We start from the raw sequence: 57,671 nt of genomic DNA, 5'->3' as shown, positions 1-57,671 counted from the left end.
TTGAGGTGCAGTTTCAAACATTCTATCCACTAATTGATCCCTTTCCTGCTCGGTAAGCTCAGGGAAGCAATATAATAGATTTATCTTTGCGCGGCGCCTTGCGCTTTTTGCCAATTTTCCTACCCATTTCCCCACTTTTGCCAGCATGGGGTCACGAATTTTAACAGGAATATAGGCTAAAGCGGCAAAAACGCCAGCCCCAGCCCAAACTCCCCAGTATTTAGGATGTAAATAGGATTTATGAAAGGTTGGCACATAGCCTAATTTACTGTCGGTATCTTTATCTTTATTCATAATGTACCTAAAAGAACTGTTCGCGCTCTTTTATAGCTTAAAATGATAATAAGTGAAAGCGTTACAAAGAAAGCTGGCAGATACACTGTACCTGCCAGTAATGAAGAGTTAATTGAGTTTTAACTGTGGTTTAGTTTCTTTAACCATGGCTAAGTACTCTTTACGTTCTTTACCAGTTAAACCACCTGAACTCGGTAATTTCGCTGTCAATGGGTTAACCGCTTGTTGGTTGACCCACATTTCAAAATGCAGATGTGGTCCTGTTGAGCGCCCTGTATTACCAGAAAGTGCAATACGATCACCCCGTTTAACTTTTTGCCCTGGCTTCACCAGTAATTGGCGTAAATGCATGTAGCGCGTGGTGTACTGACGCCCATGACGAATCGCGATAAAGTTCCCCGCGGCTCCGCTATATTTCGACACAATCACTTCACCATCACCTACTGCAAGCACTGGGGTACCCACTGGCATTGCAAAATCCACCCCTTTATGCGGTGCTACACGCCCTGTTACTGGGTTAACTCGACGTGGGTTAAACTGTGATGATACTCGGAACTGCTTGGCTGTTGGGAAACGCAGGAAACCTCTTTCTAAACCATTACCTTCGCTATCGTAATATTTACCATCTTCAGCACGGAAAGCATAATAGTCCTTCCCACCACTACGTAGACGAACACCGATCAACTGGCTTTGTTCACTACGTCCATTAAGCATTTCACGGCTCATTAACACGGTGAACTTATCGCCTTTTTTCAGTTTACGGAAATCAATTTGCCATTGAAGTGCTTTTATCACTTCACGACCTTCACTGCGTGTTAAACCTGCTTGGCTGGCACTTTGCGCAAAACTGCCGTTTACCACCCCCGCAAGGACGCTATTTGTCCATTCACCTGAACGGATCTCTTTCTTTTCTTCAAATTTATTTGTGCTACCAACACGGGTGTACACACGGGTCTCACGACGAGAAACTTCCCATGTTAAAGTGTCGAGCTCCCCCTGATCGGTCAGGCTCCAGTTTAGCGTTTGACCAATTTTTAGATTACGCAACGCTTTATGTTGATTAGCTAACGTCGCCACATCACCTGATTCAATACCGAATTGAGTCAGTATGCTAGTGAGGTTGTCGCCGCTTGCAACAACATATTCATGGGGGATTGGCGCACCATCCGTTTCACCGTCAGTGCTATCAGCGACGCCTTCATCAGGAAGTTGGTCGCTACTATCTTGAATAATATCATCAGTTGCATCAGTCAAAGGTACAAATGCAAGAGGAATAACGGTATCGACTGAACCTTCAGTATCTGTGTTAGTTGATGGTAAATGCGCTGGCCGCCAAATCGCGACGGCCAATGTTGCTACTGTTAATGTTCCTAACATTATTTTGTGAGACTTGGACAGGCTACCGTAAACCTGCGCAAGCCCTTTAGCCATTTGCTGCACTAAACAATTCCTTCTTGTTTAATTCAGGCAGCTCGCGTATTGCTTAGACAGTTGCGTTAAAAACTGCATATAGCTATCTGGTCCTATTTCCAGCCCGCTACCTAGCGGGTCGAGAGTTCCCATTTTGACTCCCGTATTTTTTGCTACGCTCTCTATGACGGCTGGCCTGAATTGGGGTTCAGCAAAAACACATTGTGCTTTATGCTCAACCAATTGAGTTCGTATTTTATGTAATTTCTGTGCACCAGGCTGAATTTCCGGGTTTATCGTAAAATGCCCCAAAGGAGCCAACCGATAGTGTTTTTCAAAGTAGCCGTAGGCATCGTGAAAAACAAAATAGCCCTTGTTTTTGGCTGGTTCTAAAATATTAACAATTTTCTTATCGTTTTGCGTCATTTTTTCATTGAATTTACGAAGGTTTACGTCCAGCTTATCTTTTTGGTCAGGATAAAGCACTACTAAACGATCGTGAATGTCTAACGCAGCCTGTTTTGCAATCTCGGGCGACAGCCAAATATGCATATTATACTCACCGTGGTGGTGATGTTCGTGATCCTCATCATGATTAGCTTCATCACCCTGTTCATGGTCATGCGCCTCTTCCTCATCCCCTTTCATCAGCAAGGGAATAATATTTGCTTGTTCTGCCAGCGCCAGACGTTTATCCTGTGGTAACGTCTTGAGTGGCTTATCTAAAAACATCTCCATATCGGGGCCTACCCAAACAAAAAGATCTGCCTGTTTAATTTTCCTCAAATCAGAAGGTTTAAGCGCATAATCATGGGGTGATGCACCATCTGGCAGCAAGACCTGAGTATCAGTCACACCATCAGCGATACCCGCGGCAATAAAGGCAAGTGGGCGAATAGAGGTCACAACATCCGCCTTTGCCGCAGTGACCAACGTTGTGCTAAGGACAGATGCCGCAACGGCGCCTAAAATAAATTGTCGGGCATTGAATTGAGATTTATGTATCATAGACGTCTTTTTCCGTGATTTTAATTTTGAAATGTTATAATATAACACAACATGAATTCTGCAAGATGTTTTTCACATGCAACCATTACTGAATTTAAATAAAATTTCCGTTTCTTTTGGCGAGAAACAGGTGCTCAAAGACGTCAGCTTTACCTTAAATAAAGGCGATATTGTCACTTTGTTAGGCCCTAATGGCGCGGGCAAATCGACAATTGTTCGGGTCGTGCTAGGACTGTTAGCGCCGACTACAGGTATCATTGAGCGAGCCGCTTCACTGTCTATTGGCTATGTTCCACAAAAATTACATTTAGACGCCACCTTACCATTAACCGTAAAGCGTTTTTTAATGCTAAAACCTGCTGTTCGTTCAGACCAACTGTTACCTGCTCTTGAACGTGTTAAAGCCGCCCATTTATTGACACAGCCAATGCAGAAACTGTCTGGTGGCGAAACACAGCGTGTGTTATTAGCACGTGCTTTATTGAATAAGCCCGACCTTTTGGTTCTGGATGAACCCGCTCAAGGGGTTGATGTGAATGGGCAAGTCGCACTTTATGACTTAATTAACCAATTACGCACAGAGCTTGGTTGTGCCGTACTTATGGTGTCTCACGACCTGCATTTAGTCATGGCGAAAACGGATAAAGTATTATGTATTAATGGGCATATTTGCTGTTCAGGGACACCCGATGTTGTATCGAACCACCCTGAGTTTGTTGCGATGTTTGGCTATCGTGGCGCATCACAACTCGGCGTTTATCGCCACCATCATAACCATCAACATGATTTAGAAGGTAACGTTGTGGCTCCTCATATTCATAATAAGGAGTGCCGTCATGATTGAGTTACTGTTACCCGGTTGGATTGCGGGGATGTTATTGGCGATTGCTGCCGGCCCGTTAGGCTCCTTTGTGGTATGGCGCCGCATGTCTTATTTTGGAGATACCCTTGCACACGCTTCTTTATTAGGTGTGGCATTTGGCCTATTGCTGAATATCAACCCATTCTATGCCGTAATTGCTGTCACTTTGCTGCTGTCTTTGATTTTAGTGTGGTTAGAACGACGCCCTCAGCTGGCTGTTGACACCTTATTAGGCATTATGGCTCACAGCGCCTTATCCCTCGGCCTCGTCGTTGTCAGCTTAATGGCCAATGTGCGTGTTGACCTAATGGCATACTTATTCGGGGATCTCCTTTCGGTTAATTACGAGGATATTATCACTATCTTTATTGGTGTGATTGTAGTCTGCGGCTTACTTTGCTGGCGCTGGCGGGCGCTGCTTTCCATGACGGTTAACCAAGAGCTCGCTTTTGTTGATGGTGTCAATATTCAACGCCTACGTCTGCTACTGATGTTAGTCACTGCATTGACCATTGGGATCGCAATGAAATTTGTCGGTGCGCTAATTATTACATCTTTATTAATTATCCCTGCCGCCACAGCACGCCGTTTCGCTAAAACACCAGAGCAAATGGCACTGATCGCGATTTTAATTGGTATGTTATCGGTGACAGGAGGCCTCACATTCTCCGCGTTTTACGATACGCCAGCCGGCCCTTCAGTGGTCTTAACCGCTGCAATCTTGTTTGCCTTTAGCTTATTAGTCAAAACGAAAAATTAATACCGACTGAGGCTTTTTTCTTACCGCTCAATAGGTGATACCCCATTGAGCGGTTTTATTTTATATCAACTTCACACTTTTGCTATTTTCAGTCTTAACCATCTCGTTAATTAAAATAAAAAATAAATACTTAATACTCTAATAATATTAAGTATCAAGGTATCGAAATGAATAAAACATTACTTGGGATGGTTATAATTGGGGTATCTGCAACACCAGTGATGGCCGCAGAATTTACCTGCCAACTGGAGAATAAAAAGTATGTTAGCGTGATAGTCGACCCGGGGAAAACACCACAATATCGATACGGAACTTTGGCTAAGCCAGAGATAACCTTACCGCTTAATGAAAAAGGAGCGAGAAATATTTTTGTTGGGCAAGGACATTTTATTGCTGGTGAATCTCTATATATTCGTTTTCAAAATGGCCCATACAGCTATTTGTTGTATCAAGGCGAGGGCCGCGGCTGGGCATTTAAGGGATTAGCTGTTTATAAAAATAACAAGTTAATCAATAAGAAAGAGTGCCAAAATTGGAATTCATTTGATTTATACGACATTTTAAATTATCAGATTCGTACAGATCCAGCATTAGAATTATATGATTCCCCTTACTCATTTGATCCTAATTCAAATGAGTAAATGATCGTGTAGCATCATATTCCCCCTTTATTTTTCCTATCCGTAAAGGGGGAAATTTCTGACATTAAGCACTTAAACTTCTTTCGGAGTTAAACCAAAGTGTAGATAAGCGTGAGCTGTTGCCATCCGACCACGAGGAGTGCGCTGGATAAAACCTTGTTGGATCAAAAATGGCTCTAAAACATCTTCGATGGTTTCCCGCTCTTCACCAATAGCCGCTGCAAGGTTATCAACCCCCACAGGTCCACCCATAAATTTATCAATAATGGCGACTAACAGTTTCCGGTCAAGGTAATCAAAACCCGCGGCATCGACGTTCAACATATCGAGTGCTTGGCTAGCAATTAGCTCATTGATGCTGCCATCACCTTTGACTTGTGCGAAATCACGTACACGGCGTAATAAACGGTTAGTAATACGCGGTGTACCTCGCGAGCGCATGGCGACTTGTCTAGCCCCTTCTTCACTAATTTCTACACCCATAAACTGAGCGCTACGTTTCACAATGTATTGCAAATCATCGACATTATAGAATTCAAGGCGCTGCACAATACCAAAACGATCACGTAATGGTGAAGTTAAAGAGCCAGCCCGTGTTGTTGCCCCAATTAAAGTAAAAGGCGGTAAATCAATTTTGATCGAGCGCGCTGCTGGCCCTTCCCCTATCATAATATCAAGTTGATAATCTTCCATTGCGGGATACAAGATCTCCTCAACAACGGGAGATAAGCGGTGGATTTCATCAATAAATAACACATCATGCGGCTCTAAGTTGGTGAGCATCGCCGCTAAATCCCCTGCTTTCTCGAGTACTGGGCCGGAGGTCGTCCGTAAATTTACCCCCATTTCATTCGCGACTATCCCTGCAAGCGTGGTTTTACCTAAACCTGGGGGGCCAAAAATTAATAGATGATCAAGAGCATCACCTCGTAACTTAGCCGCCTGAATAAAGATTTCCATCTGCTCTTTAACTTGTGGCTGCCCGATATACTCATTGAGTAATTTAGGGCGGATCGCGCGATCAATCGCTTCTTCCTCATCATGGATCACTTCAGCAGAAATTAGGCGATCAGCTTCAATCATCGTTATTTTCTCTCAATCAAAGTGCTGCACGTAATGCATCACGGATCAATGACTCACAATCACTGTCTGGCTTAGCCACTTTGCTGACCATACGACTGGCTTCTTGTGGTTTATAACCTAAAGCGACCAGTGCGGTTGCCGCCTCCGCTTCAATATCAGCGCGGCTTGATACTTTGACATTGACATCCGGCAGCTTAATATCACTGTGTTGGTTAAACAGATCACCATTGAGGCCTTTAAAGCGGTCTTTCATTTCAACGACCAAGCGTTCAGCCGTTTTTTTACCAATTCCCGGTAATTTAACCAATGATGAAATCGCTTCTTGTTCGATAGCAGAAACAAACTGTTGAGCCGACATCCCTGATAATATCGCTAAAGCCAGTTTAGGCCCAACACCATTCACTTTAATCAGCTCTTTGAATAGTGCACGCTCTTGTTTGTCATTAAAACCATACAATAATTGCGCATCTTCACGCACCACAAAATGGGTAAATACAATGGCTTCTTGACCGATTTCGGGTAATTCATAAAAGCAGGTCATTGGCATATGGACTTCATAGCCAACACCTTGCAATTCTAACAAAACAATGGGGGGTTGTTTTTCTAATACAATACCGCGTAAACGACCTATCACCTTGAAGCCCTCAGTTTATTTTATTGATAGCGCTGTTTATACCATAAAAAAGGCTGGACGTATATCCAGTCACTATCTTAATCGCCCACGCGTTAACACTAAGCGAGGATCGCCAACACGAAGCAAATTCTGATTAAAATGACAATGCGTTATGGCAATCGCTAAGGCATCCGCTGCATCTGATTGAGGATTAGCAGAAAGTTTAAGTATCGATTTAACCATATGCTGTACTTGGCTTTTTTCCGCGGCCCCTGTACCGACAACGGTTTGCTTCACTTGCCGCGCAGCATATTCAAACACAGGAATATTTTGATTAACACCTGCTACAATCGCTACACCACGAGCTTGGCCCAATTTCAAGGCTGAGTCGGCGTTTTTTGCCATAAACACTTGTTCAATTGCTAATACATCGGGTTGGTATTGAGTGATAATTTCCGAGACTCCCGCATAAATACGTTGCAGGCGGCTTGGTAAATCATCAACCTGAGTACGAATACAACCACTTCCTAAATAAAAAAGTTGCCTGCCTTGTTGGCGGATAACACCATAGCCCGTTACACGTGAACCGGGGTCTATACCTAAAATAATCGCCATATCAAAGCCTATTAATATCCATTATTACTTTTAATATCATCTTATCTGTATCTTTCCGCGGCGACAATACTCATGCCGTCCCTTAATAATCGTATTGATAAACGACTATGACTAGCGAGTCTCTCTAAGCTGAGATAAAAAAGCACAGAAATAGCCTATTTCCCAATATCATTAGGCCCAAAAAAACAGACAGGAAAGACAAAATGCACAAAAGCGCTAGATGGCAAACCAGTAAGCCACGCAGAGTAGATAAAGGAGCAGCTATTATTAGAGATGCGTTAGAGAAAACAGGCTGAATTCAGCCCGCTTTCTCTACGCGAGTGATAGCTGATTACAGTTGTGCTGCTACTTCGTCAGAGATATCACCGTTATGATAAACTTCCTGCACGTCGTCAGAATCTTCCAACATATCGATTAGGCGCAGTAATTTAGGTGCTGTTTCAACATCCAGCTCTGCTTTAGTTGATGGGATCATCGAAACTTCGGCCGCTTCGCTAGTAAAGCCAGCTGCATCCAGAGCATCTTTCACTTCACCAAAAGTTTCTGGTGTGGTGTAAACGTCGATAGCGCCATCGTCATAAGTTTCAACATCTTCAGCGCCCGCTTCTAATGCAGCTTCCATCAAGGCATCTTCATCAACGCCCGGTGCATAAGTGATAACGCCACGCTTAGTAAATAAGTAGGAAACTGAACCATCTGTTCCGAGGTTACCGCCTGTTTTGGTGAAAGCATGACGCACTTCAGAAACGGTACGATTACGGTTATCACTCAAACATTCAACCATCACCGCTGTGCCGCCTGGGCCATAGCCTTCATAAATGATAGTTTCCATATTATCGTTTTCATCATTCCCAACACCACGCGCAATTGCGCGGTTTAAAGTATCACGGGTCATGTTGTTCGATAATGCTTTATCCACAGCAGCACGCAAACGCGGGTTAGTAGCAGGATCACCGCCCCCTAAACGCGCCGCTGTCACCAGCTCACGGATAATTTTAGTAAAAATCTTACCGCGCTTAGCATCTTGTGCCGCTTTACGGTGTTTGGTGTTGGCCCATTTACTATGACCTGCCATGAAATATCTCCAAAAACGTCAATAAAATAATTAAATAGCAAATTCTAAAATAGCTTGACGGTTACTCCAAGATTTCGTTAATTCCGCCGCTTTCTGCGGTGGAACCCAACAAAACTCAGTATGCTCCGTCAAAAGTGGTACTTGTTCAACACGCAGTACCATTTTAAACCAGTGCTCTTTGCAATGTGTTACACCGGGAGCATAACGATGCCTGAAATGCGCAAAAATTTCAAAAGTGACTTCACGCGCCAAGTCATACAGTTGCCCCTCTTGGGGGAGGAAGCCCGTTTCTTCACGGACTTCCCGCATTGCGGTTTCAAACGCACCTTCATGATCTTCTAAGCTACCCGTTACGGATTGCCAAAAATCAGGATCATCTTTGCGCCGTAGCATAAGCACATTACCGCTGCTTTCAGCGGTAATGATCACTAACACCGACTCTGGGCGTTTAAAACTATTCATGTCGAATAAATTAGTCTTCAGCGTTTTTTGCATCAACTGAAATAGCTAATTCTGTTAGTGCATCTGGATTCGCTTGGCTTGGTGCACTAGTTAGTAAACACGCCGCAGCCGTTGTTTTAGGGAATGCAATAACATCACGAATATTATCAGTTCCAGTTAATAGCATGACTAAACGGTCGAGACCAAACGCCAAACCGGCATGTGGCGGTGTACCGTATTTTAATGCATCTAGCAAGAAGCCAAATTTCTCACGTTGTTCGTGTTCATTAATACCTAGAATATTAAACACGGTTTGTTGCATTTCGCTACGATGGATACGCACAGAGCCACCACCGACTTCATAGCCATTGATGACCATATCATAGGCATTAGCAACAGCTTCTTCTGGGTTTTTGGCCAGATCTTCCGGTGAATAGTCACGTGGTGAAGTGAATGGGTGGTGCATTGCACTTAGGCCACCTTCGCCATCCTCTTCAAACATTGGGAAATCAATCACCCAAAGTGGCTTCCAGCTATTTAAGTCTGTCAGTTCAAAATCACGACCTACTTTCAGTCGCAATGCCCCCATTGAATCGGTCACAACATTTTTTGCTCCCGCACCAAACAGCAGAATGTCACCGTCGGCGGCCTCTGTTTTTTCAAGAAGTTGGTTAATAACGTCTTCATTTAAGAACTTAGCGACAGGGCTTTGAATACCTTCTAAACCTTTTGCACGTTCGTTTACTTTCATCCATGCTAGCCCTTTGGCACCATAGATGCTAACAAATTGACCATACTCATCAATCTGTTTACGAGTCATGACAGCACCGTTAGGCACTTTCAATGCCACAACACGGCCTTTTGGATCGTTCGCTGGCCCTGAAAAAACGGCAAACTCGACATTTTTAACGATATCAGCTACATCCACTAATTCCATTGGGTTACGTAGGTCAGGTTTATCTGAACCGTAGCGACGCATTGCCTCTGCGAAGGTCATTATTGGGAAGTCACCGAGATCAACACCTTTAACGTCCAACCATAATTGGCGGATCATGCGTTCCATGATTTCACGTACTTGTTCTGCCGTCATAAATGACGTTTCGACGTCGATCTGGGTAAATTCAGGCTGACGGTCTGCACGCAAGTCTTCATCACGGAAACATTTAACGATTTGATAATAGCGGTCAAAGCCAGACATCATCAGCAATTGTTTAAACAATTGTGGTGACTGTGGCAACGCATAAAATTTACCTTTATGCACACGGCTTGGCACTAAGTAGTCACGAGCACCTTCTGGCGTTGCCTTGGTCAGCATTGGCGTTTCGACATCGATAAAGCCTTCTTTGTCCATAAAGTTACGGACGAAGCTGGTAATTTTTGCGCGAGTGCGTAAGCGCTCTGACATTTCAGGGCGACGTAGGTCAAGATAGCGGTATTTTAAGCGGCGCTCTTCCGTATTAGATTGGTTGCTATCTAACGGCAGTGGCTCTGATTTATTAAAAACGTTGAGATCTTCAGCAAAGATTTCAATTTCCCCCGTCGCCATATCTTTATTTTTTTGGTTATCTGGGCGAGCGCGGACAGTTCCTGTAATTTGTATACAGAATTCATTACGCAATTCCGAAGCTTTTTCAAAGAGGTCTTTGCGCTCAGGGTCGAAAAATACTTGCACGACACCTTCTCGGTCACGCATATCGATAAAAATCAAACCACCCAAATCACGACGGCGGTTTACCCATCCACAAAGAGTGACCTTTTGGCCTTCATGAGCAATGTTTAACTGCCCACAATAGTTAGTACGCATACAATATCCTTTTTTACTCAGCTTGTTGTGCATTTTACTTGCTGCGGAAATTTGGCATTTTGCTGAACATTCAGAATGTCAAAAAGGCAGACATTATACAGGAAATTCTGTTGCACAAACAGTTACGTATTAGCGGACACAGCTAATATTTTTGTTTTTAATCATCTTTTAATCGATTAAAAGTTAATCGAAACACGTAACGATGACTGTACATGGCTATAAACAGAATTTATGACTGTTGGTGATTTTAAGTGACTCCGCGAGTTATGTACATATTGCAAGGCGGGTTTATTTAATTGCGTTATTCTGTTTCATGACCGCAACATAGACAATGGTGTTTGCGTTATCCATTATCCTTACGCGCTCGAAACAAAATGATGCTTAATTTTCAAACAAAATAGATAATAGGGTTATTCTAGCTCATCACTGCACGACGATGAATGTGATAACAAACAAAAACCTATTTAACTGCATACGAGCAAAATAATTGTTCAATTTGAATTGATTTAAGAATAATTACCTGCTGTTATTTATTATAATCATACTTATTTGAACTGCATATAAGGCCATCCGATGAAAAAAAGTCTCTTCGTTTCTTCTCTATTTCTACTGCTTGTAGGCTGCCAAACCGTGAAACCTGCTGATAACACAAAAACTTTTTATATTGATTCAACATTGGCTGATTGCGTTGGTGTTGCCCCCATGAAATGTATGAAAGTCAAACAAGACCCAAATGCCGAGTGGGAATTTTTTTATGGCAATATCCAAGGGTTTGAATATGAACCAGGCTACCAATACACTTTGAAAGTCAAACAATTTGACGTTGCTAATCCGCCTGCTGATGCCCCAAATGTCAGATATGAGTTAGTTGAAATTATTAATAAAGCCAAATAATTCATATAAAATTTTATATTACCCATTAGTGGACCATGATTCTGTCTACTAATGGGGAACCATACAAAACCCATTGTTTTCATTATATTTGAGTAATATTATTAACATCACATCATAGTGGCCCCAACACTTAAAACAAAGAGTTAAAGGCAATGGACAATAAAATTATCGATAAGTTAGGCTTGATTACACTTGTTGACCGCAAAGTAGCAATGGTTCGTTCTCATAATAAGACACTCTTCTATATTCCGGGCGGAAAGCGCGAACCTAACGAAAGTGATGAACAAGCCTTATGTCGAGAAATTGAAGAAGAGTTAACCTTAACCTTACATAAAGATTCTCTTCAATTTTATGATGAATTTATTGGCGCTGCTGACGGTAAGCAAGATGGAACTCAGGTACGTATTCGTTGCTATTTTGCGAATTATAATGGTACCCCTCGCCCTGCCGCAGAAATTGCGGAGCTTGCTTGGTTTGATAGCCATGACCTAGCAAAATGTTCAGCCACTGCCGCGATCATTATGGCGAAATTACAACAAGATGGCCTAATTAATTAAGTTAATCACCAACAGATTACGTTGTTGTGGAGCCTTAATTTAAGGGTAAACTAATTAGACATTATACTATTAGTAAATTTTACTAATATCTATTAATATAGTGAATAGTTTTAATCAATCAGTGAATCAATTTGGTTAAGCAATGGAGTGAATAAATGGTCAGCTCTCTGTATGCTGTACTGGGCGCTTTGTTACTACTTAAACTATCGTTGAATGTTGTGAAGCTCAGAAATCAATATCGAGTATCTTATGGTGATGGGGGTTTCTATGAGCTACAAACAGCGATTCGCGCTCATGGTAACGCTATAGAGTACATCCCCATTGCTTTGATATTATTGCTTTTTATGGAGATGAACGGCGCGCAGGTTTGGATGATCCACTTATGTGGCTTAGTTTTAATCGCAGGGCGTATACTCCACTCTTATGGCCTGAAAAATCATGATATCTCTTATCGTCGCTCAGGCATGGCGGCAACCTATATTGCCATGACATTGATGGTTATCGCCAATATCTATTACCTACCTTGGATCCAAATTTTTTCCTTCAATCTTTAATTTTTATTATCAACGCGGCACTTTATTTAAGTGTCGTAAAACTTTTATTGCTGTTTTGACTGATTGATTTTCAGGTTACGCGCCTTTTCTGCTACAATCCGCAACTACTTTTGTTTTACATACACAGATCTTATGTCAAGTCAGGAATCCAACAATAAAGACAGCCTCTTTAGCGCTCCGATTGCCAACTTAGGTGATTGGCAATTCGATGAAAAAGTTGCCGAAGTCTTTCCCGATATGATCCAGCGCTCGGTGCCGGGTTATTCAAACATTATCACGATGATTGGGATGCTAGCTGGGCGCTTTGTCACCGAAAACAGCCGTGTCTATGATCTTGGTTGCTCATTGGGAGCAGCAACGCTGTCAATTCGCCGCAATATTACCGCGCAACATTGCCAAATCATTGCTGTCGATAATTCACCTGCAATGGTTGAACGTTGCCGTCGTCATATTGACGCTTACAAAGCCGCAACGCCCGTCGAGGTTATCGAAGGTGATATTCGCGATATCCCTATTGAAAATGCATCGATGGTGGTACTCAATTTTACGTTGCAGTTCCTTAATCCTAATGACCGCCAACAGCTATTAACTAAAATTTATCAAGGCCTCAAACCCGGCGGTATCCTTGTGCTGTCAGAAAAATTCAATTTTGAAGACAAAGAGATTGGTGAATTGTTATTCAATATGCATCATGATTTTAAACGTGCAAATGGTTATAGCGAATTAGAAATCAGCCAGAAACGCAGCATGTTAGAAAATGTTATGCTGACCGACTCTGTTGAAACGCATAAGTTACGGTTAAAACAAGCCGGCTTTACGCATTGTGAAGTATGGTTCCAATGCTTTAACTTTGGCTCCTTATTAGCACTTAAAGAGGCACAGTTATGATTGATTTCGGGCGCTTTTATCAGCAAATTGCAACAGGCCCTTTAAGTCATTGGCTTGAAACATTACCCGCTCAACTTAGCGAGTGGAAAAACTCGCAATTACACGGTGGATTCAAATCATGGGAAAAAATGTTAGAAAATTTACCCATCATGACCCCCACCCAACTCGATTTAAAAAATAGCGTAACTGCGATACGTGACCCTGAATTATCCGCAGGGGAAACTCGCCGTCTTAATAGTATTCTTGAGCAATTAAAACCCTGGCGTAAAGGCCCTTTCTCTCTATACGGCATCAATATCGATACGGAATGGCGCTCTGATTGGAAATGGGATCGGGTTTTACCTCACATCTCCCCTTTAAAGGATAAAATGATCCTTGATGTGGGTTGTGGTAGTGGTTACCACATGTGGCGCATGTTAGGCGAAGGCGCCTCATTTGTCGTCGGGATTGATCCTACACAGCTGTTTCTTTGCCAATTTGAAGCGGTTAGGAAATTACTGGGCGATGACCAACGCGCTCATTTATTACCATTAGGCATCGAACAGCTCCCCGCACTTAATGCCTTTGATAGCGTATTTTCAATGGGAGTGCTCGCTCTATCATCGTCGTTCTCCTCTTGACCACTTATGGCAGCTAAAAAATCAATTAGTCAGTGAAGGTGAGCTAATTTTAGAAAGCTTGGTTATTGAAGGGGATGAATTCCAGTGCTTAGTACCCGGTGACCGTTATGCACAAATGCGTAACGTTTACTTTATTCCATCGGCTAAAATGCTTAAAGTTTGGTTAGAAAAATGTGGTTTTGTCGATGTGCGGATCGTTGACCAAGCCATCACCACAGTTGAAGAGCAGCGCCGTACTGAGTGGATGAAAACGGATTCATTAGCAGAATTTCTAGACCCTAATGACTCAACAAAAACCATCGAAGGTTACCCTGCTCCATTACGCGCTATCCTCGTTGCACGTAAACCCTAAAATCATCGAATAAGGGTGACTTGTTTCACTCTTATTCTTTTCTCAATTTATTCTCCGTATTTTTAAATCTGTAGTTGCCCAAATAGTAATAATACATTTATCAAACCCTGCAAACATTTTATCTCTCAATATTTATTGATATAATATATTTATACAAAAATTAAATAGCGGTTAGCCTTTATTAATGACAGACTCATTTGGATACGATCATGAAACTGCCCCATTTTTTTATTTTTCCTCTCTCTTTTCTCTTATTCGCTTGCTCCCCCCCAGAAAATAAAATTCATACTGCAATAAAAAAAGAGATTGCCACACATTATCCTGATCCTGACTCAATACAATATAAAGATATTGTTGTTCATAGGAATGCCGATGAAGCCATCGTTTGTGGTGAGTTTAATGCAAAGAATAATCAAAATGAATTTATGGGGTTTAGGCCATTTATTAGTGAAGTCTATATCGGTGACGATATCGTAATTAACTCTGTTCGTGTTGGCAATCGCATCCGTAAAGACAGCTTTCCTGCCTTAGTTTGTGAGCACGGCGGTTATGAGGGTGGTATTAAAGCGCAGAACCTTCAAAATAAAGCGTTTATAGATAATATGAATAGGTTAGCTCAAATCGAAAACTATATTAACGATTCATCAGTCGGTAATCGAGTGAGAGCTCATCTCATTAATAGAGCAAAAGAGATTTACGACAATGAATTAAGCCCTGAAACACTCAAGGTCGTTGACTCAACAGAAGGACGTTTGGTTACTGTTGTTGCCTATAAAAAAGGTGATGATGTCTATTTTGCTTCCATACTGAATCAAAAGATCTATGAGTTAGAGCCTATAAAAAATTCCGTCGTAAAATATATCCATGGGGCTGAAAAAGATAAGAACCTCGTTGTATTAGGAAATTATACGACTGAGGATAACGGTGGAAAACCCTCAAAGCTGCTACCATTGGCAATTGAGATCCTAGAAAATGGTGTTTCTTATGCAAACGCTGTTTTTCCAGCCAAATCCTAGTTCAAGGTAATTTTATTGGGCACGTTATTATCTTATTTTCTATAACGGCCCAATCAATTTACGTGTATTTATGGATAAAGAAGATTATCTTATACGCGGTTTCTTATGCCTTATTACCTCGAGAAAAACAGCATATAACTGTTCTCTTTAAAGCGCGAAACTATTCCCCTTTTTAATATCTTATCGATATTGCCTTATCATTTAATTCTTATTTAGCATGATCTCTAAAATGACTTTGAATACTGTTTTATGGGTAAAAGGCTATATTGAACGATTTATTACTTACTATCTCTTTTCTGTATTGATTACATGACCTAAAATAAAAAGAGAGATAAAACTCTCCCTTTTTATTAATTATTATTGAATAGTTTCGTTTTTATGCCGAAATCTTTTCAGTGATCGAAATAAAATCTTTCATCGCTTCAACGGTTGGCCCATCAACGCAGTAATGAGTAAATTCATCATTTTCACTGTTTGATGCCATCGTCACCCCTGCTTTACGATAACTCATACTTGACGGAACTGATTTCCCCGCCGAACTGTGTAATTCTACCAGCCCTATTTCCATAAACTTACTTAAATTAGCCAGCCGAACCCCTGCACCAGCCATAATCACTGGGCCGTTAATTTCAATACTTTTTTCGTTTAACTCTTTAAGTAACGGTAACCCCAACTCTGCATTCTGCTGCTGCCCCGATGTAAGAATACGAGCAACCCCTAAACTTTTTAGTTGTTCAAAGGCTAATAAGGGATTCACGCACATATCAAATGCGCGGTGAAACGTGATATTCATTCCCGTTGCTATTTCCATCAATACCGCCATGCGGTCGATATCGATACGCCCTTCGGTATCGAGGATTCCGATAACTGCCCCTGGGAAGCCCATCTCTTTCACCATCCGCAGATCTTCACAGATTACTTCAAATTCATTCGTGTTATAGCAAAAATCGCCTCCGCGCGGACGAATAATAGGATGAACGGGGATATGAAGTTTTTCGCTTGCTAATTTTAGATAGCCATAACTTGGTGTCAGGCCGCCATCTGCTGCACCGGAGCATAATTCAATACGATCAGCGCCGTATTCTTGTGCAACTTGTGCACATTCGATACCGAAACAGCAAATTTCCAATTTTGCCATGACCACCTCCAAAACGTAGGATTAAAGCGTTGCTTTAACATCTAATTAATAACTTAAAGGAACTTGTTAATCGTTAACATTCGATTAATGATGCCACTAATTTTTGAACGTTACCGGATTAACATCACACCATTAACAGTTTTTTACGAATTGTTCGTAATAACGTTAATTGCATCACTTATTTTTCGCTTTCAATAATCTGTTTCAGCGCGTAAGGGTGATATTTCAAAGTAATTATCCCATTTGTCACTGCTAATGTCGGATTAGGCAATCTTTCTAACTGCCCTTTCGGTTGACTCATTTTCAAGCTGTAGCCTTCTGGAAGCGGATGTGGCAGTAATGCCAATGCACTCTGCTCTAGCTGTTCTGGGGCGACATTAATGACCATCTCAACGTGCTCCCATGTCTCTTGTGGGTACATTTTTCCTTTTGGAAAAGGCAATTCGACCACATAAACCTGTTGAGATGCGATTATTAATGGTTTGTTCAATTCGAATAAACAGATCGGACGCCCGTTAATTTCATTTTCAGACAGTAACTGACCGCATTGGTGGAGGCCTTTCCGCCAGCGCTCTGCTGTTTCATTATGATGACAACGGACAGAAACATGGTCTATCAGGTGATCGTTTAAGGATAAAGCTAATACTTTAGCCATTTGCGTTAATTTTTGCTCAAACTCAGGCAACGTGTTCCATAGATCTTGCAGTTCAGGCACATTGGCAAATTCAGTCATTCAACACACTCTTTTCTAAACACCGTTTATCTCTTCGCATTCGCGATATACTCTCAATTTTTCGTCTGTTGTGTTATCAACGCTATTGAAATATGACAGCTATACCGTGAATAAAACTGCCAGACTGTAGCACGACTCCCTTAAAATATGGTATAAAACCTGCCGAATTTTCTCTTCTTTCTTTTAGTTCTACGCATGTGATGGCACAATGCGATAACTATGGTTCGTTATTTAAGGTAATCCGGTGAATATTCAGGCTATTCTTTCAGATAAAATCAGTGCTGCAATGCAGGCAGCGGGAGCTCCAGAAGGCAGTGATGCCCTTGTGCGTCAATCAGCGAAAGCGCAGTTTGGTGACTATCAAGCCAACGGTGTAATGGGCGCTGCTAAAAAAATGGGCATTAATCCCCGACAACTGGCCGAGCAGATTGTCAGCCATTTAGATCTTGAAGGTATTGCAAGCAAGGTAGAAATCGCAGGGCCGGGTTTTATCAATATTTTCCTTGAGCCAAGCTGGCTCACCACACAAGTGGAACAAGCATTAACCTGTGATCGCCTTGGCCTATCCCCTGTTAAATCAGAAACTATCGTCATCGACTATTCCGCGCCAAACGTGGCTAAGCAGATGCACGTAGGCCATTTGCGTTCGACAATTATCGGTGATGCTGCCGCACGTACTTTAGAGTTTTTAGGGCATAAAGTGATCCGTGCTAACCATGTTGGTGACTGGGGTACGCAATTTGGTATGCTGATCGCTTACCTCGAAAAAATGCAAAATGAAAATGCAAGTGACATGGCATTAGCAGATCTCGAGGAGTTTTACCGCGAAGCAAAACAACACTATGACAGCGATGAAGTATTCGCTGAGCGCGCAAGAGGTTACGTGGTTAAATTGCAATCAGGTGATGAGTACTGCCGTAAAATGTGGCGTAAACTGGTTGATATCACCATGCAGCAAAACCAAGAAACCTATCGTCGCTTGAACGTGACGTTAACTGAAGATGACGTCATGGGCGAAAGTTTATATAACGATATGCTGCCTGGGATTGTCGCTGACTTGAAAGCCAAAGGGCTCGCAGTAGAAAGCGAAGGTGCTACTGTCGTTTATCTTGACGAATTTAAAACTAAAGAAGGCGAGCCTATGGGCGTTATTGTCCAGAAAAAAGATGGCGGCTTCTTATATACGACAACAGATATCGCTTGTGCAAAATATCGTCATGAAGTACTGCATGCTGACCGTGCACTTTACTATATTGATTCACGTCAGCACCAACACTTGATGCAGGCATGGACAATCGTACGTAAAGCCGGTTATATCCCAGAATCAATGTCTCTCGAACATCACATGTTTGGCATGATGCTCGGTAAAGATGGCAAGCCTTTTAAAACTCGCTCAGGCGGTACTGTTCGCCTCTCTGACTTATTAGATGAAGCGATTGAACGTGCGCAAGTACTCATCCGCAGCAAAAACCCCGATATGCCAGAAGATGAGTTAAACAACGTTGCAAATGTTGTCGGTATTGGTTCAGTGAAATATGCAGACTTATCAAAAAGCCGTACAACGGATTATATTTTTGATTGGGATAACATGTTAGCTTTCGAAGGTAATACCGCACCGTATATGCAATATGCTTATACGCGTGTCGCCTCAATCTTCAAAAAAGCAAACGTGACACAAGCGGATCTCACACTGCCTATCGTGTTACAAGACCCACGTGAAATTGCACTTGCTACGCGTTTGATGCAATTTGAAGAAACCATCTTGATGGTCGCACGTGATGGTACGCCACATGTTATGTGCGCTTACCTTTATGATTTAGCCGGCCTGTTCTCAAGCTTCTATGAACACTGTCCTATTTTAAGCGCCGAAGATGAAGCTCAGCGCCAAAGCCGCTTAAAATTAGCGTTATTGACCCAGAAGACATTAAAAGCTGGGTTGGATACTTTAGGGATCGATACCGTCGAACGTATGTAAGCTGATATCTAAGTGTCATATTGATAATAAACCCTATGCTGTGCATAGGGTTTATTGTTTCTGTCGACTCAATTTCAGGAAATTTTTTTCGTGCTCTTTAGACCGCTTTATTTCAATATGAGCGTTAGAGCTGAGAGACGAAATAGCATGCCCCTCCAATACCGTAATAAAAAGCGGCCTCATTATATGAATCAGCGATATTATTTATTAGACGAAAGCCCCTCTCTTTAAAATTTTCACGAAGCTTCTTACCAGCTGTTATGACGTTTTTTACAGCAAATGTTAGTAATTATTTTTCTCTGGTTAAATGTATCATTATAGTCAGGCAAAGATGCCGATACTGTTTTGACACATTTAACCTTAAATTCATCTCTTGAAAATGAAATTATCATATAGAAGTATTAAACCAATCAATACCAGCGCTATCCCCGATATATAGTTAAGTGCAATGGTCATTTTTTTATTACGTTGAGACATAAATCCCCCTGTTAATCCTGCTGTTATATCGATCGGCAAAGCCGTGGCAAGGTGGCATGTATCGCTACCCCATGGGGAAAGGCCAAGACTCGACGTACATGATCTTCCAATGAATGGATTATTACAGGACTATTTGACTAATAATCCAGCTCAAATGGCCCTGTCATTACTGACAAAATTTTAACAACCTGTTAAATACTGCGGGTGGCATAAGGTGCTACTTAAGCGCTTTGTGTATGCCTAATACTATTGCCAAGCAAATGGGTAGTGAGAAAATTGCTACAATAAGAATTTCTGAACGCCCCAATGGGGCGTTTCAGTTATTTATTGTGGCTTAAATACTCTGCTTTTTAAAATCTCTTGGGCGGAAACCTAAAGCGAATAGCGCGGCGAAATAGCTCCCAGCCCCAATAATCACCACAAAAATTAAGCGCAATAAACGCATGGCCATATTGCCTTCTTGCCATTCTGGCATAAAGTGCAATACACCAAACAGAACCGCTGACATCACGATAAGGGCAATGACGAGTTTAAAAATAAAACCTCGCCAACCGGCAAGTGGTTTGAAAATTTCTTGCTTGCGTAATTGCCAATAAAGGACACCCGCGTTAAAACACGCTGCTAAACCAATCGACAGTGCTAATCCGGCATGCTTCATTGGCCCAATAAATGCTAAGTTCATTAACTGAGTTAGAATTAATGTGACAATAGCGATTTTAACTGGTGTTTTAATGTCCTGACGTGAATAGAACCCTGGAGCCAAAATTTTCACTAGGATCATCCCTGTCAGCCCTACACAATAGGCCATTAATGCGTATTGCGTCATCAATGAGTCATGAGCTGTAAACTTATCATACTGGAACAGCGATACGGTAAGCGCTTCCGAAAGGATCGCTAAACCAATCGCGCAAGGCAAGGCGAGCAATAAACAGAGGCGTAAGCCCCAATCCATTAAATGACGATATTCTTGATGGTTACCACTAGTAAAACTTTTCGATAGTGAAGGTAACAAAATGGTTCCTAATGCAACACCCAGCACCCCTGATGGCAACTCCATCAACCTATCCGCATAATACATCCAAGACACTGAGCCAGATTGCAGAAATGATGCGAAAATAGTATTGATAATCAACGAAATTTGGCTAACAGATACCCCAATAATGGCAGGCCCCATCATTTTCATTACTCGCCAAACACCACTATCGCGAAAAGAGATCCGTGGCAGAACTAACATGCCGATCTTTTTCAAATGCGGGAGTTGATACACCAGTTGCAAAATTCCCCCCACAATCACGGCCCAAGCTAATGACATTACGGGGGGATCAAAGTAAGGCGCCGCAAATGCTGCAAAGAAAATCATACTCACATTCAACAACGTTGGCGCAAACGCAGGAACCGAAAAACGATTCCATGTATTTAAAATTGCACCAGCTAACGACGCGAGTGAGATTAAAAAGATATAAGGAAAGGTGACCCGCAGTAGGTCTGTGGTTAATGCAAACTTATCGGCATCGGTAGCAAAGCCCGGTGCCGTCACATAGATAATCCAAGGGGCGGCAATCATACCGATCACGGTGACAATCGCTAGTGCAAGGGTAAGCATCCCCGAAATATACGCCACAAAAGTACGAGTTGCTTCATCGCCTTGTTGGTTTTTATATTCCGCCAGTATTGGCACGAATGCTTGTGAGAACGCCCCTTCTGCAAAAATACGGCGTAATAAATTAGGTAATTTGAAGGCGACAAAAAAGGCGTCCGCGGCTGCCCCTGCACCAAATACCCGAGCGATAATTGCGTCACGGATAAATCCAAGTACCCGAGACATCATGGTCATAGAGCTTATCGCTGCTAATGATTTTAATAAATTCATGATAGGTAGACTAAAAGAAAACAATTATGCCAGTTTATCAGCGTGGAGCATGACTGACTATGATTGGATGATAAAATCAGAGGTTACTTGCCCGAGTCCGAGAGCAGCAAGCTGATAATTTTGATACGCTGCACTCGAATTATTAGGCGTATACCGTTAATTAGGGTTTCACCGGTTTCCAATTTGCATCGGTTAACGCCGTAAGTACATGGTCACGCCACTGGCCGTCAATCTGCAAATATTGTTTGGCATACCCTTCTCGCTCAAAACCGAGACGAGCCAAAAGGTTACCGCTACGCAAATTGTGTGGCATGTAATTAGCCATAATGCGGTGCATCCCTTGATGTTTTTGCATATAACGGATAGCTTGTGAAAGGGCTTCATACATCAACCCTTGCCCCTGCCACTTTTCACCTAATGAGTAGCCTAGATAGCACGCATGAAAAGCACCACGCAATACATTACTGAAATTCGCCACACCCATCACTTCATTTTCTTGACTGTCTAAGAGTAAAAAATGATAGGCGTTTCCCTGACGATGCAGCTCGGTCATTAAATGTAAGCGACTATTCCAGCTTGATGGATTGAAATGTGAACTGTCTCGGGTTGGCTCCCAAGGTTTCAAAAATTCTCTGTTTTCGCTGTAGTAATCTGCTAATCGATAGCCGTCACGCTCATATGCTAACCGTACAACCATCCTTTCTGTCACAAGACGCACTTTTGGTTCATTTGTCCGATAACCAAACATCGTTAACCCTTTTAAAAATTAAATCGCCAGAGATGGCATAAGGATAAAAACACATTATCAATAACCATTAGGTATAACGATAAAAAAATATCATCTTCCCCTTTCTATTCTACTGATATTATTGATGAGAAACATTAAGAATCCTTCCCTCTTTATTATTTTTTACGATGGTGTGTCATGGCGCAGGTGTCACAGGCAAGAAGTCTAGGTAAATATTTTTTACTCCTAGACAACATGCTGGTTGTTCTCGGTTTTTTTGTCGTGTTTCCATTGATCTCTATTCGCTTTGTTGACCAGCTAGGTTGGGCCGCCGTCATTGTTGGCTTTGCTTTAGGTCTGAGACAATTTGTTCAGCAAGGACTTGGGATCTTTGGTGGTGCTATTGCAGACCGCTTTGGCGCTAAGCCAATGATAGTCATAGGGATGCTATTGCGAGCCTGTGGCTTTGTGCTCATGGCAATTGCCAATGACCCTTGGGTGTTGTGGCTCTCCTGTGTCTTGTCAGCATTAGGTGGAACACTATTTGATCCTCCAAGAACCGCATTAGTTATTAAGCTAACAAGGCCTTATGAGCGTGGACGCTTTTATTCTCTGCTGCTCATGCAAGACAGCGCGGGCGCCGTTATTGGTGCACTGATTGGTAGTTGGTTACTGCAATACGATTTCCATTATGTCTGTTGGGCTGGCGCGGCCGTCTTTGTACTTGCCGCTATTTGTAATGCTTGGCTACTCCCGGCCTACCGTATTTCAACGGTAAGAACACCAATCAAAGAAGGTATGAGCCGAGTACTCAAAGATACCCGTTTTGTGACCTATGTGGTCACGTTAGCTGGTTATTTTATGCTCTCTGTACAGGTTATGCTGATGTTCCCTATTGTTGTGAATGAAATCGCAGGCACGCCAACCGCAGTGAAATGGATGTATGCCATTGAAGCCGTTATTTCATTAACGTTACTTTATCCCATCGCCCGTTGGAGTGAAAAATATTTTCGCCTTGAGCAGCGTTTAATGGCTGGATTGTTTTTAATGAGTTTAAGCATGTTTCCTATCGGTATGACGAGCTCTTTACCTGTTTTATTTGGATTAATATGCTTATTTTATTTAGGCACTGTAACCGCCGATCCTGCACGAGAAACATTAAGTGCTTCACTGGCAGATCCACGTGCACGCGGTAGTTATATGGGGTTTAGCCGCTTAGGATTAGCTTTAGGAGGTGCTGTTGGCTACACTGGTGGAGGTTGGATGTACGATATTGGTCACCAATGGGATCTGCCACAATTACCGTGGTTTTTATTAGGTGTAATTGGTTTCATCACTCTTTGGGCACTGCATAAACAATTTAACCGTAAGAAAATTGAATCTGCTATGTTAAGTGGTTAATAACGGAGATATTTAGACTCTACACGCCCATAAATTTAAACTTTAACTAACAAAAATGTGGGTAAAAGACCAATTAACCATAATTATAGGATAAGATAGTCAAGTTACTGTAAAAGGAGTGTTTATGAAACAATTTATATTGGCGGCTCTGATTGGCTGTTTGACTTTACTCACTGGCTGTAGCCAACTTACTGAATTTTCGATTAGCGAAAATACGGTTAATCAGTATCTTGCAAATAAAGTTAAATATAACAATAAAGTTGGTATTTCTGGCGTCGCGGATGCAGACATCCAATTAACCAACTTGAAATCAGAAATTGGTCGCAGTGAGCCGGGGAAAATCGCCTTAACGGGGGATGCCGCAGTCAACTTAGATACTTTATTAGGTAAAGCCGAGGCCAAAATAGCGCTTACCCTAACGGCTCGCCCTTATTTTGACGCTCAAGCAGGCGCCATTTACTTAAAAGAGCTGAACATCAGCCAATACACTGTCACTCCTGAGAGTATGGATACCGCTATTGCTGCCGTGATCCCATACCTCAACAGTTCATTAGAAACCTTTTTTGAGACACAACCGGTTTATGTGTTGAATCCAGAAAATAGTGCAGCTGAGGCAACGGCTAAAAAATTAGCAAAAGGGCTTGAAATCAAACCAGGCAAGCTCGTTATTCCTTTAGTTGACTAACATCCATAAAAATTTTCGATTGAAAACAGCACAAAAGGCAACGTTTTTAGACGTTGCCTTTTCTTTATCTACCTATATACGCGTTTATCAAAATGCTACGCGTTATACTTAATACCAATACAAAAACCTCTTAAGTGGCTTATCTCGTTTTTCTGATAGCCAATTTACATTGACAAGGTTCGCTTAGAGGCGGATTTTATTACACCAAAAGTGACGCTGTCACTCTGACTCTAATTCATCACGTAATGCAATCACTGCATCACGCGCAATTTGCGCCAGCGTACGATAAAATGCCGTTGTCGCATGAGCTTCCATTTTGCCTAGAAATGCACCATACCAACTCAATATAAAGCTATCAAATAGCTCAATTTGCGCCGCTGTTTCATCTTCTGCCGCTTGATCCTCAAGCCAAGATGCCGCCAATAAGAGCGCACCAAACGCATCGGTTCTCGCGTTTGTCAGAGCCATCCCCCTCTCAACAAGAAATTCACGGATTTCCGCTTCCGCGATTTCATCATCATAATCATGGGCAAACACCGAAACCGCAGGTGTTTCTCCACCAAATAACGTTTGATAGTCGGCGGTAATCGCTGCCATATCAACCGATTTTGCCATGCGCGCCCAATACTCATCTTGCTCCAATGGCCAAGATGCCTTTAATTTATCTTGGGCTATCATATCCAGTAATGGCTTTACCACACTATCATCGGGGGAGCGCTGAAAGAGTGTTCCCAAAATACGGCAGACGATCGAAAATTCGTTCATGTCAGGTTCCTGTTTTCGCATTATACGGTGGCTTATCACCAGCATACTCTAAGTCATTTGAGGCGCAGCAAGGATAAGAAATGATGGCATGAAGAATATAAAGCAGTGCCATCAACCAAGCTGCAACCTGAAATAAAATAAGTATACCTTAATAACCGCGTTGCATATCAACAATCCCGACAGGTGTTTGCCCATTTTCAATGCGTTGAATATTGCTGCTGATCATGTCCATCGCTTCTTGCGGTAGTGTAATCGCGGCAATATGGGGTGTAATCGCAACGCGCGGGTGTGTCCAAAAAGGATGCATTTGTGGTAAAGGTTCACTGGCAAATACGTCCAAAGAGGCACCTGCAACTTGCCCCGACTCTAATGCTGCCAATAAGTCTTGTTCAATAAGATGCGAGCCACGAGCAAGGTTAATAATAAAGGCATTTTTTTGTAACTGACTAAATAAGCTTTGATTCAAAATTCCGACTGTTTGGGGGGTACTTGGCAATAAATTAATAATCACCCGTGTACCTTGCAGAAACGCCCCTAGCTGTTCTTGTCCATAATAGCTCTTTACGTTGTTGAGCTGTTTTGCACTTCGGCTCCACGTTCTCACATGAAAACCAAATTCCACGAGCCTTTTAGCCACCGCTTGCCCCAATGCACCAGCCCCCATTACTCCGACGACAAACTCATCATGGCGATAGGCTGGCAACGGTTTCCATTGACGTTGCGATTGAAATTGGCGGTATTCATCCATTCGACGAAAGTAATAGAGGACTTTCGCCATCGCATACTCTTCCATTTGTAATGCCATGCCCGTGTCTTCTAAGCGCATTAAAGGCACGCCAGCAGGTAATGTTCCTGGGTTCTCATGCTCTTGCTTCAAAATGGCGTCAACACCCGCCCCCAACGCAAATATACCTTTCAGATCTTTTCGCCCTGCTAGACATTCATAAGGAGGGAGCCAAACCATAGCATAATCGGCACTTTGTTTATCGCCCCTAACCCATTGACGAATATTGGCTTGTGGAAGTCTAGCTTTCATGCCGTCGATCCACTCATTAGCATCAAAAAATGGATGATAAAATAGAATATTCATGACAACTCCTCTTATGTTTACAACAGAGTGTGCCGAAAATGTCTCATTTTCAAGCGAATACAACGGTTGATGAATGTTATGATGAGCATTTTGTTAAGCCGCTAACGAATTTTATAATTAATACTTGAAGTTTAAGTCGATCACAGATTCACCATTCAAGATTAGATAATAACCAAATTGTTTTATATTTAACTAAACAAGCAGTAAAACTGTAAAAAGCGCAAATAGGGAGTTGACGCAAGCCCGGCTTTTCCCTATAGTAGCGCCCCGTTGCAACACAAGTTATATCGTTTGTTAGCAACCTGCATTTAAAAATACGGTGAGGTGTCCGAGAGGCTGAAGGAGCACGCCTGGAAAGTGTGTATACGGCAACGTATCGAGGGTTCGAATCCCTCCCTCACCGCCATTTTTAATCAAATCAATGTCCTCTTATGTTATTCCTGCTCTTCGGTTAATTTTCCAATCTGTTTATGTTGTGGTGATTGTGTTTGCGATTGATATTCGCGACTGATCTCTTCCCATAATTGTGCATTTTCAACGCCCGCGACTTTCGGGTCGAAAACCGGATCGATTCCCAATTTTTCTTGGCGTTCATAGTCACGTAGTGCGCGAAGTGCTGGTTTAGATAAAAAGACTATCGCGATTAAGTTAAGATAACTCATACTACCAAACCCAATATCACCAAGGCTCCACATCATGCTAACGGACTGCACACTCCCCATAAACAGAATAAGCAAAAAGACCATTTTTAGGATCAACTTGAGAATGGGGTATTTGAGTTGGCGGTCTAGATAAACAATGGTTGTCTCTGCGATATAGTAATATGCCATCAAGGTGGTAAATGCGAATAAAAACACGGCAATTGAGACAAAACCAGAGCCCGTTGATTCAAATACTGTTGAGACGGCCATTTGTGTCCACGCAGTTCCTGCAGCCACTCCCGGAACATGTTCAATCAGTGCCGTTGCTCCTCCATCGGGGAAAACATTGTACATATTGGTGACTAGGATCATGAGCCCTGAAGCCGTGCACACCACAAGAGTATCAATATAGATTGAGAACGCTTGAATCAACCCCTGCTTCGCCGGATGGCTCACTTCAGCCGCCGCCGAACTAAACGTGGCCTCCCCCGCACCCGCGACATTAGAAAATACAGCGCGTCGAACACCCCACGAAACCGCGGTACCGACGATGCCACCAAAAACGGCATCCATCCCTAAAGCGCTCCGAAAGATTAGGCTAAACATGGCAGGTACTTTGTCATAATGGCTACCTAAAATTATCACCATCATGACAATATAAGCGACCGCCATCAGAGGAACGATTTTATCGGCAGCACTGGCAATACGCTTAACACCACCGAAAATCAACCACGCCATCAATAAGGTAATAATCACACCTGTAACGATAGGCGGAATGTTGAAAGACGTTTGGAAAGAGTCAGCAATGGTATTCGCTTGGATCCCCGGCACTAACACACCGTAAGATAGACAGATCACAGCAGCGACAATAATCGCAAATGGCTTTAGTTTTAACCCTTTTTCGATATAGTAAGGCGAGCCACCTCGGTATTGCCCATCGGAGCGTTGCTTATAGATCTGAGCGAGTGTCGATTCAATAAATGCACTAGCACCACCTAAAAGCCCCATCACTACCATCCAAAATATCGCCCCTGGCCCGCCCGCCGCAATGGCAGTAGCCACACCAGCAATATTACCTACACCTACCCGCCCTGATAGCGCAAGACAAAAAGCTTGGAATGAAGATATGCCCTCTTTTGATGATTTATTTTCTTTGAGCAAACAGACCATTTTAATCAAATAGCGAAACTGAACACCGCGTGTAGCTAATGTAAAATAGAGCCCGACACCGAGCGATAAAATCACTAATGCGTTGCCCCAAATGTATCCAACGAGTGTGTTAACGATGGCTTCCATATGAGTACTCCTTCGTTATTGTCATTATGTATTTGTAGGGATAAAAAAACCTGAACTTAACGCTGTTCAGGTTGTGAATAAATTAATGATTAATCATCCAAATGACTTTTGTTTGAGTATATTGTTCGAAAGCTTCTAATCCGTTATCTTTGCCGCCAAAGCCTGACTGCTTAAAGCCACCAAAAGGCGTCGTGATATTACCTTCACTAAATCCATTCACCGACACTGTGCCTGCATTAATTTGCCGAGCAACTTTCATCACTCGATGGATATTTTGACTATAGAATGAGGCCGCTAACCCATAGTGGGTATTATTAGCGAGGGCAATCGCTTCTTCTTCTGTTGCAAACGTTGACACGGCAAGTAAGGGTCCAAAAACCTCATTTTGGAATAATGACATCTCTGGAGTGACGTTATCGAATATTGTCGGCTCAATGTACCAACCACTGCCCATTTCACTGTGGATTTTTCCACCTGCAACAATGTTTGCGCCCTGTTTCACAGAAAGATCAATAAATGACTTCACTTTCTCAAAGTGAGCTTTTTCAACCATTGGCCCAATGGAGACAGTTTCATCCATGGGATCACCAACTTTCCACTCAGCTAATGCTGCAACGAGTTTATCTAATAGCTTTTGACGGATACTTTCATGAACAATTAGGCGAGAGCCGCAACTGCAATTTTCACTCATATTCCAGAAAGCGGCTGATAGAATATGAGGCACAGCAGCATCAAGATCGGCATCTTCAAAGACCACTTGCGGGCTTTTCCCACCACACTCCAACACGATCTCTTTTAAGTTACTTTCAGCAGAGTATTTAAGGAATAACCGCCCCACCTCAGTCGAACCGGTAAAAGAGACAATATCGATATCCCTATGTCGACCTATCGCCTCACCCACTTTTTCCCCTAATCCGCAAATTAAGCTCAGAGCACCTTTTGGCACCCCAGCTTCATAAGCCAATTCAACCATTCGGTAAGCACTCAATGAGGTCAGCTCCGCGGGCTTTACAATCACTGAGTTCCCCGCAGCTAACGCTGGAGCAACTTTCCATGCAAACATTTGTGCGGGGAAATTCCACGGTAAAACAGCCCCCACAACACCTATTGGCTCATGTACAATCAACCCCAACGCCTGATGACCTGTCGGCGCAACTTTTCCAAACATTTTGTCCAGTGCTTCGGCATACCAATAAAAAGTTTCAATGGTCGCTGGCATATCTGTATTTAAGCATTCTGTGATTGGCTTACCCGCATCAACACAATCTAATGCAGCAAGCTCTTCCTGATGTAACTCAATCAACTGTGCCCAACGCAGCATGACTTGTTTGCGCTCTTGCGGCGACAAACCTTGCCAACAGCCATCACTAAAGGTTTTTCTTGCCACTGAAACTGCGGCATCGACATCTTGAGCATCACCATCGGCAATAAATCCAATAATGCTGTCATCAATAGGCGTTCTGGTTTCTAATTTTTCATTGCTCCCTTGGTAGTTTTCTATCAAGTTACCCGCCCACAATAAACCTGAACGAGCTCGCTCAAATACTGCTTCTTTGGTCACTTTCATGGCGTTTTTCCTTATTTTATCAAGGCGAGAAATTCACGTTGTTGTTGCGGTGAAATATTGGAAAGTGGCATTCTAACTGGCCCAACATCGACAGTACCCTTGATACAACCCGCTTTGGCTTTTTGGTTATAATCCCCAGATTCCATCGAATAAATTGCAGGATAAATTTCTGACATGATCCGTTTCGCCGTAGACCAATCCCCTTGCTGTGCGGCCTGATAAATTGCCACTTGCTCTGCTGGGAATACATTTCCAGCCCCCGCAATCCAACTTTTCGCGCCCCAAAAAAAGAAATCGACAGGCTGATCATCACAACCACAAATCACCTCAAAATTGTCGAATTGAGTTTGTAATAAACGTAGCGCTCGGCTGAAATCACCACTACTTTCTTTAATCGCAACAATATTTTTCACCTTAGATAGGTGTATGACAGTGTCGTATTCGATTTCGATCCCAATACGCGCAGGGAAGTTATACATAATGATGGGTAATGGTGTTGCTGAAGCAACCTGCTCATAATGCGCAATTACCCCTTGCTGATCCGGTAAACTGTATGGTGGCGGTGCTAACATCAAGCCTTCATAACCTAATGAAACCGCTTGCTCTGCACGCTTAATCGCCCCTTCTGTCGATAGGTCATTAATCCCTGCAATCAAGGTAACTCGCCCTTTGGCGACTTTACTCACGGTAGTCAGCACCACTTCACGCTCTTTCTCGTTTAATGCGTAATACTCCCCAGTCGTGCCACACACAACAAGTCCTGATACACCTTGTTCAATTAAGGTTTCAGTTAATTGTGCTAGCCCACTAACATTTAATGAAAAATCACTGTGAAATGGCGTCACAATTGGAACAATAATGCCGTGAAAATTCATGTGAAATCTCCTTAACTTTTATATAAATCGTTCAATGGAATAAGGTGAACAATCGATCGGTGTCGGCTGTTCTTTGAATAAGCTATGTACAATTTTTGCCGTGATGGCCGCTTGAGTTAGACCTAAGTGTTGATGACCAAAGGCAAAAATATAAGGTCCTTTTTTATCAATCACTGGCAACGAATCTGAGAGAGTCGGTCTAAATCCCATCCATTCAGTTGCTTGCTCGCTATTTAGCGGTGTGTTAAGCATGGGATCAGCTAGAGGAATAAAGTGTCGAGCACGTTGCATATTGGCTGGACGTTTCAATCCCGCATATTCAACCGTACCCGCAAGGCGCAATCCACCTTTCATGGGCGTCATGATAAAGCGCCTATCGATACTTGAAACAGGAACGCTTAACCTACTTGCCTCTTTAGGCAACATAAGGTGATAGCCACGCTCTGTTTCAAGTGGAACACGTATGCGGCAAACCATCTTGACCAATGATTTAGAAAATGCGCCTCCTGAAATCACTACTCGCTGCGCCGCCAATTGTCCTTGTGAGGTTGTCAGGCGCACTGTATTACCTGAAGTGGTATGAATGCCCGTAACTTCACACTGAGAAAGTAACTCCCCCCCCAATCTCAAAAAGTGATTTGTTAATTGAGTATGTAGTGCATTGAGATCTACGACATGCCCCGTATCTGGGTAATAAAGCCCACCTAATTGATTACCAGCCAAAGCAGGCTCTCGTGCCAATAGTTGTGCCTGAGTTAATAGTTGATTTTTCACTCCTATGGAGTTGAGGTACTCACCTTGCTTTTGCAGTTTTTCATAGGAAGCTTCCCTCTCTGCCACCAGCAGTGAACCTTGAATTTTTACAAGATCAGCCAGTTGCCAGTCATCGCTGAACGCTTGCCACGCAGCCAGTGATGCACCATTAATTGTGGATAACGCATGATGAATACGTTGAAAGGGTTTATGTCGCATATTTCCCAACAAACGTAGTAACCAAGGCGTCAATGGCAATAAATAACGCCAATCGAGACGCAGTGCCCCTAGAGGATCAAACAACATCGCAGGAATCGATTTTAAAATTGATGGGTCAGCTACAGGGAAAACTTGCTCCGTCGCTATATGTCCAGCATTCCCCATTGATGCTCCAGCGCCGACCTGCTCTTTCTCGACCAGCAAAACATCTGTTCCATCCGCTTGTAATGTCAGCGCGATACTTAAGCCAATAATGCCGCCACCGATAACAATCACTGAACGTTTCTTATCCATATCAACCTCTCACGACACCGTGATCCCCCAACGAAATGGATCGGTTTCATCGATAAGCAAGGTATTACGCCCACTGATATAGGCCGTACCTCGAATGGTTGGGATAATGCCATTCCCATCAGCCCAGAGATAACTGGCTTCAAATTGGCTACCGATGACACTCGCTTGACGCCAAATTGCCCCTTCGTTTAACTTGCCATCAGCGGCTAAACACGCGAGTTTGGCACTCGTGCCTGTTCCACAAGGTGAACGGTCATAAGCCCCTCCTGGGCATAACACAAAACTTTGGCTATCGGCCTGTGAAGACGCAGCAAAAAGTTCAATGTGGTCAATTTCTTGGTCATCTTTGCCATAAATATGTTGTTCAACTAAGGCCGCTTTTATTTTTAAGCACGTTTCAGTCAACGCCTTGGTATTGCGGTGATGGATCTCTACCGGTGATTGCTCAACCAGAAAGAACCAATTTCCTCCCCAAGCAATATCCCCCGTCACCATTCCCACGTCAGGAACCTTCACCGCGACCGATTTGCGGTAGCGATAAGAGTAAACATTTTGGATACTGACACTGCCGTCTGGGTGCAATGTCGCCTGAACATCACCCACTGGCGTTTCAATGGTATGTTCGCCAACCGTAATTTTTCCTAGGTAAGCTAACGAAGCAATAAGGCCAATCGTGCCATGCCCACACATGCCTAAATATCCTTCGTTATTAAAAAAGATGACGCCCGCAGTGGCTTGTGGATTTTGAGGTTTGCAAAGTAGCGCACCGACTAAAATGTCACTGCCTCGTGGCTCTAATATGGTGGTGGTACGCCATAGGTCATGCTCGTGCCTTAAACGCTGTAAACGAGATGCCATAGAGCCATTACCAAGATCAGGAAAACCATCAATAACTAATCGAGTTGGTTCACCCGCCGTATGTGAATCAATTACCTCAATTTGTGTATAGCGCTTGTGCATATTGCATCCTCTGCTCACTTTAATTGTTAACAGAATGCTTGATTTTTGTTAAAGGATCTTGATATCTTTCGTGCTCACTGATGCGCAATTCGGCACAATATAAAAATATTTCAGAGAACTAATCATATTTGTTGAACTTGTTGGAGGCCGCATGATTAATTTAAATAAGCTGCTATTAATTAGTCAGGAAAATATGCTGTTTCCCGTTGATAATATTGAAATACTTTTAAATCACCTCGGGCTGGTCATGCCATTAATTAACACATTACCGAATGTCACTTTTTTTGTTAAAGATCGTAATGCCAAATATCTTCTTGCTAATGAGAACCTAGCCAAACGCTGTAAAATGGCTACGACTAACGATGTCATTGGGAAGCGAGCCGAAGATATTTTTCATCATGAGTTAGGTCGCAGTTATAGCTCTCAGGATTATCTGGTGATGCAAAAAAAGATCAGCGTCATTAACAAATTAGAATTGCATTTATATAAAGCAGGCATATTAGGTTGGTGCGTCACAACCAAAGTTCCTATCTTCAATACGCATAACCAAGTGATTGGTGTGGCTGGGATTTCGGTAGATTTGCAAGATGTAAAGTCGGTCAGTCAAAAATTAAACAAGCAGTTGGGTCAGGTGGAACAATTTATTAGCGAACACTTTGATATGCCAATAAAAATAACCACTCTTGCAGATATATCGGGCTTGTCTTTATCCCAACTAAATCGCCAATTTAAAGCCATATTCCACATAACTCCCCAACAATATATTCAAAAAAAACGTCTTGAACATGCGATTGAATTACTCGAAGAAGATTATTCGATTACTGAAATATCCATAAAATGTGCTTATGCTGATCACAGTGCATTTTGTCGGAAATTTAAAGAAATGACGACAATGACCCCAAGCCAATTTAAACGGATGAGGTTGAATATTGCCAATAGATATCGCGTTGAAGAACAACTTGTTTAAATAATCTCATCCCAATAGAAGCTGTGTTATTACAGAAAACATCTTATTTTAAGATGTTTTTTTACTTTCGATATTCAACACTCATGATATCCAGCTCGGCGATACTATTATTTCTGCAATGGATGATTTTTATACGCCACTTGAGCATTCTTTTTACGTTATTGATTCACTTTTTGATTAAAATTTTCTATTACTTTATAAAATCGACTTAATTAATTTATTACAATTACGAAACATAAAAGTAAATGAACAATAAATAAACACTTAATTTTACGATAATGAATTATTCATTTACAATCAATATATTATAGAAAGGTAATATCCACGAACACAGGTTATCATCACAAGAGAGAAATCTAACTTAGGATAGCTCTTATTGCAGCTAAAAAATAATCGCGTATTCATATACGCTATATTTGCACCATTATGGTTGTAATTTGCAAGGATGAATAAATGACAATTTATGATCTGAAACCTAAATTTCAGAACCTGCTACGGCCTATCGTACAAAAGCTTTATGACTCAGGCGTGACAGCAAATCAGGTAACATTGGCTGCAATGCTATTATCTATTTTGATCGGAGCACTGCTATTTATTTTTCCTAACCCACACCTGTTTATTTTATTACCCTTTGTTTTATTTATTCGCATGGCGCTGAACGCCATTGACGGTATGCTCGCACGTGAACATCACCAAAAAAGTCATCTCGGTGCAATATTAAATGAAACGGGGGATGTTATCTCCGATATGGCCTTGTATATCCCTTTTGTTTTGTTGTTCCCTCATGATTTTGGATGGATTTTACTGATCCTTTTCTTGTCATTATTAACAGAGTTTATTGGGGTTATCGCACAAGCTATTGGCGCTTCACGTCGCTATGATGGCCCTATCGGTAAGAGTGACCGTGCATTTATTTTCGGTACTTTTGGGCTATTAGTCGCACTCTTTCCCCAAATCACTTCTTCTAACTGGTTTACTGCTATTTTTATTGTCCTTTCATTGTTGCTGTTTTACACCTGCTACAACCGTATCCGTAAGGCCTTAAGTGAGCTTAATACACAAACGGATCATCATAAGGAACCATTATGAACGCTCAGACAGACTATTTAACTCAACGTCCTGTCATTGAATCTCAGTTTATCACCAGTGACCGTACCCCGCTGTTTTATCGTTACTGGCCAACAGAACAATCAACAGATAAAGCCATTATTCTATTTCACCGCGGCCACGAACACTCAGGACGCGTTGCTCATCTTGTCGATGAGTTAGACTTGCCTGACTACGCCATGTTCGCATGGGATGCCCGAGGCCATGGCAGAAATGATGGCCCTCGTGGTTATAGCCCATCCCTTGGCACCTCTATTCATGATGTGGATGAATTTGTACGTTATGTGTCATCCCAGTACCAAATACCATTAGCAAATATTATCGTCATTGGTCAAAGCGTTGGTGCCGTGTTAGTCTCTGCTTGGGTACATGACTATGCCCCTCCTATTAGAGGGATGGTATTAGCATCCCCAGCTTTTAAAGTTAAGTTGTATGTACCATTTGCGCGCACAGGACTTGCTTTGATGCAAAAAATGCGGGGGCTGTTTTATGTTAACTCATATGTGAAAGCTAAATTCCTAACTCACGACCAAAGCCGCATAGCCTCATTCAACCGTGACCCATTAATTACGCGCCCTATTGCAGTTAATATCCTGCTCGAACTGTACAAAACTGCTGATAGAATAGTGGCTGATGCAGGTGCGATTACCCTCCCAACACAACTGTTTATTTCTGGTAGTGATCATGTGGTACACCATAAACCACAGCATCAATTTTATGAGCGCCTTAATACTCCCATTAAAGAGAAACATATTTTACCTGGCTTCTATCACGATACACTGGGTGAAAAAGAGCGCCATATCCCTATTGCCAAAATCCGTGAATTCATTGGCAAACTATTCTCAGTTCCTCGCTATCAACATGATTACCAATATGAAGATACTTGGAGCGTGAGTGCAGATGCTTATCGCGAATTAACGCAACCTCTGCCTGCATGGTGCCCTAAAAACCTTGGTTATAAGCTACTTAGCCGTTCTATGAGTACACTAGGCAAGGCTTCAGAAGGTGTCCGCATTGGTTATGACAAAGGTTTTGACTCTGGGTCGACCCTTGACTACATTTACCGTGATAAAGCACAAGGTAAAGGGTTATTTGGCCGAATCATTGATAGGCAATACCTCAATAGCATCGGCTGGCAAGGGATCCGCCAACGTAAAACCAACATCGAAAATATCATTCGACAAGCTATTCGTGAGCTAACTGAACAACACCAGCCAGTGCGTATTGTCGATATAGCCGCCGGACAAGGTCGTTACGTCTTCGACGCTATTAATGACTATGGCAAAGTGGAGTCCGTCTTACTGCGAGACTATAGCCCTGTCAATGTTGAGCAAGGTCGTTCACATATTAAAGAGCGCTATCTTGAAGATAAAGTGCGTTTTGAAGAAGGCAATGCCTTTGATACGAATGACTTAGCTTCCATAACGCCAGCCCCTACACTTGGTATCGTAAGTGGTTTATACGAACTCTTCCCAAGTAATGACCTGATTCGAGCTTCACTGAGTGGTTTATCTCAGGCGATCCCTTCTGGTGGCCTACTTATCTACACCTGCCAACCTTGGCACCCTCAGGTTGAAATGATCGCTCGCGTCTTACCAAGTCACCAAGGTGGACAAGCATGGGTGATGCGTTGCCGGAGCCAAGGTGAAATGGACGCACTTGTCGACGAAGCTGGATTCGAAAAACTTAATCAGTTAATTGATAACTGGGGCATATTCAGTGTTTCTATTGCTCGACGCCGTTAAGCGTATTTGAGCATAAACGAACCTGATATTTTGCTTGATAAGGTGGTGACAACCATCACTACCTTATCCCCTTTAATATTCAATAAAGCTGATATACTAATAGCTTGCAACAACTCACTGAGTGAACGCAATACTCTTTTTAATTCCCATCTCAATATCAATTAAACTAGCTAAACGGATAGATGAATGACAACCACACATAAGCCCTTGCCTTCCTCGCCGCGGCGAAAAATTTGGTTATACGGTTTCTTTTGGTTAGTCTTTTTAGCCCCTTTTTTCTTTCTTACCTATGGGCAAGTCAACACTTATACGTCTACGCTAGCCAATGTTCCCTCTTATGTTTATTCATGGGAAACACATATTCCTTTTTTACCTTGGACGATTATCCCTTATTGGAGTATTGACCTGTTTTATGGCCTATCCCTTTTTATTTGCACCTCTTTAAGAGAGCAAACAATCCAAGGGCTACGCTTAATCGCTGCCTCATTAGCCGCCTGTGTTGGCTTTTTATTATTCCCCTTAAAATTTAGCTTCCCTCGGCCTGACACAAGCGGTATCACCGGTTGGATGTTCGATAGCCTTGAATTATTTGACCTCCCTTATAACCAAGCCCCCTCATTACATATTATTTTACTGTGGTTATTGTGGTTACGTTTCCGAGCTCATATGCCGACTAAATGGCATTGGTTGCTACATAGCTGGTCGCTACTGATCCTCATTTCTGTCCTCACGACGTGGCAACACCATTTTATTGATGTTATCAGTGGCTTTGCCGTTGGTGTCCTTATTAGTTATCTATTGCCTATTGAAAGCCAATGGCACTGGCACTACACCGGCAGCCGTCGTAGCTTTAAAATGAGCACGAATTATGGCTTAGGGGCGTTTGCCTGTTTGTTACTCGCAATAACGCTTCAAGGTATCGCATGGCTACTCCTATGGCCTGCTATTGCGTTGTTTATCGTCGCGATTGGCTACTTAGGTCTAGGCGCTTCTGTATTCCAAAAAACTCCGATGGGTAGCATGTCACCTTCGGCGCTCCTCTTGCTACTCCCGTATCGATTAATTGCCATAGGAACTTATCATTACTATGCCAAGGCGTGTCGACAACCTAGCAAAATTAACGATAAACTTATTTTGGGTGGACGCCCGCTTTATCCTTTGCAAGCTCAAGCCGTTTTCGATATGACTTGCGAGTGGCCTCGCAATTCCTATAGCCACGATTTAAATTATCGTAGCCAACCTCAAATCGATTTGTTACCACTAAGTGCAAAGGATATTGAAAGCGCCGTGCACACAATGGATGAGCTTGCAGAAAGCGGCACAATTTATGTTCACTGCAAATTAGGTTATTCGCGCAGTGCGACCGTCGCCGCTGCATGGTTAGTTCATAGTCAACAATCTAAAACGATTGATGATGCGATTGCGCTAATCACTCAAGCCAGACCAAAAGTGATCCTAAATTCAGCAACCCTTGAACAATTACATTATTGGTATCAACACTATTATTTAAAGCGAGCATCATCATGAATCATTTATCTGATAAACAATGTGGCGATGTCATGGTTATTTTTACAACAAGTTGGCGTTATTTTTGTTGTGCATCACTACTCGCTTTTATTTGTCAATTTATCTTATTTATTTACTCATTAATTGATAATCTCACCTTCTTTATTAGCACACTCCTTTTTATTGTGAGCCACTATTTTATTTTCCGGTTATGGTTTGACAGCCATCTTTTTAAAATATTATACCAGCGACAAGAGCCCTATCATTTTGACCTTGCTCTACATTACCTTTTCCCTAAAAAACAACCCGTTGCTACTATGGAGCAGCGCTGGGCTGGCACAAAGAGATTATTCAATTACACACTATTATTGACTATTTTACTCTGGTTGTGGGTTTTAATTTCATTATTAACGGGAAATTAATAATGAAATTTAATTTATTATACACACTATCTTAAATATAACTTGCGCTATAACAAAAACTTCAATAATTCATTTTTAGATATATTCATACAGAATATTCGCAGGTTTTTTTACTTTTGTACCCGTAAACGTTATGATAATTGCGAGTTCATTGACACATAGCAGATTTTTTTGTGTAAGTTCCGCGTATCCTTTGGTTCTGTTTTCCGTTATTTAACCCTGTTATTTTGGTGGGGTACAATGAGTACAAAAAAAATTAATAGCTTGCGCCTATTTAGCGCATTAATAGATTCGTGTTGGAAAGAGAAATATACATTTGCTCGCTTTATTAAAGATTTAATTGCCGGGGTTACCGTTGGGATTATCGCCATTCCATTAGCAATGGCACTGGCAATAGCAAGTGGAGTTCCACCACAATATGGCCTTTATACTGCTGCTATCGCGGGTATTGTTATCGCAATCACCGGCGGCTCACGTTACAGTGTTTCAGGGCCAACGGCCGCTTTCGTCGTCATTCTCTATCCCGTCTCACAGCAATTCGGGTTAAGTGGGCTACTCGTTGCAACCTTAATGTCTGGTATTATTTTGCTTGCAATGGGGTTCGCTCGTTTTGGTAAGTTTATTGAATACATTCCTGTCTCTGTCACGCTAGGCTTTACTTCTGGTATCGCAATTACCATTGCGACCATGCAAATTAAAGATTTTTTTGGCTTACAAATGGCATATGTTCCTGAAAACTATGTCGATAAAGTTATCGCCTTAGTCAACGCTTTGCCGACACTCCAATTCAGCGATACTTTGATTGGTTTAGTGACACTCTTCGTTTTAATTTTATGGCCTAAGCTAGGACTAAAGTTACCGGGTCACTTACCTGCTCTCGTTGCAGGTACACTGGTTATGTGGGTGCTTTCTCTGTTTGATAAAAACGTTGCTACCATCGGCTCACAATTTAGCTATTTATTGCCCGATGGCTCAGAAGGTAACGGTATCCCCCCTATCTTACCTCAGTTTATTTTGCCATGGCAGCTTCCCGGCAGCCCCCCTATTAGCTGGTCGATGATCACCGCATTGATGCCCGCGGCTTTCTCGATGGCTGTCCTTGGCGCGATCGAGTCGCTGCTATGTGCGGTTGTTCTTGACAATATGACAGGCAAGAAACACCACTCTAACAGTGAACTTATCGGGCAAGGCTTTGGTAATATCGCAGCGCCATTCTTTGGTGGTATTACAGCTACCGCCGCCATTGCACGTTCGGCAGCTAACGTTCGTGCAGGTGCAACCTCGCCGCTTTCCTCAGTGATCCACTCATTGTTAGTCTTGCTGACGTTATTGGTCCTCGCCCCAATGCTTTCCTATCTGCCCTTAGCGGCGATGTCATCATTGCTGTTGATGGTTGCATGGAATATGAGCGCCGCACGTAAAGTGATAGACCTGATCCGCCGCGCGCCTAAAGATGACATCATTGTTTTGCTTTTGTGTATGTCTCTTACTGTGCTTTTCGATATGGTCATTGCCATCACTGTAGGGATTGTTCTCGCCTCACTGCTGTTTATGCGCCGTATTGCTAATATGACTCGGATCAGTGAATTAGCAGAAACCGATGAAGCCAAAAGCCGTTTAGTGGTTCGTATCAACGGCCCACTGTTTTTTGCCGCGGCAGAGCGTATCTTTGATGAATTAAGGGTCAAAAGTGAAGGTTATAAAACCATCATCATGCAGTGGGATGCGGTGCCTGTACTTGATGCTGGCGGGTTAGAAGCATTCCAGAAATTTATCGACATAGTCAAAAAAGACACGCATATCGTTATTTGTGACATTCCATTCCAGCCGCTTAAAACCTTGGCGCGCGCTGGTGTAACGCCTATTGAGGGAGTGTTAAGTTTCCATAATTCGATTGATAAAGCTCTCGAGGAACTTGATTCCAAATAACCATAAATGAGCCACAACCAAAAAGCGCGGGAGTGGCTAATTTATAATGCTAATCTAGGAACAAACGCTAAATAATCTCTGACGGGGTATGCTGAGTTACGTTGTTTGTGACTGCTACCCTGTCACATGCCTAACCATCTCTGCTCTACCACCAACAGATCTCTATTTTCAATGGTTAGTATTAACAATATAAGAAACCATACTCGGCTTATTAATGACCATTAAAGTGCGGAGCCTTGTCCACCATGTGTGAGTAGATATTGGTATAGACTATTCATGCCTAACCAGCGGTTTTCACACCACTCTGGGGCTAATAATGTTGGTCGGCGCGCACTGGCACAAATACGGTGATAAACCACATCGGTAGGTGTATAGCGGATCATTTCTCCCGCAACTTGGGTATAGTCAGTTAAGGTCATCGGCGCTAATCGCCCTGCTCGCCAACTTTTCGCCATAATACTCCCCTCAACAATATGCAAAGGGTGTAATTTGATCCCATCCGTACCACACTCCAGCACTTTTTCTAATGTCTGCATATTCATTAAAGTGCTTTCACCCGGTAAGCCACAAATAAGATGCGTGCAAACCTTAAGTCCGAGTTGCCTTGCTTTCGTTACGGTTTTTTGATATTCGGCGAAACCATGCCCTCGGTTAATGCGATGAAGTGTTTTATCATGTGCGCTTTGTAAGCCCAATTCCAACCATATTTCATACCCATGCTCTCGATAGCCACTTAATAAAGAGAGCACTTCTTGTGGCACACAATCCGGACGCGTGCCAACACATAATCCAATAATATTCGCCTGCTTAAGAGCTTCCTCATACAACTGCTGTAGTAAACACACTTCAGCATAAGTGCTGGTATAGGCTTGGAAATAAGCTAGATAGCGACTGGCTCGCGTGATTTTGGCTTTTTGATGACGAATTTGCTCACTAATCGATTGAGTCGATTGCGTTTCATCAGAGAAAGAGGAGACATTACAAAAGGTGCAACCACCTCGCCCAAGAGTACCATCGCGGTTCGGGCAGCTAAAACCACCATGTAATGTTATTTTGTGAATTTTCTCGCCATAACGGCGCTGAAGATCAGCGCCGAACATGGAGACAACTTGGTTCAGTTGCATTGCAAACCGAGATTAACGACTCGTATCTAACTCAGGGAAGCTTTTTACTAACTCATCAATCGCTTTGATTTGCTGTAAGAAAGGCTCTAATTTAGCAAGTGGTAGTGCTGACGGGCCATCACAACGAGCACTGTCAGGATCTGGATGCGCTTCAAGGAATAGCCCTGCTAACCCAACTGCCATGCCTGCTCTGGCCAATTCAGCCACTTGAGCACGACGACCACCAGAAGCAGCGCCAAATGGGTCACGACATTGCAGCGAATGGGTAACATCAAAAATAACTGGACAGCCATTTGAAGCTTGCATCATGACATTAAAACCAAGCATATCAACAACTAGGTTATCATAACCAAAATTAGCGCCACGATCACATAAGATGACTTTATCATTACCACCTTCAATGAACTTTTCTACGATATTGCCAATTTGGCCTGGGCTAATAAACTGTGGTTTTTTAATATTGATCACGGCATCAGTTTTCGCCATTGCTGCAACCAGATCAGTCTGACGAGCTAAAAATGCAGGTAATTGGATAACATCCACCACTTCAGCAACAGGTTGAGCTTGAGATGGCTCATGCACATCAGTAATGATTTTCACGCCAAAGGTTTCTTTCAACTCTTGAAAGATTTTCATCCCTTCATCAAGGCCTGGGCCACGATATGAATGAATTGATGAACGGTTAGCTTTATCAAAAGAAGCTTTAAATACGTAAGGAATGCCTAGCTTTTGCGTCACTGTGACATAGTGTTCACACACCTGCATTGCCATATCACGGGATTCAAGGACATTCATTCCACCAAAAAGAACAAAAGGGAGATTGTTTGCGACTTTGATATCACCAATGCTGACCATTTTCTGTTGCATGCTCTTACCTTTCATATCGAGACAGTTTGCTGTCTGTGCATAAATTAATGTAACACTACTGGATGATTATCTAATGAATATATCTGAATTTTAATCATTTCAGAAATAGGATCTTCTGGGCAGTGTTCAATAAAATAGTTTAAATCATTCAACGCCACATGGTTACAATCTAAATGTGCAAGAATTAATCCACGGTCGCGAATTTCATAAGGGTCTTCAGGATCTAACGTTAATAGCGTCTCACAGACCTTTAACGCTAACTCCATTTTTTTCTCTTCCATTAAAGAGGCTTTCAGCGTGTCAAATAACTTACGAATGATCACACTGTTTTCCGCAACATCGAGTTGATCCTCACCCAACTCAGAGTAGGGATCCACGGTTCCTTTAAGCCACAAATTGAGCGTATGCCATGTCAAGGTTTCCCCATTGACTGGGTTAATAAACCATTGTGAACCATCCTCTTTCTGAGCCAGTAATAACAGCTGAGTTGGAAACACGGCGGGTTCGATATCAATCTCTAATTTCTCAGCAATATAAAGGAAAATGGAACCTAAAGAGACCGGTGTTCCACGCTTCGTTGCTAAGACTTTATCTAGCCAAAGCATGTCGGATAATGCATAGATGCCGTCAGCACCACCAAATTGCCATTGATGATAAAAAAGCGTTATTAGTTGATTAATTTTACTTTCATTATCCGCTTGTAAATCAATAACCGCTTTGGCTGCCTCAACCAAGCTATCCAATCGAGCCTGTACTTGCATAAGAGGAAAATCGATACGAATACTTTGGGAAACTATCATAATACCTTCACTCAAAGGTATTTTGTTAAATTCAATATTTGCTATGGTTTTCATCATATTTCCACTGATTTATTCCACTGCCCAAGCGAAATTCTATCTCGGCCACCATAATCTAGACAGGTTTCAATATTGCTATATCCATACTGTTTGAATAACTCACGAACTGCGGCACCTTGTTGCCATCCATGCTCAACAAGTAACCAACCTTGTGGGTTAAGGTATGATCTCGATGTAGACACAATATGGTCTAAATCTGACAGTCCGTGATTATCTGCCACTAAAGCGGTTAAAGGTTCGAATCTAACATCGCCTTGCTGCAAATGGTCATCATTTCCATCAATATAAGGTGGATTACTCACAATCATATCAAAATGTTGGCAAGACAGTGAGGTAAACCAATCACTTTGTAGAAACTGTACATTGTTAAGCGCCAGACGTTGCTGATTACGCTGTGCTAAAGAAACAGCATCCAGATTAAAATCAACACCGATAATCACGCTGTCTGGACGTTCAGAGGCGATCGCCAAAGCAATAGCGCCTGTCCCTGTGCCAAGATCAAGTATTTGGCAGCGCTGAGCCGGAAGCCGTGCTAGGGCCTGTTCAACTAGACATTCAGTATCAGGACGGGGAATCAAAGTGGCTGGCGAGACAAATAAAGGCAATGACCAAAATTCACGCTCACCAATAATATAGGCGATGGGTTCACCTTGCTCACGACGACATAATAGTGATTCAAGTGCTTCATACTCAGGCTGTGTTAACTCTGTTTCTGCAAATGCAAAAATAAAGGTACGACTCCGCCCTGTAATGTGTTGAAGCAGGATTTCCGCATCTCGTTTAGCACTATCACTCATCGGCAGCCTTGCGACTGCTTGGTCAACCCACTCGCCGTATTGCATTAATCTTGCTCAGACAATGCAGACAGTTGATCTGCTTGATATTCGTTGATAATCGGCTGAATTAACGCATCCAGCTTCCCTTCCATCACTTCATCTAAACGATACAACGTCAAATTGATACGGTGATCGGTCACCCTACCTTGAGGGAAGTTATAGGTACGAATACGGTCAGAACGGTCACCAGAACCTAATAAGTTACGTCGTTCCGAGGCTTCAGCGGCTTGACGCTTATCCATTTCTGCTTGACGGATACGAGCACCTAATACAGACATCGCTTTTGCTTTGTTCTTATGCTGTGAACGTTCATCCTGACATTCAACCACAATACCCGTTGGAATATGGGTAATACGGATTGCGGAGTCAGTTGTGTTAACGTGCTGTCCACCCGCTCCCGAAGAGCGGAATGTATCAATACGTAAATCTGCTGGGTTGATTTCAGGTAATTCCGCTTCCGGTAATTCAGGAAGGATAGCGACGGTACAAGCCGATGTATGAATACGTCCTTGTGATTCCGTTTCTGGCACACGTTGTACACGATGACCACCAGATTCGAATTTCAAGCGACCATAAACGCTTTCACCGGAAATTTTTGCAATCACTTCTTTGAAGCCACCATGCTCACCATCACTAGTGCTCATTAACTCAACACGCCAACGGTTAGACTCGGCATAACGGCTATACATACGGAATAGATCACCCGCAAAAATAGCCGCTTCGTCTCCACCAGCCCCTGCACGAATTTCAAGGAAACAGTTGTATTCATCATCAGGATCTTTTGGCAGCAACAACAGTTGTAATTGCTGTTCAAGCTCTTCATTGCGCGCTTTCGCTTCTTTTAGCTCTTCTTGAGCCATCTCTTTCATTTCAGGATCATCTAACATCATCTCTGCTGTTTCGATATCTTCCTGAACAGTCCGCCATGCCGTAAAGCATTTGGCGACATCTGTCAGTTGAGCATACTCTTTTGATAAGGCACGAAAGCGTCCCTGATCAGCAATCACACCTGCATCGGCGAGGTGTGCTTGAATTTCTTCATAGCGTTCCTGTAATGCTTCCAGTTTTGCGACAATAGAAGGCTTCATTCGTTATATCAGACCCATGATTAAAATGTGGTTATTGATGGTTCAGCCCTAAGCTGTCCCTAAGTAGATTCAGGCGTTCCAAGTCACCATCTCCAGCGGCTTGCTGTAAAGATTTTGTTGGTGCATGGATCAGGCGGTTGGTCAATTGTTGGGTAAGTTGTGTAATAACTTGTTCAGGGTCTGCACCCTGACTAATTGCCGCGAGTGCTTTTTCTGTCATCCCCGCGCGGATTGCCTCAGCCTGCGCTCTGTAATCGCGAATTGTAGACACTGCGGCTTGCGAGCGCAACCAATCCATGAAATGGCTGCTTTCTTGTTCCACGATAAATTCTGCTTCAACCGCTGCGGCTTTGCGCTGAGCAAGGTTTTGCTGAATTATCGACTCAAGATCATCCACCGTATACAGGTAAACATCTCTGAGTTTTTCAATATCAGGCTCGATATCACGAGGAACCGCAATATCAATTAACAACATGGGTTTGCTGCGACGCACTTTCATCGCACGCTCTACCATGCCTTTGCCTATAATCGGTAACGGACTTGCTGTTGAACTGATCACAATATCGGCTTGAGCCAAACGTGTATCAATATCAGACAGCGTGATCACTTCCGCATTAACCTCATTAGCTAATAACTCCGCTCTTTCACGAGAACGGTTAGCGATCATCATCTTCTGCACACCATGCTCGCGTAAATGGCGTGCCACCAATTCAATTGTTTCCCCTGCTCCCACTAACAAAATATTCAAATGTTTGAGTGACTCAAAAATTTGCCTTGCTAATGTACAAGCGGCGAATGCAACGGAAACCGCATTCGCTCCGATCTCTGTTTCGGTACGAATGCGTTTAGCGACAGAAAATGATTTTTGAAATAAACGCTCTAATTCGCTCGACAAAGAATGGTTGTCTTGAGAAAGGGCGAACGCTTTTTTAACCTGCCCAAGGATTTGCGGTTCACCTAAAACTAAAGAATCCAACCCACTTGCAACCCGCATAAGGTGACTGACTGCTCGGTCACCTTCATGCCAGTACAGACTCGGTTTTAAATCTTTATCTGTAATATTGTGAAACTTGCATAACCACTGGATAAGCTGTTCTTGAGCTTGTTCTTGTGATTCAAGGCTCAAATACAACTCAGTTCTATTACAGGTCGACAGCACAACGCCACCGCTCACCTGAGGTTGCTTAAGCAACTCCTCAAGAGCATGGTCGATTTTTTCTGGTCCAAAAGCCACCCGTTCACGAAGGGCTACTGGCGCCGTTTTATGATTAATGCCTAGGGCTAATAGGGTCATTGTGCTTAACTACATTGCTCACATTGCTAATTATTTATCCAGTAGTATAACCACACTACTGTTATTTGTTTATCGACTATTGTAGATGATCTCCGCCCCGCTTTCTATGCCCCGCGAATAATGAAAACCATAAAGATGATCACTACCAAACTTTTTCCATAGAAAACTGCTGACGATTTAGCCGAATTCAACACTATTAGTATTGCTATTCTACACCGCTTTATATCGGAGATGTACCCTTTTTTATTATACTTATTAAGAAATTATCAATATCAATGAGATATGCTGCGATTGTCATCTGTCAACTGATGAATCAAACTATCGATACTCATTGACCAATTGTATAAATAGGCAAAACTTCTTCAATCCGATTGATCATTTAGCTGTTTTAACGCAATATTTTGCCCACTGTCGCACCATATTATCCAGTGAGTCATTTTTCTAAATTGCAATAACACGTTACACTTCAGTGGGTATCAGCTTTGATAAAACCTATTTACTTTTTACTCAATGATTTTTGAGAGTCGCTATGCAACTGTTCACTACTTGGTCTTGTTTCGCTCCTTCCACCGCAAAGCGTTTTTGGCGTTTATTGCCGCTTTCTTGCTTATTGCTGACGGCTTGTGTGACCACTCAACAAACAACAACGTCTGGTACAGGTTCCGCGTCTGATCCACAATGGAAAACCCATTTACAAGAAGTCAACGCACTTCGCAATTATCAAACTCGCGGTTCTTTTGCCTATGAATTTGATGGTAGTAAAACCTATGCTAAATTCTTCTGGCAGCAGTATACACCTGAAAAATATCGTTTATTGTTGACAAACCCACTCGGCAGCCGCGAGTTAGAGCTCACCGTTGAACCTGATTTAGCGCGTTTAACCACAAAAGATGGGCAAACGCATATGAGTGATGTTCCTTCCGAGCTGATTTATCAACTTACTGGCATGGAGATCCCGCTTGAGGACCTGACCGCTTGGTTAACTGGCTCACCTGGGCGCGCAACACAATTTACGCTGGATAAAAACCACCTCCTAAAATCTGTAACATTACAGCAAACCAATGGTGAAAAGTGGCAGCTTAACTATCTTTCTTACAATATGAATACCACTCCAATGTTACCAAGCAACCTTGAATTACGTCAGGGTTCGCGCCTAATTAAGCTAAAAATGGATAGCTGGACTTTACAAAAATGACGTTAACATGGCCTTCCCCTGCTAAATTGAACCTTTTTCTCTATATCACAGGCCGTCGAGCAGACGGCTATCACGAATTACAAACACTGTTTCAATTTCTTGATTACGGTGACGACATTACCATCACCACGCGGGCAGACGATCACATCAATCTACTCACGCCAATGGAGGGAGTAGAACCAGAACAAAACTTAATCGTCAAAGCCGCAAAATTATTACAACACTACTGCCGTGATACTTTAGGCTATTCAGAACCTCTCGGGGCAGATATCAAAATCAATAAAATATTGCCAATGGGCGGCGGTATCGGTGGAGGCTCTTCCAATGCGGCCACCACACTTATTGCATTAAATACTCACTGGGGAACAGCAGTGAGTGATGACGTGTTAGCGGAGCTAGGTAAAAGCCTTGGAGCAGACGTTCCCGTTTTTGTGCGAGGCCATGCCGCTTTTGCGGAAGGAATAGGTGAAATTTTGACTCCAGCCTCGCCTAAAGAGAAATGGTATCTGGTTGCACATCCAGGAATTGAAATCTCAACTCCGATGATCTTCACAGATCCGCAATTAAATCGAAATTCTCCAAAACGCTCACTAGCCGCATTATTACTGGCTCCGTACGCAAATGATTGCGAACCAATTGCAAGAAAACGTTTTCGTGAGGTTGAACAGCTCGTTTCTTGGCTGTTAGAATATGCCCCGTCTCGCCTTACAGGGACAGGTGCTTGTGTTTTTTCTGAATTTGAAACACAAGCGGATGCCCTTAAGGTGTTAAATAAAGCCCCATCGTGGGTGCATGGTTTCGTCGCTCAAGGGGTGAACGAATCGCCGTTGCACAAATTCCGCGCTGGGATAACCCGTGTATTGCACCAATAATAACGATTTAGCATCGGTTATTGGTCAACAATATCTCTCTGGACGCAAGCCTGAGGTTTTTCTCGTGCCCGATATGAAGCTTTTTGCTGGTAACGCTACACCGGAACTAGCACAACGTGTTGCTAACCGCCTTTACACTAATCTTGGAGACGCGGCTGTTGGTCGTTTTAGCGACGGCGAAGTCAGTGTTCAAATTAATGAAAATGTTCGCGGTGGTGATATCTTTATCATCCAGTCAACCTGTGCACCAACCAATGATAACCTGATGGAACTGGTTGTTATGGTCGATGCGCTGCGCCGTGCATCTGCTGGTCGTATTACCGCTGTTATCCCTTACTTCGGTTATGCTAGACAGGATCGTCGCGTACGTTCTGCCCGTGTACCAATCACCGCTAAAGTTGTTGCCGATTTTCTGTCCAGTGTAGGTGTTGACCGTGTTCTCACCGTTGACCTACACGCTGAGCAGATCCAGGGCTTCTTTGATGTTCCTGTTGATAACGTATTCGGTAGCCCTATTCTTCTGGAAGATATGTTGCAGAAAGATTTGGAAAACCCAATCGTTGTATCTCCAGACATCGGCGGCGTCGTCCGTGCTAGAGCAATTGCGAAACTGTTAAATGACACTGATATGGCAATCATCGATAAACGTCGTCCTCGTGCGAACGTTTCCCAAGTGATGCACATCATTGGTGATGTTTCTGGTCGTGACTGCATTTTAGTCGACGATATGATAGATACTGGTGGCACGCTGTGTAAAGCGGCTGAAGCTCTGAAAGAGCGTGGTGCAAAACGCGTATTTGCATACGCAACTCACCCGATTTTCTCAGGTAATGCCGTAGACAACATCAAAAATTCAGTCATTGATGAAGTCATTGTTTGTGACACAATCCCTCTTTCACCTGAAATTAAAGCATTGAACAAAGTTCGCACGCTGACACTTTCAGGCATGCTGGCCGAAGCAATTCGCCGTATTAGCAATGAAGAGTCAATTTCTGCGATGTTCGAGCACTAAGAATTAATTAACGAGGTAGCAATATCTCGTTTTTCTATATTGCTTTGAAAATCAAAGAAATGTCATAATTTAAGTAGCGCCCCTACGGTTGAATATCAACCGTAGGGGCTTTATTTATCCATTCATTTTTACTCACCATAGCCTACAGGTAACCTCGTTGGCTTAATTTTTCATATTACCATGGTGATAAAATACGCACGAAAGAAGAGAGAGTTAGAGATAAATAAAAAAACAAAAGAGTGATTATCTAAAATATGAAATCACCCTTCGTTGCTAAATAAGATCAACTAATATTGTTAGTCCACATAAATTAAAAACAAATATTATGGATAACGATGGTTATCTTTATTTGAATGTGGATAATGTTTTATTAGCCAGTAACCGGTCAGCAATTTTTTCTCTACCGCCAATTCTCGCTCCAGTTAACCAGATCATCGCACCAACAAAGATGCCAAACAAGGAGCCCATTGTGATCATGTCCGGTAAATTGAGACTAAATATATGGGAAGATAGGTTCAGTGCAATACTTCCTATCATAACGATTAGCCCTAACGCCATCAAAATATTACCAACCAAAACTGCTGTTTTACGTTTCATATCTACCTCCTATCTCAGTAGACTGATAAGCAAAGCATAATTGAAATATTCGAAAAAATTATATTGTTATATGATTATTATAGTGTAATAAGTAAAATTGTTTGCGATGGCTATCACATGGTGAGACTTTTCCCATAATTTCTGTACAAAAGATGCTTTTTTTAAAAATATTTTTCCCGAATAGTTTCATACGAAACTAAATAAACACCCCATTGCCCTATTTCAATTTTGTACATCCCCCCTATCACAAGGTAAACTAGATATAATTTTTTGACTTAACTGACAGTGAATAATTAGCCGTGAGCAAAATAAAACTAATTGTTGGCCTCGCCAACCCAGGTGCTGAATACGCCCAAACTCGTCATAATGCTGGAGCATGGTATGTTGACTTACTTGCCGAACGCCATAACCAATCTTTAAAAGAAGAAGCAAAATTTTTTGGTTATACCGCCCGTATCAACCTTAATGGCAACGATGTTCGGTTACTTGTTCCAACCACCTTTATGAATTTGAGTGGTAAATCGGTTCTGGCTGTTGCTAACTTCTATCGCATTAACCCTGATGAAATTTTAGTCGCGCATGATGAATTAGATTTACCCCCCGGTGTTGCAAAAATGAAATTAGGCGGCAGTAATGGTGGGCATAACGGTCTTAAGGATATTCAAAACAAGTTTAGTAATAACCCAAACTTTTATCGTTTACGCATAGGTATTGGTCATCCAGGCGATAAAAACAAAGTTGTTGGTTTTGTTTTAGGCAAACCACCTGCATCTGAGCAAAAACTCATCGATGAAGCGATTGATGAGTCCTTAAGGTGCACAGATATCTTACTTAGTGATGGGATGGATAAAGCGATAAATCGCCTACATAGTTTTAAAGCAACAGCGTAAAATCAGTGTACGTAAAGAGTTCATTTCATCAAAAACAACTTTTTGTGTATAATCAGCGCCAATTTTCTAACATTCAGGAGCAGCGCTCGCCTGCCCCTTGCTATTTTTAAGGTGAGAAACATATGGGTTTTAAATGCGGTATCGTTGGTCTGCCTAACGTGGGTAAATCTACACTGTTTAATGCGTTGACCAAAGCCGGCATCGAAGCAGCCAACTTCCCTTTTTGTACAATTGAGCCGAATACGGGCGTTGTGCCAATGCCAGACCCACGTCTTGACCAGTTGGCTGAGATTGTAAAGCCACAACGTATTCTACCAACTACGATGGAATTCGTTGATATCGCGGGTTTAGTCAAAGGCGCCTCAAAAGGAGAAGGTTTAGGTAACCAGTTCCTGACTAATATCCGTGAAACGGAAGCTATCGGCCACGTAGTGCGTTGCTTTGAAAACGACAATATCATCCATGTGGCAGGTCAAGTTAACCCTGCTGAGGACATTGAGGTTATCAATACCGAATTAGCGCTCGCTGACCTTGATACCTGTGAACGCGCAATACATCGCATACAAAAGCGTGCAAAAGGTGGCGATAAAGATGCTAAAGCAGAATTAGAAGTATTAGAGAAGTGCTTACCCCATCTTGAAAACGCAGGCATGCTGCGTACTTTAGATCTTAGCGCAGAAGAAAAAGCACTGATCCGTTATTTAAGTTTCTTAACACTCAAACCAACAATGTATATTGCGAATGTTAATGAAGATGGCTTTGAAAATAATCCTTATTTAGATACGGTAAATAAAATTGCTGAATCAGAAGGTTCTGTCGTCGTTCCTGTTTGTGCCGCTATCGAATCAGATATCGCTGAATTGGAAGATGAGGAGCGTGATGAGTTTATGGCAGATCTTGGCATTGAAGAGCCTGGTTTAAACCGCGTGATCCGTGCAGGTTATCAGTTATTGAACCTACAAACTTATTTTACTGCTGGCGTGAAAGAAGTTCGCGCATGGACGATCCCTGTCGGTGCAACAGCCCCACAAGCCGCCGGTAAGATCCATACTGACTTTGAGAAAGGCTTTATTCGAGCTCAAACTATCGCATTTGATGATTTTATTAAATACCGCGGTGAGCAAGGCGCTAAAGAAGCCGGTAGAATGCGTGCAGAAGGTAAAGATTACATTGTTCAAGATGGCGATGTGCTGAACTTCTTGTTTAATGTGTAAGCCTGCGCTTTAGCCTTATATTATTTCACAAAGTATCAAATCATAATAAAACAGCATAAAATTCATGATATTAACTGGGTTTTATGCTTTTTTATGCCTCATTAAGTTTCATAAAAGCTCGTGACTAAATGAGTATGTAACTGGGTACAACTTATTTATCCTCCCTTTTTAAGTGAGTATAATAATATCAACTTACATAACTAGTTGAACTTATTATGCTTACTGATACAAAATGCAGAACTGCAAAACCTAAAGAAAAACTTTATCGTATCAATGAATTCAACGGTTTGTACCTTAAAATGAAACCTAATGGTAAAAAAACATGGCGATTCCGTTTTCAACTAAATGGAAAATCAAGCATGCTTGCATTAGGTCACTCCCCATTAATAACACTAGCTGAAGCCAGATCTAAATGTGATGATGCCAGAAAACTCGTATCAGAAGGAATTAATCCAACACAAGCTAAGCAACTAGACAAGATCAGAAAAGCGAACGAATCTGCAAATATATTTCAAATCATCTCAAAAGAATGGTTGAAATGAAAGATTAGGCTGATGTGACAAAATACCGTCGCCTTGATATGTTGGAGCGCATTGTATTTCCTTCTATCGGCAATGACCAATAAGAGAAATTACATCTCACCATATTCTCAAAATATTGCAGCGTGAAGTTCAAAGAGGTGCTCCAACAGTTGCTGCTGAAGCTAAACGGACGATATCCTCGATTTTTGAATTTGCTGTTGCCACATTAAGAGCTGATAGCGATCCTGTATGGGCAATAAGAAAAGCTCTCCCAGCAAACAAAACTCAACATAAAAAAGCCCTCACTACAGATCAAATAGGTCAATTACTCAATAACTTTGATAATAGCCGTGGCACCTTTCAACTAAACTATTGTATGTGGTTAATGTGGTGGACGCTTTCTCGTCCATCTGAAGTCGCTGAGGCTGAATGGTCTGAATTCGATCTTGATAATGCACTTTGGACAATTCCAGCTGAGCGAATGAAAGCATGAAGAGAACATATTGTTCCTCTACCTACACAAGCTATTGCGATTCTAAAATCTCTTTATGGTTTTACTGGTAGCCGTAAACATTTATTTCCCGGTCGGGATTCTTGTCATAAAACCGATGTCTACCAACTCACTAAGGCAATTTCTTAAAACGAGAGGTTGGAGTGCTATATATAGCCCTCATGCGACACGCACAACAGGCAGCACACGATTAAATGAGCTTGGATATAGACCTGATGCTATCGAAGCACAGTTAGCCCATATGGACTCAAATAGTGTTAGACATTCATATAACCATGCAACTTATCTTGAAGAGCGCAAAATCATGATGCAAGATTGGGCTGATAAACTTGATATTTGGGTAAAACGAGCCAATTTTGAATTAAAACCATGATGCATGGGTGTGTTAGCTTTGAAATATAACGATATTTATGAATTTTTTAGAAAAACCTATAATTTAACCTACACTTAATTAATCCGTTGATTTATAGGTAGTTATTATTTATTTGATGTTTTTAGCATGATAACGTACAAAATTCATACCCACACCAAAAGAACACGCTTAAATGAATAGATATGATGTATCTAACAGCGAAGGAAAATTTGCTGACGGCTCTGATGAAGAGGTACTGGCTAACAAGCTAGGACTTTCAAACGTTGATGATATCAATGACGCAGAGCTTGTCCTGTTAGAAAAACTGTATCAAGTCATTTTTGAAGAACAATTCCCCACTGAGCAAATTACTGTATCTCTTATTCAGCGTTGGCACCGCCAATGGTTAGGGAATGTTTACGAGTGGGCTGGTCAATTACGCACAGTGAATATTAGCAAGGGTGGTTTTATGTTTGCCCCTGCGGGTCGTGTTGCAAAGTTACTTGCTCAATTTGAAAAAGAGTATCTAGCGAAGTACACGCCTTGCACCAATATGAGCCGAGAACAGGTCATAGAAGCTATTGCCACAGTGCATGTGGAGTTAATTCTGATACATCCGTTTAGGGAAGGAAATGGGCGCTTATCGCGCTTACTCGCCGATGTGATGGCGGTACAAGCTGGGTTTCAACCGTTAGACTACGAAAGTTGGACTCAACAACCCGAGCAATACATTGCAGCAATCCACGCAGGGCTAAACCTTAACTATGAACCCATGAAATATTGGGTTAATGAAACCTTGAAAGCGAACTAAATCGCCAGTTTCAAATGCCCGAACTTCTCACGCTTAGCTTTCATCTCTTCTTCAAGGCGACGGGAGTCCTGCCCTGTTTCAATCGCTGTAGAGGTTGCTACCGATCGAATGAGTTGAGTACGAGTTGGCCTTGTTGCTTGAATTAATTCATTCTTTTTCATGGTAGTCTCACATCAAACGGGCGATAGTGCATTTTATCATCGTTGGTTTATATGGCAACATAGATCTTATGGCGAAACTATAACCTTAAAGCTAGATATCAATTTAAAAACCACTGTTTTTAGCTCTATCCTTGGCTATCTTTAATACTTCATTATATGAATACTTTGACGTATAAAAAACATGTTCCCAATGGGGAGGAACTTCTGACATTCTTACTGTAAAAGCATGTTCATTTAATAATTCTAATAAATATCCTCGATGCATCCGAGATATAGACCCATTCCAGTATATACCACTACAACTTAACTCTTTAAGGGCATCATCCAATAAGTGATTTTTTATTTTTTTCTTTCATATTCATGAGTCCTTAAAAATATACATTTGTGAAAATAAAAAAATCAAAACAGGCATACTTGAACAGTCAAATTAATTACCATTAGCACATTCTCACTTTGGCTTTCAAAATAAGATTACTACCTAAAAATGACTCCATGCAAAATTACCCTATTAAAACGATAATTTCTTCCACCATTCACTCTCATTGCCATCCACAACTTGAATATTAACACCTAGGTACTTGTATGTTGCTTTAGCTTTATCTATAAGACGCTTATCCCTACAAACAAAATAATCGCATGCAGTTGCATAAATTACATGGGTATGATCATGTAAACTAGACTCTACTTTTTTCATTTTTTCTAGTTTATAACCAAATCTATTTAATTCCCTTAATACTAAATCTACCATGCTTTCGACCAAAGAAAAATCATGCTTTATTTTATCATAGCATTCATTATGCAACTCCAAAAAATAAACAGCCAATTTTTTTATATTCTCTAAATCCAGTTCCAATTAAATACATTGCAGTTTTATTAATTAAATCCAATTTTTCTTGGGTTTGAGGATGTAACTGCATACCTCGTTTATATAACTCCATTATTGAAGGCGGTACAGCCAATATATTGAAATCTGTTTCACCGTTTGAATACTTGATTGATACCCACAGCAATGACATTTATCAGGATACACTCCGCAACAACGCCAGTTTTTACCGTTTCCTTGCCACACTGCGTCCTGAAACTCCATTGGACGTGTTACGACAACATGGGCGAATTAGTTATCAGCCTTGTTGGAAACTTCCTCGTATAGCACAAGAAGAGTGGCAAGGTTTATGGGTGCCGAATGAGACTGGCTGGGAAAGTCTAAGTGAGGAAAATATTCATCAGACAAGAGGAGTTGGTGAGTGGCCTGATTTACCCCATAAAAGCATGACCCCCTTGGTGCATGGGCTACAAGAGGACGGTGGGGATTATTTACGGTATTTAATTTATTGGAAAAGCCAGTGTTTAAGTGTAATTACCAAGCAATTTTGACGTATCCACATTATCAGCGTCAGCCCAAGTCCAGACTTTCATAGTCCCCAATGGGCTGTATATATCAAAGAGCCAATTATCCATATTGATATCAAAAGGGACACTGGTGACCGTATCCATCACTCAAATGAATACTTAGTAATAGGTATAGATATATTGTGTGGTTTTTGTGATCTCAGGCTTAAATTTTGTCTTGGTCGTAGTAGTGGTTGTCATCAAACAATTTCCATGTAAATCTTTTTCCTGACATTTTATCGTATCAAAGCTGTAAAGCTGACCATTTTTATACAACTCTGACACCGTTTCATTGGGAAAGCCTTTTGAATCATAGTAATATTTTATCTTTTGTAAAAAGACATTCACAGGTTTATCAGACTCAGAATCAATAACACTTTCCAGTTTATTCAGATGATTATAGTTATATTGAAATGCTATTTTTGCGCCATATTGCTCACCAACCCTGTTATTAATAAGTCCATTATTCCAGTTAATAACTGAAACAGAAAAAGTATCGTCTGAATTTTCTGACAATTCACGGCGTTTATTTTCTTCATCGGCATCAGAAAAGACTCTATTTTTAGTCAGAACTATTTCCTCATTTTTGATAATCCGCCCATTGCTATCAGTGTAATAAAATAAGTTGCATTGGTATAGCTGGAGTTACTGGAGGCACTGAAGTCAGAGACAGCTTTAACATGGTAAGGATTACTGCCAATTAATTCCCCGTCTGAAACAAAGATTACAGAATCCGACGGTGATATGACTCTTTGAGATTCCCAGCTGAATTCAGTCAGCTCATTACAATCTGAGAATTGATATACTCTTGTTCCATTATCGGTTTTACCGTATTTATTTTCAGGTCTCGTGTGTATGGTTTTTACAGATTTTACGGGACCATAAAAAATATCACCGGTAATTATATAAGCGTTCTGTTTGTTAATATTTCTCTGCTCATTTGAGCACGTTTTTAAAGCAAGTGCATCAGACATAAACAACAAAGAAAGCAAAGAGATAATAATGGGGAGTGTTTTACATTTCATATAAAAATATTACATCCATATAATGTGTATAAGTTAGTGTTTTTATTTTTGGATCATGGATTCTGATATTTCAAGTAGTTTTTTATACTCAGGTTCAACTTCAGAATTAAGAATAACATCGCCATTTGGATACTTTAAAAAAGAATCTTCGCCTTTCTTTTTTGCCCCAACCCAGTAACTTTTTATGTTAGATCTATAATCAATATTTATATTGATATTTTGAGTGTTTATTACTTTATAGGTCATAGTTTCATATTTAGCTATTAACCAAAATTGTTTGACATGCCCCCCTATAAATCGCTCGCTAATCAACGGAAATAATATTAACTGCTCATTTATATCTCCTGATTTTTTTTCATAGCCGCCATCAAAAGTCGCTGGTGCATTGTTATCAAGCACAAAGGTGGCTTCCATACCAAAGTTTTT

The 57,671-nt window shown here is 41.9% G+C and carries 53 protein-coding genes, 1 tRNA gene and 4 pseudogenes (1 of these 58 running past the window's edge); 26 read left to right on the top strand and 32 right to left on the bottom strand.

All coding sequences use genetic code 11. The features are described 5' to 3' along the window. The 3 genes from lpxM to znuA form a co-directional block, all read right to left on the bottom strand. Window positions 1-294, bottom strand: the 5' portion of a protein-coding gene (gene lpxM / locus PSE69_RS16365) for a lauroyl-Kdo(2)-lipid IV(A) myristoyltransferase (protein WP_004919471.1). 681 nt of this gene lie to the left of the window's left edge; the window shows 294 of its 975 coding nt (coding positions 1-294); the start codon lies at window positions 292-294; its stop codon lies off the left edge, out of view. A gap of 108 nt (window positions 295-402) precedes the next feature. Further along, window positions 403-1,725, bottom strand: a complete 1,323-nt coding sequence (gene mepM / locus PSE69_RS16360) for a murein DD-endopeptidase MepM (protein WP_004919469.1) — start codon at window positions 1,723-1,725, stop codon at window positions 403-405. 27 nt (window positions 1,726-1,752) lie between these two features. Then, entirely contained in the window at window positions 1,753-2,712 is a 960-nt protein-coding gene (znuA, locus tag PSE69_RS16355) for a zinc ABC transporter substrate-binding protein ZnuA (protein WP_004919466.1), read from the bottom strand. Window positions 2,713-2,788: 76 nt separating this feature from the next. Here znuA and znuC point away from each other — a divergent pair, with 76 nt between their 5' ends. The 3 genes from znuC to PSE69_RS16340 all read left to right on the top strand — a co-directional run bounded on the left by znuC (window position 2,789) and on the right by PSE69_RS16340 (window position 4,975). After that, window positions 2,789-3,556, top strand: coding sequence for a zinc ABC transporter ATP-binding protein ZnuC (gene znuC / locus PSE69_RS16350; RefSeq protein ID WP_004919464.1), 768 nt, complete (start codon window positions 2,789-2,791; stop codon window positions 3,554-3,556). Further along, entirely contained in the window at window positions 3,549-4,334 is a 786-nt protein-coding gene (znuB, locus tag PSE69_RS16345) for a zinc ABC transporter permease subunit ZnuB (protein ID WP_014658292.1), read from the top strand. The genes znuC and znuB overlap by 8 nt, the downstream gene beginning before the upstream one ends. 167 nt (window positions 4,335-4,501) lie before the next feature. Then, entirely contained in the window at window positions 4,502-4,975 is a 474-nt protein-coding gene (locus PSE69_RS16340) for a hypothetical protein (RefSeq protein WP_004919459.1), read from the top strand. Window positions 4,976-5,047: 72 nt separating this feature from the next. On the opposite strand, the gene ruvB is transcribed toward PSE69_RS16340, so the two are convergent. The 6 genes from ruvB to aspS all read right to left on the bottom strand — a co-directional run bounded on the left by ruvB (window position 5,048) and on the right by aspS (window position 10,606). Further along, window positions 5,048-6,058 (bottom strand): Holliday junction branch migration DNA helicase RuvB, encoded by a 1,011-nt coding sequence (gene ruvB, locus PSE69_RS16335; RefSeq protein ID WP_004919456.1) that lies wholly within the window; start codon window positions 6,056-6,058, stop codon window positions 5,048-5,050. Between the two features lie 16 nt (window positions 6,059-6,074). After that, window positions 6,075-6,692, bottom strand: coding sequence for a Holliday junction branch migration protein RuvA (ruvA, locus tag PSE69_RS16330; protein ID WP_004919453.1), 618 nt, complete (start codon window positions 6,690-6,692; stop codon window positions 6,075-6,077). Between the two features lie 72 nt (window positions 6,693-6,764). Beyond that, window positions 6,765-7,286, bottom strand: coding sequence for a crossover junction endodeoxyribonuclease RuvC (ruvC, locus tag PSE69_RS16325; protein ID WP_004919450.1), 522 nt, complete (start codon window positions 7,284-7,286; stop codon window positions 6,765-6,767). A gap of 331 nt (window positions 7,287-7,617) precedes the next feature. Further along, window positions 7,618-8,361, bottom strand: coding sequence for a YebC/PmpR family DNA-binding transcriptional regulator (locus PSE69_RS16320; protein WP_004919448.1), 744 nt, complete (start codon window positions 8,359-8,361; stop codon window positions 7,618-7,620). A gap of 30 nt (window positions 8,362-8,391) precedes the next feature. Further along, window positions 8,392-8,823, bottom strand: a complete 432-nt coding sequence (gene nudB, locus PSE69_RS16315; RefSeq protein ID WP_169342169.1) for a dihydroneopterin triphosphate diphosphatase — start codon at window positions 8,821-8,823, stop codon at window positions 8,392-8,394. Window positions 8,824-8,833: 10 nt separating this feature from the next. After that, window positions 8,834-10,606: an aspartate--tRNA ligase gene (gene aspS, locus PSE69_RS16310; protein WP_040133095.1), complete on the bottom strand. Its 1,773-nt coding sequence runs from the start codon at window positions 10,604-10,606 to the stop codon at window positions 8,834-8,836. A 573-nt stretch (window positions 10,607-11,179) separates the two neighbouring features. Between aspS and PSE69_RS16305 the strand changes: the two genes are divergently transcribed. From PSE69_RS16305 to PSE69_RS16280, 6 genes and pseudogenes are all read left to right on the top strand, one after another. Further along, the gene (locus PSE69_RS16305; protein WP_036940116.1) at window positions 11,180-11,500 is read left to right on the top strand and encodes a DUF4377 domain-containing protein; all 321 of its coding nucleotides are present in this window, start codon (window positions 11,180-11,182) and stop codon (window positions 11,498-11,500) included. A 152-nt stretch (window positions 11,501-11,652) separates the two neighbouring features. Further along, complete coding sequence (locus PSE69_RS16300) at window positions 11,653-12,057, top strand: NUDIX hydrolase (RefSeq protein ID WP_061064064.1); 405 nt, start codon at window positions 11,653-11,655, stop codon at window positions 12,055-12,057. A 155-nt stretch (window positions 12,058-12,212) separates the two neighbouring features. After that, the gene (locus tag PSE69_RS16295; protein WP_004919441.1) at window positions 12,213-12,611 is read left to right on the top strand and encodes an MAPEG family protein; all 399 of its coding nucleotides are present in this window, start codon (window positions 12,213-12,215) and stop codon (window positions 12,609-12,611) included. A 132-nt stretch (window positions 12,612-12,743) separates the two neighbouring features. Then, the gene (cmoA, locus tag PSE69_RS16290; protein WP_004919440.1) at window positions 12,744-13,499 is read left to right on the top strand and encodes a carboxy-S-adenosyl-L-methionine synthase CmoA; all 756 of its coding nucleotides are present in this window, start codon (window positions 12,744-12,746) and stop codon (window positions 13,497-13,499) included. Further along, window positions 13,496-14,471 (top strand): annotated as a pseudogene (cmoB, locus tag PSE69_RS16285) (tRNA 5-methoxyuridine(34)/uridine 5-oxyacetic acid(34) synthase CmoB). The gene cmoA and the pseudogene cmoB overlap by 4 nt, the downstream one beginning before the upstream one ends. A 209-nt stretch (window positions 14,472-14,680) precedes the next feature. Continuing rightward, window positions 14,681-15,487 carry a hypothetical protein gene (locus PSE69_RS16280; RefSeq protein ID WP_121874864.1) on the top strand — a complete coding sequence of 269 codons (807 nt, stop codon included), beginning with the start codon at window positions 14,681-14,683 and terminating at the stop codon, window positions 15,485-15,487. Window positions 15,488-15,863: 376 nt separating this feature from the next. Here PSE69_RS16280 and cutC read toward each other — a convergent pair whose 3' ends face one another. Continuing rightward, on the bottom strand, window positions 15,864-16,625 hold the full coding sequence (cutC, locus tag PSE69_RS16275) for a copper homeostasis protein CutC (RefSeq protein WP_004919437.1): 762 nt from the start codon (window positions 16,623-16,625) through the stop codon (window positions 15,864-15,866). Window positions 16,626-16,803: 178 nt separating this feature from the next. Then, window positions 16,804-17,358 carry a VOC family protein gene (locus PSE69_RS16270; RefSeq protein WP_004919436.1) on the bottom strand — a complete coding sequence of 185 codons (555 nt, stop codon included), beginning with the start codon at window positions 17,356-17,358 and terminating at the stop codon, window positions 16,804-16,806. A gap of 244 nt (window positions 17,359-17,602) precedes the next feature. Here PSE69_RS16270 and argS point away from each other — a divergent pair, with 244 nt between their 5' ends. Then, window positions 17,603-19,333, top strand: coding sequence for an arginine--tRNA ligase (gene argS / locus PSE69_RS16265; protein WP_014658286.1), 1,731 nt, complete (start codon window positions 17,603-17,605; stop codon window positions 19,331-19,333). 811 nt (window positions 19,334-20,144) lie between these two features. Here argS and murJ read toward each other — a convergent pair. Together murJ and rimJ are read right to left on the bottom strand one after the other, a co-directional pair. Continuing rightward, window positions 20,145-21,680, bottom strand: a complete 1,536-nt coding sequence (gene murJ, locus PSE69_RS16260; protein ID WP_036940107.1) for a murein biosynthesis integral membrane protein MurJ — start codon at window positions 21,678-21,680, stop codon at window positions 20,145-20,147. Window positions 21,681-21,840: 160 nt separating this feature from the next. Continuing rightward, entirely contained in the window at window positions 21,841-22,428 is a 588-nt protein-coding gene (gene rimJ / locus PSE69_RS16255) for a ribosomal protein S5-alanine N-acetyltransferase (protein ID WP_004919428.1), read from the bottom strand. Window positions 22,429-22,605: 177 nt separating this feature from the next. On the opposite strand from rimJ, the gene mdtH reads away from it, so the two are divergent. After that, window positions 22,606-23,808, top strand: a complete 1,203-nt coding sequence (gene mdtH / locus PSE69_RS16250; protein ID WP_004919425.1) for a multidrug efflux MFS transporter MdtH — start codon at window positions 22,606-22,608, stop codon at window positions 23,806-23,808. 124 nt (window positions 23,809-23,932) lie between these two features. Then, window positions 23,933-24,493, top strand: coding sequence for a lipoprotein (locus PSE69_RS16245; RefSeq protein WP_004919424.1), 561 nt, complete (start codon window positions 23,933-23,935; stop codon window positions 24,491-24,493). 219 nt (window positions 24,494-24,712) lie between these two features. Here PSE69_RS16245 and PSE69_RS16240 read toward each other — a convergent pair whose 3' ends face one another. Together PSE69_RS16240 and ghrA are read right to left on the bottom strand one after the other, a co-directional pair. Next, complete coding sequence (locus tag PSE69_RS16240; RefSeq protein ID WP_014658284.1) at window positions 24,713-25,258, bottom strand: TorD/DmsD family molecular chaperone; 546 nt, start codon at window positions 25,256-25,258, stop codon at window positions 24,713-24,715. Between the two features lie 148 nt (window positions 25,259-25,406). Continuing rightward, complete coding sequence (gene ghrA, locus PSE69_RS16235) at window positions 25,407-26,348, bottom strand: glyoxylate/hydroxypyruvate reductase GhrA (RefSeq protein WP_014658283.1); 942 nt, start codon at window positions 26,346-26,348, stop codon at window positions 25,407-25,409. Window positions 26,349-26,666: 318 nt separating this feature from the next. On the opposite strand from ghrA, the gene PSE69_RS16230 reads away from it, so the two are divergent. Beyond that, window positions 26,667-26,754, top strand: a tRNA-Ser gene (locus PSE69_RS16230). 28 nt (window positions 26,755-26,782) lie between these two features. Here the strand turns inward: PSE69_RS16230 and PSE69_RS16225 are convergent. The 5 genes from PSE69_RS16225 to PSE69_RS16205 all read right to left on the bottom strand — a co-directional run bounded on the left by PSE69_RS16225 (window position 26,783) and on the right by PSE69_RS16205 (window position 32,953). Then, window positions 26,783-28,285 carry an alanine/glycine:cation symporter family protein gene (locus tag PSE69_RS16225; RefSeq protein ID WP_076913920.1) on the bottom strand — a complete coding sequence of 501 codons (1,503 nt, stop codon included), beginning with the start codon at window positions 28,283-28,285 and terminating at the stop codon, window positions 26,783-26,785. Between the two features lie 82 nt (window positions 28,286-28,367). Further along, window positions 28,368-29,852 carry an aldehyde dehydrogenase gene (locus tag PSE69_RS16220; protein ID WP_060560581.1) on the bottom strand — a complete coding sequence of 495 codons (1,485 nt, stop codon included), beginning with the start codon at window positions 29,850-29,852 and terminating at the stop codon, window positions 28,368-28,370. 11 nt (window positions 29,853-29,863) lie between these two features. After that, a complete protein-coding gene (dapA, locus tag PSE69_RS16215; protein ID WP_004919411.1) occupies window positions 29,864-30,727 on the bottom strand; it encodes a 4-hydroxy-tetrahydrodipicolinate synthase in 864 nt (287 codons plus the stop codon). Window positions 30,728-30,745: 18 nt separating this feature from the next. Further along, window positions 30,746-31,993: an NAD(P)/FAD-dependent oxidoreductase gene (locus PSE69_RS16210; RefSeq protein WP_004919408.1), complete on the bottom strand. Its 1,248-nt coding sequence runs from the start codon at window positions 31,991-31,993 to the stop codon at window positions 30,746-30,748. Between the two features lie 9 nt (window positions 31,994-32,002). Then, complete coding sequence (locus PSE69_RS16205) at window positions 32,003-32,953, bottom strand: 4-hydroxyproline epimerase (protein WP_088499327.1); 951 nt, start codon at window positions 32,951-32,953, stop codon at window positions 32,003-32,005. 151 nt (window positions 32,954-33,104) lie between these two features. Here PSE69_RS16205 and PSE69_RS16200 point away from each other — a divergent pair, with 151 nt between their 5' ends. From PSE69_RS16200 to dauA, 5 genes are all read left to right on the top strand, one after another. Further along, window positions 33,105-33,920, top strand: a complete 816-nt coding sequence (locus tag PSE69_RS16200; protein ID WP_004919404.1) for a helix-turn-helix domain-containing protein — start codon at window positions 33,105-33,107, stop codon at window positions 33,918-33,920. Window positions 33,921-34,373: 453 nt separating this feature from the next. Continuing rightward, the gene (locus PSE69_RS16195; protein WP_014658278.1) at window positions 34,374-35,009 is read left to right on the top strand and encodes a CDP-alcohol phosphatidyltransferase family protein; all 636 of its coding nucleotides are present in this window, start codon (window positions 34,374-34,376) and stop codon (window positions 35,007-35,009) included. After that, on the top strand, window positions 35,006-36,772 hold the full coding sequence (locus PSE69_RS16190) for a bifunctional alpha/beta hydrolase/class I SAM-dependent methyltransferase (protein WP_053110883.1): 1,767 nt from the start codon (window positions 35,006-35,008) through the stop codon (window positions 36,770-36,772). The genes PSE69_RS16195 and PSE69_RS16190 overlap by 4 nt, the downstream gene beginning before the upstream one ends. A gap of 186 nt (window positions 36,773-36,958) precedes the next feature. Then, window positions 36,959-38,299 (top strand): phosphatase PAP2/dual specificity phosphatase family protein, encoded by a 1,341-nt coding sequence (locus tag PSE69_RS16185; RefSeq protein WP_040133089.1) that lies wholly within the window; start codon window positions 36,959-36,961, stop codon window positions 38,297-38,299. 641 nt (window positions 38,300-38,940) lie between these two features. Beyond that, window positions 38,941-40,629, top strand: a complete 1,689-nt coding sequence (gene dauA / locus PSE69_RS16180; protein WP_121874868.1) for a C4-dicarboxylic acid transporter DauA — start codon at window positions 38,941-38,943, stop codon at window positions 40,627-40,629. Between the two features lie 221 nt (window positions 40,630-40,850). On the opposite strand, the gene PSE69_RS16175 is transcribed toward dauA, so the two are convergent. From PSE69_RS16175 to hemA, 6 genes are read right to left on the bottom strand one after another with little or no spacing between them, the layout of a single operon-like run. Further along, on the bottom strand, window positions 40,851-41,753 hold the full coding sequence (locus PSE69_RS16175; RefSeq protein WP_121874869.1) for a TIGR01212 family radical SAM protein: 903 nt from the start codon (window positions 41,751-41,753) through the stop codon (window positions 40,851-40,853). Window positions 41,754-41,765: 12 nt separating this feature from the next. Next, entirely contained in the window at window positions 41,766-42,620 is an 855-nt protein-coding gene (gene kdsA, locus PSE69_RS16170) for a 3-deoxy-8-phosphooctulonate synthase (RefSeq protein ID WP_014658273.1), read from the bottom strand. Between the two features lie 44 nt (window positions 42,621-42,664). Continuing rightward, a complete protein-coding gene (sirB1, locus tag PSE69_RS16165; RefSeq protein ID WP_004919394.1) occupies window positions 42,665-43,474 on the bottom strand; it encodes an invasion regulator SirB1 in 810 nt (269 codons plus the stop codon). After that, window positions 43,474-44,319, bottom strand: coding sequence for a peptide chain release factor N(5)-glutamine methyltransferase (gene prmC / locus PSE69_RS16160; RefSeq protein ID WP_121874870.1), 846 nt, complete (start codon window positions 44,317-44,319; stop codon window positions 43,474-43,476). Before prmC ends, sirB1 begins: the two co-directional genes overlap by 1 nt. Beyond that, complete coding sequence (prfA, locus tag PSE69_RS16155) at window positions 44,319-45,401, bottom strand: peptide chain release factor 1 (RefSeq protein WP_121874871.1); 1,083 nt, start codon at window positions 45,399-45,401, stop codon at window positions 44,319-44,321. Before prfA ends, prmC begins: the two co-directional genes overlap by 1 nt. A gap of 31 nt (window positions 45,402-45,432) precedes the next feature. Continuing rightward, entirely contained in the window at window positions 45,433-46,695 is a 1,263-nt protein-coding gene (gene hemA, locus PSE69_RS16150; protein WP_004919391.1) for a glutamyl-tRNA reductase, read from the bottom strand. Between the two features lie 529 nt (window positions 46,696-47,224). On the opposite strand from hemA, the gene lolB reads away from it, so the two are divergent. The 3 genes from lolB to prs all read left to right on the top strand — a co-directional run bounded on the left by lolB (window position 47,225) and on the right by prs (window position 49,774). Then, window positions 47,225-47,890, top strand: a complete 666-nt coding sequence (gene lolB / locus PSE69_RS16145) for a lipoprotein insertase outer membrane protein LolB (RefSeq protein WP_042116548.1) — start codon at window positions 47,225-47,227, stop codon at window positions 47,888-47,890. Continuing rightward, window positions 47,887-48,762 carry a 4-(cytidine 5'-diphospho)-2-C-methyl-D-erythritol kinase gene (gene ispE / locus PSE69_RS16140; protein WP_004919385.1) on the top strand — a complete coding sequence of 292 codons (876 nt, stop codon included), beginning with the start codon at window positions 47,887-47,889 and terminating at the stop codon, window positions 48,760-48,762. Before lolB ends, ispE begins: the two co-directional genes overlap by 4 nt. 64 nt (window positions 48,763-48,826) lie before the next feature. Next, complete coding sequence (gene prs, locus PSE69_RS16135) at window positions 48,827-49,774, top strand: ribose-phosphate diphosphokinase (protein WP_006661866.1); 948 nt, start codon at window positions 48,827-48,829, stop codon at window positions 49,772-49,774. Window positions 49,775-50,097: 323 nt separating this feature from the next. Here prs and ychH read toward each other — a convergent pair. Then, window positions 50,098-50,371, bottom strand: a pseudogene (gene ychH / locus PSE69_RS16130) (stress-induced protein YchH). Between the two features lie 299 nt (window positions 50,372-50,670). Here ychH and pth point away from each other — a divergent pair. The 4 genes and pseudogenes from pth to PSE69_RS16110 all read left to right on the top strand — a co-directional run bounded on the left by pth (window position 50,671) and on the right by PSE69_RS16110 (window position 54,670). Continuing rightward, the gene (gene pth / locus PSE69_RS16125) at window positions 50,671-51,261 is read left to right on the top strand and encodes an aminoacyl-tRNA hydrolase (RefSeq protein WP_004919378.1); all 591 of its coding nucleotides are present in this window, start codon (window positions 50,671-50,673) and stop codon (window positions 51,259-51,261) included. Window positions 51,262-51,383: 122 nt separating this feature from the next. Further along, window positions 51,384-52,475 (top strand): redox-regulated ATPase YchF, encoded by a 1,092-nt coding sequence (gene ychF / locus PSE69_RS16120; protein ID WP_004919376.1) that lies wholly within the window; start codon window positions 51,384-51,386, stop codon window positions 52,473-52,475. 215 nt (window positions 52,476-52,690) lie between these two features. Beyond that, a pseudogene (locus tag PSE69_RS16115) lies at window positions 52,691-53,880 on the top strand (tyrosine-type recombinase/integrase). A gap of 172 nt (window positions 53,881-54,052) precedes the next feature. After that, window positions 54,053-54,670, top strand: coding sequence for a Fic/DOC family protein (locus PSE69_RS16110; RefSeq protein ID WP_072502229.1), 618 nt, complete (start codon window positions 54,053-54,055; stop codon window positions 54,668-54,670). On the opposite strand, the gene PSE69_RS16105 is transcribed toward PSE69_RS16110, so the two are convergent. Then, window positions 54,667-54,831 (bottom strand): hypothetical protein, encoded by a 165-nt coding sequence (locus tag PSE69_RS16105; protein WP_014658269.1) that lies wholly within the window; start codon window positions 54,829-54,831, stop codon window positions 54,667-54,669. The two genes, PSE69_RS16110 and PSE69_RS16105, sit on opposite strands and share 4 nt — an antisense overlap. 508 nt (window positions 54,832-55,339) lie before the next feature. Then, window positions 55,340-55,684 (bottom strand): hypothetical protein, encoded by a 345-nt coding sequence (locus tag PSE69_RS16100; RefSeq protein ID WP_004919362.1) that lies wholly within the window; start codon window positions 55,682-55,684, stop codon window positions 55,340-55,342. A gap of 110 nt (window positions 55,685-55,794) precedes the next feature. Here PSE69_RS16100 and PSE69_RS16095 point away from each other — a divergent pair, with 110 nt between their 5' ends. Continuing rightward, entirely contained in the window at window positions 55,795-56,205 is a 411-nt protein-coding gene (locus tag PSE69_RS16095) for a hypothetical protein (RefSeq protein ID WP_121874873.1), read from the top strand. Between the two features lie 135 nt (window positions 56,206-56,340). Here PSE69_RS16095 and PSE69_RS16090 read toward each other — a convergent pair whose 3' ends face one another. The 3 genes and pseudogenes from PSE69_RS16090 to PSE69_RS16080 all read right to left on the bottom strand — a co-directional run. Continuing rightward, on the bottom strand, window positions 56,341-56,736 hold the full coding sequence (locus tag PSE69_RS16090; protein ID WP_230088963.1) for a hypothetical protein: 396 nt from the start codon (window positions 56,734-56,736) through the stop codon (window positions 56,341-56,343). Between the two features lie 56 nt (window positions 56,737-56,792). After that, complete coding sequence (locus PSE69_RS16085) at window positions 56,793-57,194, bottom strand: hypothetical protein (RefSeq protein WP_272675292.1); 402 nt, start codon at window positions 57,192-57,194, stop codon at window positions 56,793-56,795. Between the two features lie 93 nt (window positions 57,195-57,287). After that, window positions 57,288-57,671 (bottom strand): annotated as a pseudogene (locus PSE69_RS16080) (hypothetical protein); the annotation flags it as partial.

The organism is Providencia sp. PROV122 (assembly GCF_028482365.1).
Lineage (GTDB): Bacteria > Pseudomonadota > Gammaproteobacteria > Enterobacterales > Enterobacteriaceae > Providencia > Providencia stuartii.
Note: the sequence above shows the minus strand (reverse complement) of the source record. Positions and strands in the feature narration are given on the sequence as shown.

What these genes read in the sequence shown, in the direction of transcription:
- rimJ (WP_004919428.1), bottom strand. Translation starts at nt 22,428, where the DNA reads ATGTTTGGTTATCGGACAAATGAACCAAAAGTGCGTCTTGTGACAGAA.
- mdtH (WP_004919425.1), top strand. Translation starts at nt 22,606, where the DNA reads ATGGCGCAGGTGTCACAGGCAAGAAGTCTAGGTAAATATTTTTTACTC.
- PSE69_RS16220 (WP_060560581.1), bottom strand. Translation starts at nt 29,852, where the DNA reads ATGAAAGTGACCAAAGAAGCAGTATTTGAGCGAGCTCGTTCAGGTTTA.
- dapA (WP_004919411.1), bottom strand. Translation starts at nt 30,727, where the DNA reads ATGAATTTTCACGGCATTATTGTTCCAATTGTGACGCCATTTCACAGT.
- PSE69_RS16320 (WP_004919448.1), bottom strand. Translation starts at nt 8,361, where the DNA reads ATGGCAGGTCATAGTAAATGGGCCAACACCAAACACCGTAAAGCGGCA.
- PSE69_RS16270 (WP_004919436.1), bottom strand. Translation starts at nt 17,358, where the DNA reads ATGACTGAATTTGCCAATGTGCCTGAACTGCAAGATCTATGGAACACG.
- PSE69_RS16205 (WP_088499327.1), bottom strand. Translation starts at nt 32,953, where the DNA reads ATGCACAAGCGCTATACACAAATTGAGGTAATTGATTCACATACGGCG.
- ispE (WP_004919385.1), top strand. Translation starts at nt 47,887, where the DNA reads ATGACGTTAACATGGCCTTCCCCTGCTAAATTGAACCTTTTTCTCTAT.
- PSE69_RS16305 (WP_036940116.1), top strand. Translation starts at nt 11,180, where the DNA reads ATGAAAAAAAGTCTCTTCGTTTCTTCTCTATTTCTACTGCTTGTAGGC.
- cutC (WP_004919437.1), bottom strand. Translation starts at nt 16,625, where the DNA reads ATGGCAAAATTGGAAATTTGCTGTTTCGGTATCGAATGTGCACAAGTT.
- ychF (WP_004919376.1), top strand. Translation starts at nt 51,384, where the DNA reads ATGGGTTTTAAATGCGGTATCGTTGGTCTGCCTAACGTGGGTAAATCT.
- murJ (WP_036940107.1), bottom strand. Translation starts at nt 21,680, where the DNA reads ATGAATTTATTAAAATCATTAGCAGCGATAAGCTCTATGACCATGATG.
- PSE69_RS16340 (WP_004919459.1), top strand. Translation starts at nt 4,502, where the DNA reads ATGAATAAAACATTACTTGGGATGGTTATAATTGGGGTATCTGCAACA.
- PSE69_RS16295 (WP_004919441.1), top strand. Translation starts at nt 12,213, where the DNA reads ATGGTCAGCTCTCTGTATGCTGTACTGGGCGCTTTGTTACTACTTAAA.
- PSE69_RS16190 (WP_053110883.1), top strand. Translation starts at nt 35,006, where the DNA reads ATGAACGCTCAGACAGACTATTTAACTCAACGTCCTGTCATTGAATCT.
- PSE69_RS16280 (WP_121874864.1), top strand. Translation starts at nt 14,681, where the DNA reads ATGAAACTGCCCCATTTTTTTATTTTTCCTCTCTCTTTTCTCTTATTC.
- PSE69_RS16245 (WP_004919424.1), top strand. Translation starts at nt 23,933, where the DNA reads ATGAAACAATTTATATTGGCGGCTCTGATTGGCTGTTTGACTTTACTC.
- aspS (WP_040133095.1), bottom strand. Translation starts at nt 10,606, where the DNA reads ATGCGTACTAACTATTGTGGGCAGTTAAACATTGCTCATGAAGGCCAA.
- PSE69_RS16085 (WP_272675292.1), bottom strand. Translation starts at nt 57,194, where the DNA reads ATGTCTGATGCACTTGCTTTAAAAACGTGCTCAAATGAGCAGAGAAAT.
- kdsA (WP_014658273.1), bottom strand. Translation starts at nt 42,620, where the DNA reads ATGCAACAGAAAATGGTCAGCATTGGTGATATCAAAGTCGCAAACAAT.
- lolB (WP_042116548.1), top strand. Translation starts at nt 47,225, where the DNA reads ATGCAACTGTTCACTACTTGGTCTTGTTTCGCTCCTTCCACCGCAAAG.
- prmC (WP_121874870.1), bottom strand. Translation starts at nt 44,319, where the DNA reads ATGCAATACGGCGAGTGGGTTGACCAAGCAGTCGCAAGGCTGCCGATG.
- PSE69_RS16185 (WP_040133089.1), top strand. Translation starts at nt 36,959, where the DNA reads ATGACAACCACACATAAGCCCTTGCCTTCCTCGCCGCGGCGAAAAATT.
- PSE69_RS16105 (WP_014658269.1), bottom strand. Translation starts at nt 54,831, where the DNA reads ATGAAAAAGAATGAATTAATTCAAGCAACAAGGCCAACTCGTACTCAA.
- znuC (WP_004919464.1), top strand. Translation starts at nt 2,789, where the DNA reads ATGCAACCATTACTGAATTTAAATAAAATTTCCGTTTCTTTTGGCGAG.
- znuB (WP_014658292.1), top strand. Translation starts at nt 3,549, where the DNA reads ATGATTGAGTTACTGTTACCCGGTTGGATTGCGGGGATGTTATTGGCG.
- znuA (WP_004919466.1), bottom strand. Translation starts at nt 2,712, where the DNA reads ATGATACATAAATCTCAATTCAATGCCCGACAATTTATTTTAGGCGCC.
- prfA (WP_121874871.1), bottom strand. Translation starts at nt 45,401, where the DNA reads ATGAAGCCTTCTATTGTCGCAAAACTGGAAGCATTACAGGAACGCTAT.
- PSE69_RS16210 (WP_004919408.1), bottom strand. Translation starts at nt 31,993, where the DNA reads ATGGATAAGAAACGTTCAGTGATTGTTATCGGTGGCGGCATTATTGGC.
- PSE69_RS16200 (WP_004919404.1), top strand. Translation starts at nt 33,105, where the DNA reads ATGATTAATTTAAATAAGCTGCTATTAATTAGTCAGGAAAATATGCTG.
- PSE69_RS16175 (WP_121874869.1), bottom strand. Translation starts at nt 41,753, where the DNA reads ATGCAACTGAACCAAGTTGTCTCCATGTTCGGCGCTGATCTTCAGCGC.
- ruvB (WP_004919456.1), bottom strand. Translation starts at nt 6,058, where the DNA reads ATGATTGAAGCTGATCGCCTAATTTCTGCTGAAGTGATCCATGATGAG.
- dauA (WP_121874868.1), top strand. Translation starts at nt 38,941, where the DNA reads ATGAGTACAAAAAAAATTAATAGCTTGCGCCTATTTAGCGCATTAATA.
- PSE69_RS16110 (WP_072502229.1), top strand. Translation starts at nt 54,053, where the DNA reads ATGAATAGATATGATGTATCTAACAGCGAAGGAAAATTTGCTGACGGC.
- hemA (WP_004919391.1), bottom strand. Translation starts at nt 46,695, where the DNA reads ATGACCCTATTAGCCCTAGGCATTAATCATAAAACGGCGCCAGTAGCC.
- nudB (WP_169342169.1), bottom strand. Translation starts at nt 8,823, where the DNA reads ATGAATAGTTTTAAACGCCCAGAGTCGGTGTTAGTGATCATTACCGCT.
- PSE69_RS16195 (WP_014658278.1), top strand. Translation starts at nt 34,374, where the DNA reads ATGACAATTTATGATCTGAAACCTAAATTTCAGAACCTGCTACGGCCT.
- PSE69_RS16225 (WP_076913920.1), bottom strand. Translation starts at nt 28,285, where the DNA reads ATGGAAGCCATCGTTAACACACTCGTTGGATACATTTGGGGCAACGCA.
- sirB1 (WP_004919394.1), bottom strand. Translation starts at nt 43,474, where the DNA reads ATGAAAACCATAGCAAATATTGAATTTAACAAAATACCTTTGAGTGAA.
- PSE69_RS16300 (WP_061064064.1), top strand. Translation starts at nt 11,653, where the DNA reads ATGGACAATAAAATTATCGATAAGTTAGGCTTGATTACACTTGTTGAC.
- mepM (WP_004919469.1), bottom strand. Translation starts at nt 1,725, where the DNA reads ATGGCTAAAGGGCTTGCGCAGGTTTACGGTAGCCTGTCCAAGTCTCAC.
- ruvC (WP_004919450.1), bottom strand. Translation starts at nt 7,286, where the DNA reads ATGGCGATTATTTTAGGTATAGACCCCGGTTCACGTGTAACGGGCTAT.
- ghrA (WP_014658283.1), bottom strand. Translation starts at nt 26,348, where the DNA reads ATGAATATTCTATTTTATCATCCATTTTTTGATGCTAATGAGTGGATC.
- cmoA (WP_004919440.1), top strand. Translation starts at nt 12,744, where the DNA reads ATGTCAAGTCAGGAATCCAACAATAAAGACAGCCTCTTTAGCGCTCCG.
- PSE69_RS16240 (WP_014658284.1), bottom strand. Translation starts at nt 25,258, where the DNA reads ATGAACGAATTTTCGATCGTCTGCCGTATTTTGGGAACACTCTTTCAG.